General features: G+C 58.8%; 53 protein-coding genes and 5 pseudogenes (1 of these 58 only partly in view). 32 read left to right on the top strand and 26 right to left on the bottom strand.

Annotation, left to right across the window (positions count from 1 at the left end; all coding sequences use genetic code 11):
• Positions 1–446, top strand: partial view of a hypothetical protein gene (locus tag ACMGE0_RS26850; protein WP_436818946.1) — the 3' portion only. 37 nt of this gene lie to the left of the window's left edge; 446 of the gene's 483 nt are visible here — the last part of the coding sequence; the start codon falls outside the window, past its left edge; it ends in the stop codon at positions 444–446.
• Positions 443–1,009: a peroxidase-related enzyme gene (locus tag ACMGE0_RS26845; protein WP_436818945.1), complete on the top strand. Its 567-nt coding sequence runs from the start codon at positions 443–445 to the stop codon at positions 1,007–1,009. The genes ACMGE0_RS26850 and ACMGE0_RS26845 overlap by 4 nt, the downstream gene beginning before the upstream one ends.
• Before the next feature lie 89 nt (positions 1,010–1,098).
• On the opposite strand, the gene ACMGE0_RS26840 is transcribed toward ACMGE0_RS26845, so the two are convergent.
• The 19 genes from ACMGE0_RS26840 to ACMGE0_RS26750 form a co-directional block, all read right to left on the bottom strand.
• A complete protein-coding gene (locus ACMGE0_RS26840) occupies positions 1,099–2,598 on the bottom strand; it encodes a tripartite tricarboxylate transporter permease (protein WP_436818944.1) in 1,500 nt (499 codons plus the stop codon).
• On the bottom strand, positions 2,595–3,080 hold the full coding sequence (locus ACMGE0_RS26835; RefSeq protein WP_436818943.1) for a tripartite tricarboxylate transporter TctB family protein: 486 nt from the start codon (positions 3,078–3,080) through the stop codon (positions 2,595–2,597). The genes ACMGE0_RS26840 and ACMGE0_RS26835 overlap by 4 nt, the downstream gene beginning before the upstream one ends.
• A 37-nt stretch (positions 3,081–3,117) precedes the next feature.
• A complete protein-coding gene (locus ACMGE0_RS26830) occupies positions 3,118–4,098 on the bottom strand; it encodes a Bug family tripartite tricarboxylate transporter substrate binding protein (RefSeq protein WP_436818942.1) in 981 nt (326 codons plus the stop codon).
• A gap of 100 nt (positions 4,099–4,198) precedes the next feature.
• Positions 4,199–5,104, bottom strand: coding sequence for a dihydrodipicolinate synthase family protein (locus tag ACMGE0_RS26825; RefSeq protein ID WP_436818941.1), 906 nt, complete (start codon positions 5,102–5,104; stop codon positions 4,199–4,201).
• Positions 5,105–5,371: 267 nt separating this feature from the next.
• Complete coding sequence (locus ACMGE0_RS26820; RefSeq protein WP_436818940.1) at positions 5,372–6,181, bottom strand: IclR family transcriptional regulator; 810 nt, start codon at positions 6,179–6,181, stop codon at positions 5,372–5,374.
• An 89-nt stretch (positions 6,182–6,270) separates the two neighbouring features.
• A complete protein-coding gene (locus ACMGE0_RS26815; RefSeq protein WP_436818939.1) occupies positions 6,271–6,876 on the bottom strand; it encodes a dihydroxyacetone kinase subunit L in 606 nt (201 codons plus the stop codon).
• The gene (locus ACMGE0_RS26810; protein WP_436818938.1) at positions 6,873–7,868 is read right to left on the bottom strand and encodes a dihydroxyacetone kinase subunit DhaK; all 996 of its coding nucleotides are present in this window, start codon (positions 7,866–7,868) and stop codon (positions 6,873–6,875) included. The genes ACMGE0_RS26815 and ACMGE0_RS26810 overlap by 4 nt, the downstream gene beginning before the upstream one ends.
• A gap of 1 nt (position 7,869) precedes the next feature.
• Complete coding sequence (locus tag ACMGE0_RS26805; RefSeq protein ID WP_436818937.1) at positions 7,870–9,285, bottom strand: FAD-binding oxidoreductase; 1,416 nt, start codon at positions 9,283–9,285, stop codon at positions 7,870–7,872.
• A 9-nt stretch (positions 9,286–9,294) separates the two neighbouring features.
• Positions 9,295–10,572 carry a TRAP transporter large permease subunit gene (locus ACMGE0_RS26800; protein ID WP_436818936.1) on the bottom strand — a complete coding sequence of 426 codons (1,278 nt, stop codon included), beginning with the start codon at positions 10,570–10,572 and terminating at the stop codon, positions 9,295–9,297.
• On the bottom strand, positions 10,569–11,135 hold the full coding sequence (locus ACMGE0_RS26795) for a TRAP transporter small permease (RefSeq protein WP_436818935.1): 567 nt from the start codon (positions 11,133–11,135) through the stop codon (positions 10,569–10,571). The genes ACMGE0_RS26800 and ACMGE0_RS26795 overlap by 4 nt, the downstream gene beginning before the upstream one ends.
• A 54-nt stretch (positions 11,136–11,189) precedes the next feature.
• Complete coding sequence (locus ACMGE0_RS26790; RefSeq protein WP_436818934.1) at positions 11,190–12,197, bottom strand: DctP family TRAP transporter solute-binding subunit; 1,008 nt, start codon at positions 12,195–12,197, stop codon at positions 11,190–11,192.
• A 118-nt stretch (positions 12,198–12,315) separates the two neighbouring features.
• On the bottom strand, positions 12,316–13,221 hold the full coding sequence (locus ACMGE0_RS26785; protein WP_436818933.1) for a dihydrodipicolinate synthase family protein: 906 nt from the start codon (positions 13,219–13,221) through the stop codon (positions 12,316–12,318).
• Between the two features lie 210 nt (positions 13,222–13,431).
• On the bottom strand, positions 13,432–14,451 hold the full coding sequence (locus ACMGE0_RS26780) for a Zn-dependent oxidoreductase (protein ID WP_436818932.1): 1,020 nt from the start codon (positions 14,449–14,451) through the stop codon (positions 13,432–13,434).
• A 234-nt stretch (positions 14,452–14,685) separates the two neighbouring features.
• Positions 14,686–15,882 (bottom strand): mannonate dehydratase, encoded by a 1,197-nt coding sequence (gene uxuA, locus ACMGE0_RS26775; protein WP_436818931.1) that lies wholly within the window; start codon positions 15,880–15,882, stop codon positions 14,686–14,688.
• A complete protein-coding gene (locus tag ACMGE0_RS26770) occupies positions 15,879–16,646 on the bottom strand; it encodes a cyclase family protein (protein ID WP_436818930.1) in 768 nt (255 codons plus the stop codon). Before ACMGE0_RS26770 ends, uxuA begins: the two co-directional genes overlap by 4 nt.
• 1 nt (position 16,647) lies before the next feature.
• Positions 16,648–17,589, bottom strand: coding sequence for an ABC transporter permease (locus tag ACMGE0_RS26765; RefSeq protein ID WP_436818929.1), 942 nt, complete (start codon positions 17,587–17,589; stop codon positions 16,648–16,650).
• Positions 17,586–18,536, bottom strand: a complete 951-nt coding sequence (locus ACMGE0_RS26760; RefSeq protein WP_436818988.1) for an ABC transporter permease — start codon at positions 18,534–18,536, stop codon at positions 17,586–17,588. The genes ACMGE0_RS26765 and ACMGE0_RS26760 overlap by 4 nt, the downstream gene beginning before the upstream one ends.
• Before the next feature lie 4 nt (positions 18,537–18,540).
• On the bottom strand, positions 18,541–19,995 hold the full coding sequence (locus tag ACMGE0_RS26755; RefSeq protein ID WP_436818928.1) for a sugar ABC transporter ATP-binding protein: 1,455 nt from the start codon (positions 19,993–19,995) through the stop codon (positions 18,541–18,543).
• A gap of 31 nt (positions 19,996–20,026) precedes the next feature.
• Positions 20,027–21,112 (bottom strand): ABC transporter substrate-binding protein, encoded by a 1,086-nt coding sequence (locus tag ACMGE0_RS26750; RefSeq protein WP_436818927.1) that lies wholly within the window; start codon positions 21,110–21,112, stop codon positions 20,027–20,029.
• 248 nt (positions 21,113–21,360) lie between these two features.
• Here ACMGE0_RS26750 and ACMGE0_RS26745 point away from each other — a divergent pair, with 248 nt between their 5' ends.
• Positions 21,361–22,104 (top strand): GntR family transcriptional regulator, encoded by a 744-nt coding sequence (locus tag ACMGE0_RS26745; RefSeq protein ID WP_436818926.1) that lies wholly within the window; start codon positions 21,361–21,363, stop codon positions 22,102–22,104.
• A 375-nt stretch (positions 22,105–22,479) separates the two neighbouring features.
• On the opposite strand, the pseudogene ACMGE0_RS26740 reads toward ACMGE0_RS26745, so the two are convergent.
• Positions 22,480–22,615, bottom strand: a pseudogene (locus ACMGE0_RS26740) (transposase); the annotation flags it as partial.
• 327 nt (positions 22,616–22,942) lie between these two features.
• Between ACMGE0_RS26740 and ACMGE0_RS26735 the strand changes: the two are divergent.
• From ACMGE0_RS26735 to ACMGE0_RS26695, 9 genes and pseudogenes are all read left to right on the top strand, one after another.
• Positions 22,943–23,713, top strand: a complete 771-nt coding sequence (locus ACMGE0_RS26735) for an IclR family transcriptional regulator (protein ID WP_436818925.1) — start codon at positions 22,943–22,945, stop codon at positions 23,711–23,713.
• 50 nt (positions 23,714–23,763) lie between these two features.
• A complete protein-coding gene (locus tag ACMGE0_RS26730) occupies positions 23,764–24,222 on the top strand; it encodes a tripartite tricarboxylate transporter TctB family protein (RefSeq protein ID WP_436818924.1) in 459 nt (152 codons plus the stop codon).
• Positions 24,222–25,724: a tripartite tricarboxylate transporter permease gene (locus tag ACMGE0_RS26725; protein ID WP_436818923.1), complete on the top strand. Its 1,503-nt coding sequence runs from the start codon at positions 24,222–24,224 to the stop codon at positions 25,722–25,724. The genes ACMGE0_RS26730 and ACMGE0_RS26725 overlap by 1 nt, the downstream gene beginning before the upstream one ends.
• A gap of 26 nt (positions 25,725–25,750) precedes the next feature.
• Positions 25,751–26,563: an RraA family protein gene (locus ACMGE0_RS26720; RefSeq protein ID WP_436818922.1), complete on the top strand. Its 813-nt coding sequence runs from the start codon at positions 25,751–25,753 to the stop codon at positions 26,561–26,563.
• 52 nt (positions 26,564–26,615) lie between these two features.
• A complete protein-coding gene (locus ACMGE0_RS26715) occupies positions 26,616–27,584 on the top strand; it encodes a Bug family tripartite tricarboxylate transporter substrate binding protein (protein WP_436818921.1) in 969 nt (322 codons plus the stop codon).
• Positions 27,585–27,721: 137 nt separating this feature from the next.
• Positions 27,722–27,819: pseudogene (locus ACMGE0_RS26710) on the top strand (SGNH/GDSL hydrolase family protein); the annotation flags it as partial.
• Between the two features lie 101 nt (positions 27,820–27,920).
• Complete coding sequence (gene tnpA / locus ACMGE0_RS26705; RefSeq protein ID WP_436818920.1) at positions 27,921–28,331, top strand: IS66-like element accessory protein TnpA; 411 nt, start codon at positions 27,921–27,923, stop codon at positions 28,329–28,331.
• Positions 28,328–28,614 (top strand): annotated as a pseudogene (tnpB, locus tag ACMGE0_RS26700) (IS66 family insertion sequence element accessory protein TnpB). The gene tnpA and the pseudogene tnpB overlap by 4 nt, the downstream one beginning before the upstream one ends.
• Before the next feature lie 257 nt (positions 28,615–28,871).
• The gene (locus ACMGE0_RS26695) at positions 28,872–29,411 is read left to right on the top strand and encodes a TetR/AcrR family transcriptional regulator (protein WP_436818919.1); all 540 of its coding nucleotides are present in this window, start codon (positions 28,872–28,874) and stop codon (positions 29,409–29,411) included.
• On the opposite strand, the gene ACMGE0_RS26690 is transcribed toward ACMGE0_RS26695, so the two are convergent.
• Complete coding sequence (locus tag ACMGE0_RS26690) at positions 29,405–31,162, bottom strand: peptidoglycan D,D-transpeptidase FtsI family protein (protein WP_436818918.1); 1,758 nt, start codon at positions 31,160–31,162, stop codon at positions 29,405–29,407. The genes ACMGE0_RS26695 and ACMGE0_RS26690 overlap by 7 nt on opposite strands.
• A 205-nt stretch (positions 31,163–31,367) precedes the next feature.
• On the opposite strand from ACMGE0_RS26690, the pseudogene ACMGE0_RS26685 reads away from it, so the two are divergent.
• The 3 genes and pseudogenes from ACMGE0_RS26685 (at position 31,368) to ACMGE0_RS26675 (ending at position 35,828) form a co-directional block, all read left to right on the top strand.
• Positions 31,368–33,746, top strand: a pseudogene (locus ACMGE0_RS26685) (penicillin-binding protein 1A).
• 179 nt (positions 33,747–33,925) lie between these two features.
• A complete protein-coding gene (locus ACMGE0_RS26680; RefSeq protein WP_436818917.1) occupies positions 33,926–34,951 on the top strand; it encodes an NAD(P)-dependent oxidoreductase in 1,026 nt (341 codons plus the stop codon).
• A gap of 322 nt (positions 34,952–35,273) precedes the next feature.
• A complete protein-coding gene (locus ACMGE0_RS26675) occupies positions 35,274–35,828 on the top strand; it encodes a hypothetical protein (protein ID WP_436818916.1) in 555 nt (184 codons plus the stop codon).
• Positions 35,829–35,839: 11 nt separating this feature from the next.
• Here ACMGE0_RS26675 and ACMGE0_RS26670 read toward each other — a convergent pair whose 3' ends face one another.
• Together ACMGE0_RS26670 and ACMGE0_RS26665 are read right to left on the bottom strand one after the other, a co-directional pair.
• The gene (locus ACMGE0_RS26670; RefSeq protein ID WP_436818915.1) at positions 35,840–36,028 is read right to left on the bottom strand and encodes a hypothetical protein; all 189 of its coding nucleotides are present in this window, start codon (positions 36,026–36,028) and stop codon (positions 35,840–35,842) included.
• Positions 36,029–36,082: 54 nt separating this feature from the next.
• Positions 36,083–37,804 (bottom strand): thiamine pyrophosphate-requiring protein, encoded by a 1,722-nt coding sequence (locus ACMGE0_RS26665; protein ID WP_436818914.1) that lies wholly within the window; start codon positions 37,802–37,804, stop codon positions 36,083–36,085.
• A gap of 180 nt (positions 37,805–37,984) precedes the next feature.
• On the opposite strand from ACMGE0_RS26665, the gene ACMGE0_RS26660 reads away from it, so the two are divergent.
• The 7 genes from ACMGE0_RS26660 to ACMGE0_RS26630 all read left to right on the top strand — a co-directional run bounded on the left by ACMGE0_RS26660 (position 37,985) and on the right by ACMGE0_RS26630 (position 47,372).
• On the top strand, positions 37,985–38,941 hold the full coding sequence (locus tag ACMGE0_RS26660; RefSeq protein ID WP_436818913.1) for a TAXI family TRAP transporter solute-binding subunit: 957 nt from the start codon (positions 37,985–37,987) through the stop codon (positions 38,939–38,941).
• On the top strand, positions 38,929–40,887 hold the full coding sequence (locus ACMGE0_RS26655; protein ID WP_436818912.1) for a TRAP transporter permease: 1,959 nt from the start codon (positions 38,929–38,931) through the stop codon (positions 40,885–40,887). Before ACMGE0_RS26660 ends, ACMGE0_RS26655 begins: the two co-directional genes overlap by 13 nt.
• 11 nt (positions 40,888–40,898) lie before the next feature.
• A complete protein-coding gene (locus tag ACMGE0_RS26650; protein WP_436818911.1) occupies positions 40,899–41,657 on the top strand; it encodes an IclR family transcriptional regulator in 759 nt (252 codons plus the stop codon).
• Positions 41,658–41,806: 149 nt separating this feature from the next.
• On the top strand, positions 41,807–42,823 hold the full coding sequence (locus ACMGE0_RS26645; RefSeq protein WP_436818910.1) for an amidohydrolase family protein: 1,017 nt from the start codon (positions 41,807–41,809) through the stop codon (positions 42,821–42,823).
• Positions 42,824–42,834: 11 nt separating this feature from the next.
• Positions 42,835–44,295: an aldehyde dehydrogenase family protein gene (locus ACMGE0_RS26640; RefSeq protein ID WP_436818909.1), complete on the top strand. Its 1,461-nt coding sequence runs from the start codon at positions 42,835–42,837 to the stop codon at positions 44,293–44,295.
• Positions 44,292–45,842, top strand: coding sequence for an FAD-dependent oxidoreductase (locus tag ACMGE0_RS26635; RefSeq protein ID WP_436818908.1), 1,551 nt, complete (start codon positions 44,292–44,294; stop codon positions 45,840–45,842). Before ACMGE0_RS26640 ends, ACMGE0_RS26635 begins: the two co-directional genes overlap by 4 nt.
• A gap of 105 nt (positions 45,843–45,947) precedes the next feature.
• A complete protein-coding gene (locus ACMGE0_RS26630) occupies positions 45,948–47,372 on the top strand; it encodes a carboxylesterase/lipase family protein (RefSeq protein WP_436818907.1) in 1,425 nt (474 codons plus the stop codon).
• Here ACMGE0_RS26630 and ACMGE0_RS26625 read toward each other — a convergent pair.
• Positions 47,353–48,120 (bottom strand): IS6 family transposase, encoded by a 768-nt coding sequence (locus ACMGE0_RS26625; protein WP_436818906.1) that lies wholly within the window; start codon positions 48,118–48,120, stop codon positions 47,353–47,355. The genes ACMGE0_RS26630 and ACMGE0_RS26625 overlap by 20 nt on opposite strands.
• Before the next feature lie 58 nt (positions 48,121–48,178).
• On the opposite strand from ACMGE0_RS26625, the pseudogene ACMGE0_RS26620 reads away from it, so the two are divergent.
• The 7 genes and pseudogenes from ACMGE0_RS26620 to ACMGE0_RS26590 form a co-directional block, all read left to right on the top strand.
• A pseudogene (locus tag ACMGE0_RS26620) lies at positions 48,179–48,394 on the top strand (His-Xaa-Ser system radical SAM maturase HxsB); the annotation flags it as partial.
• Complete coding sequence (hxsC, locus tag ACMGE0_RS26615; RefSeq protein ID WP_436818905.1) at positions 48,391–49,479, top strand: His-Xaa-Ser system radical SAM maturase HxsC; 1,089 nt, start codon at positions 48,391–48,393, stop codon at positions 49,477–49,479. The pseudogene ACMGE0_RS26620 and the gene hxsC, both read left to right, overlap by 4 nt.
• Positions 49,476–50,087 carry a His-Xaa-Ser repeat protein HxsA gene (gene hxsA, locus ACMGE0_RS26610; RefSeq protein WP_436818904.1) on the top strand — a complete coding sequence of 204 codons (612 nt, stop codon included), beginning with the start codon at positions 49,476–49,478 and terminating at the stop codon, positions 50,085–50,087. Before hxsC ends, hxsA begins: the two co-directional genes overlap by 4 nt.
• On the top strand, positions 50,062–50,808 hold the full coding sequence (locus ACMGE0_RS26605) for a vWA domain-containing protein (RefSeq protein WP_436818903.1): 747 nt from the start codon (positions 50,062–50,064) through the stop codon (positions 50,806–50,808). Before hxsA ends, ACMGE0_RS26605 begins: the two co-directional genes overlap by 26 nt.
• Positions 50,790–51,575, top strand: a complete 786-nt coding sequence (locus ACMGE0_RS26600; protein ID WP_436818902.1) for a PP2C family serine/threonine-protein phosphatase — start codon at positions 50,790–50,792, stop codon at positions 51,573–51,575. The genes ACMGE0_RS26605 and ACMGE0_RS26600 overlap by 19 nt, the downstream gene beginning before the upstream one ends.
• Entirely contained in the window at positions 51,572–53,482 is a 1,911-nt protein-coding gene (locus tag ACMGE0_RS26595) for a helix-hairpin-helix domain-containing protein (protein WP_436818901.1), read from the top strand. Before ACMGE0_RS26600 ends, ACMGE0_RS26595 begins: the two co-directional genes overlap by 4 nt.
• Before the next feature lie 6 nt (positions 53,483–53,488).
• Positions 53,489–54,157: an SH3 domain-containing protein gene (locus ACMGE0_RS26590; RefSeq protein WP_436818900.1), complete on the top strand. Its 669-nt coding sequence runs from the start codon at positions 53,489–53,491 to the stop codon at positions 54,155–54,157.
• On the opposite strand, the gene ACMGE0_RS26585 is transcribed toward ACMGE0_RS26590, so the two are convergent.
• Positions 54,110–54,763, bottom strand: coding sequence for an RES family NAD+ phosphorylase (locus ACMGE0_RS26585; protein WP_436818899.1), 654 nt, complete (start codon positions 54,761–54,763; stop codon positions 54,110–54,112). The two genes, ACMGE0_RS26590 and ACMGE0_RS26585, sit on opposite strands and share 48 nt — an antisense overlap.
• Positions 54,760–55,149, bottom strand: a complete 390-nt coding sequence (locus ACMGE0_RS26580; RefSeq protein ID WP_436818898.1) for a hypothetical protein — start codon at positions 55,147–55,149, stop codon at positions 54,760–54,762. Before ACMGE0_RS26580 ends, ACMGE0_RS26585 begins: the two co-directional genes overlap by 4 nt.
• Before the next feature lie 368 nt (positions 55,150–55,517).
• On the opposite strand from ACMGE0_RS26580, the gene ACMGE0_RS26575 reads away from it, so the two are divergent.
• Genes ACMGE0_RS26575 through ACMGE0_RS26565 form a run of 3 tightly spaced genes read left to right on the top strand, consistent with a single transcriptional unit; the run spans position 55,518 to position 56,301 of the window.
• A complete protein-coding gene (locus ACMGE0_RS26575) occupies positions 55,518–55,718 on the top strand; it encodes a hypothetical protein (protein ID WP_436818897.1) in 201 nt (66 codons plus the stop codon).
• Positions 55,715–56,143: an IS3 family transposase gene (locus tag ACMGE0_RS26570; RefSeq protein WP_436818896.1), complete on the top strand. Its 429-nt coding sequence runs from the start codon at positions 55,715–55,717 to the stop codon at positions 56,141–56,143. The genes ACMGE0_RS26575 and ACMGE0_RS26570 overlap by 4 nt, the downstream gene beginning before the upstream one ends.
• The gene (locus tag ACMGE0_RS26565) at positions 56,140–56,301 is read left to right on the top strand and encodes a hypothetical protein (protein ID WP_436818895.1); all 162 of its coding nucleotides are present in this window, start codon (positions 56,140–56,142) and stop codon (positions 56,299–56,301) included. The genes ACMGE0_RS26570 and ACMGE0_RS26565 overlap by 4 nt, the downstream gene beginning before the upstream one ends.
• Positions 56,302–56,349 lie beyond the last annotated feature (48 nt).

The following is a 56,349-nucleotide window of genomic DNA, read 5'->3' as shown; positions in this document are numbered from 1 at the left end:
CGGATGATGCCATTTTCAAAGCCCGCCGATCACGTCCGGAATTCGTGCAAGGGACCGAGCTATGCCGGCTTTCCGTCCTGCAGCCGGCAAGCGATCAAGGGCTGTCGGTCGGGCTGCGCGCTGCTCTGGCTCGCCGCATGGCGGCCCTGAATGCTGATCAGGTGCTGGTTGCCGACTACGACGCACAACTTGCCGACCTCGATCCCGCGGATGATCTTCTGGCCCTGGCTCAGGGTAAGCTGAACCTCGACGAGCCCCTGGCGACCATTGCCCGCCATGCCGATCTCATAACGCTCACGCCAAGCAAGGCAGAGGCAACCCATATAGCCTTGTTGGCACAGGTGGGTCTTACCAACCCCCAGATCGTCGCGCTCTCCGAGCTGATCGCATTCGTCAATTTTCAGACACGGGTGGCGGCAGGCCTTCGATTGCTGAGGTCCGCATGATTTCCACGGTTCGCCTGAAGCCACTCGTCTGGCACCCGCATATCGCGCCGGTCGAGCTTTCCGAGGCTACGCAGGAACAGCTTGACGCAATGAAAGTCACGCCGTCTGCCAAGAAGGTGTCGGAATATGTCCGCACGCTCGTACATGATCCTGAGAGCTATGTCGCCCGCACCGAGCTGTTCAACGCGATCATGTATGCCGAAGGGGGACTTGCCCGCTCGGAGCGCGAGCTTGGCGCGCTGGGTGCATCCATCGTCAACGGCTGTAAATATTGTGCAGTTATCCACGCCCGACGGCATGCGGAGCTCACGAAGAGCGACGACGTCGTCACCGCTCTATATTTCGATAGGCCCGAACACCTCGGGGCCCGCGATGCAGCACTTTATAGCTTCGCCTGTCGCCTATCGGAAACTCCATCGCAGGCTACGGAAGACGACATCGCCACTTTGAAATCGGTGGGAATGGACGATGCCGAAATCATCGATCTTATTCACGCCATATCAATCTTCGGATGGGCAAACCGCCTGATGCACGTACTAGGGCATGCGACGAGCGGGAAGTGATACGGCTCCGGTTGCGCAAATGCTGCATGCTGCTTTCAATAGCTTAGCCACGGGACCAAGCCCCGGTTATTCGACCGGCAATAACACGGTCACGCCTGTCTTGACGCCGACTGCCATCGCCGGATCATCGAGATCAGCGGCGATACCCAGATCAGCAGGGTGATAGCCCCGAGGGACGCCGCGATTGGTCGATCAAAGAAGGCAATCAGCGAGCCACCGGATTTCATCATCGAGGTCAGGAAGTTTTGTTCGACTAGGGGGCCGAGAACGATTCCGAGCACGAAGGGTGCGATCGGAATGCCGTTCTCTTCCATGAAATAACCGAGGACACCAAAGGCGAGCGCCACGCCGACCGCAGTGATCGTGTTGTCGACGGCGAACGAACCGACCATGCAGAACATCAGGATGATCGGCATGAGAATAGAAAGCTTCACCTTGAGGATCGAGCGGCCACAGCGGATCGCTACCCAGCCGAGCGGGATCATCAGCAGGTTGGCCAGAATGAACGCCATGAAGATGCCGTAGACCGTCGCCGGGTTATTAAGAAAGATCGTCGGCCCCGGATTGATGCCCTTCATGAACAGAACGCCGATGACGATCGCGGTGATCGCGTCGCCCGGGATGCCGAACACCAACGCCGGAACATAAGCCCCGCTGACTGCGGCATTGTTGGCCGCGCCGGCGGCTGCAAGCCCCTCCTCCGATCCGCGACCGTATTCCCGGGGGTTCTTGGAGAACTTTTTGGCCAACGAATAGGAAACCCACGCAGCGATATCTGCGCCGGCGCCCGGTACGATACCGATGATCGTTCCGAGGATATTGCCCTGCGCAATCGCCTTGCGTTGGCGCCAGAGAATGCTGGCCTGCCCGGAAAATACGCCCTTCAATTCCGTCTGTTCGAGCGCCAGCTTCGGATCGGGGTGGGCGTAGAAACGAAGGATCTCGGCGATGGCGAAGACGCCGATCATGACCGGGACGAGCGATACGCCACCTATCAGCGCAGAGCTGCCGAAGGTGAAGCGCGGCACGCCGCTGACCGGATCTATGCCGATGGTGGAGACCAGCAGGCCGAGCGCCAGCGAGATGATACCCTTGATCGGCGAGCCCTGCATGATGAAGGCCGATGTCGTCAGGCCGAGCAGGCAGAGCCAGAAATATTCGAAGCTACTGAACTTGAGGGCGATCATTGCCAGAGGCGGAGCAAAAACGGACAGCACGATGGCGCCGAAAATGCCGCCGATCGCCGACGTGAGCAGGCATATGCCAAGCGCGACATGCGCCCGTCCCTTCTTGGTCAGCGCATAGGCATCGTCCGTATAGGCCGCGGAGGCCGGCGTTCCCGGCATGCGAAGCAGAGCCGAAGGGATGTCGCCGGCAAACATGGCCATCGCGGACGCGGTCACCATCGCCGCTACCGCCGGCACGGGATCCATGTAGAACGTCACTGGAACTAGCAATGCCGTCGCCATTGTGGCGGTCAGCCCCGGAATCGCGCCGATAAACAGACCGAACACCGCACTGGCGACGATGACCATCAGGACATAGGGGGAGAAAAGTTCGGCAGCCGCCGCAAGGAGATGAACCATCATAGCCATATTGCCCAAGGTTGAAGGATGCCGCGCGGCAGGGGCACGAGCAGGCCCTTCGAGAACATGAGATAGATGAAGACACTTGCTACCAGCGAAAGTGCGGCGGCGAGCAGAAACCGCATGCCGCCGAAGATCAGCAGGATGGCAAGCGTGACAGTTGCGAGCGGAATGAAGCCAATCAGGTCGCTGAGATAAACATAGGCCAGCATCGCCAGCAAAACCAGGAGAGGCCCGGCGAACCGCGGTCGGCCGGTATGCGGCGAGGCAACCTTATCCTCATCCTCGACGGAACCCGGCCGGACAACCGCGAGTGCCACTCCCGCCGCGACGGCCGCTAGCCCGAGCAGGACCGGGAAGAAACCCGGCCCGTAGGCGATGTGGGATCCCGCCATCGGCTCCGGCAGTTGCAATGCCATGTAGATGACGGCAATGCCGAATACCGCGACCAGAAGGCCGACCCCCCTGTCTCCAAGCTTCGTCATGAAACTTCTCCCGACTGCCGAGGTGACGCCGTCGGCGTCACTTGGTCTTGAGCGCGTTGATGACCTTGGTCGTCTCGTCGAAGTGTTTGCCGAGGAAAGTCGTGAAGTCCGCATGGTTGAGCCAGGCGACGCCGAAGCCGCGTGCTTCCATCCCCTTCTTGAACTTGTCGCCGTCCACGACTTTCTTGATCGAGCCTTCAATGCGCGCCACGAGGGCCGGATCCATCTTTGCCGGACCGCCGATGCCGCGCCAGGTCCCGCCCACATAGGACTTGCCGAGCTGTTCCTTCACCGTCGGCACCTTCGTGTCGATGGCGACGCGTTCCTCGCTCATGACGGCCACGGTGCGCACAACACCGGCCTGGGCGAGCGCGGTGGTCTCAGGGATGGAGCACAGGACGACATCCACGCCGCCGGCCGCCAATTCCTGAAGCGCGGCCGAAGAGCCCGCCCCGGGAATGAGGTTGAGGTTAGTGACATCGACGCCCTGATCGAGCAGCATGGCGACGAAAGGAATGTCCCAGCTCGCATTGCAGGATCCGCCGCAATGAATCTTGAGCTTGCCGGGATCTGCCTTGATCGCCGCGACCAGCTCCTTCATGTCCTTGAAGGGAGAGTCCTTTGCCACATGGATAGCCGATGGGTCGGCGTTGAACTGGGCAATGGCCGTGAAAGTCTCGGGCGTAAAATTGGCCTGGCCGAGCAGCTTGAACTGGGCGATCGGCGAGAGCTGGCCGAGCGTATAACCGTCTTTCGCGGCATTCGAATACGTGGTGTAGCCGACGATCCCCGAGGCCTGAGCCTGGTTGACGATGGTGAACGGCTTGCCAAGAGCGGCTTCCAGCTCTGCGCCGAGGAGGCGCATCGTGTAGTCGCTGCCTCCACCGGCGCCGGCAACCACGATCAGTGTGACGGGGCGCTCAGGCCATTCCGCCATGGCGACGGATGTGGACAGCGTGACGCCTGCGAGCGCGAGACCGCCGGCAACACGCGAAAATACTTTGGAACGAGTAGTCATGTATTCCTCCCTTTGTAAACGTGCGGTTGTCGTGCCGCGATAATCTCCGACTCAAGTACCAGCGACATACCTCCATGCCGCCGGTACTGATCAACTGGCGCTAGGCCGCCATTTTGAACGGGACGCCGAGGCTGGCAAAGGCGTCTGCGATGCGGCGCTTGCGTGCTTCGTCGGGCATGCGCATGGGCGCGCGGGGCAGCGCGAGCGACACGCCCTGCAGCGACTGGGCATACTTGATGCAGGCCGGCAGGTCGTCGCAGATCAGCGCGTTCCAGAAGGTGAGGAGCTTGCGGTGCAACGCGAGTGCGCTGACATGGTCGCCGGCCTGGACGAGATCCCACAGCTTGACGACGGCGGCGGGGGCTGCTGCGGGGTTTGCGGCTATCGTGCCATGCGCACCGAGCGCGAAGCTCGGATAGAGCAGCGCGTCGACGGCGGTGAAGACCAGCTTGCCTTCCGGGATCTCCTGCAGGAGATCGGCGAGAAGCTTGAGGTCGCCGTTGCTCTGCTTGACGCCGATGACGCCCGGCACTTCCTTCATGATGCGGATGAGCAGAGCCGGGCTGAGATAGCACCACGGCACGACGTTATAGATGAGGACCGGCAGGCCGCTCTCGCCGGCGATTGCCTTGAAGTGATCCACGATGGCGTCGTCGGAAGGACGGAAGACGTAGTGCGGCGGGGTGACCTGCAGGGCGACCGAGCCTGCCCTGGCGGCCATTTTGCAGCGGTCGACGGCCTGGCGGGTGGAGTTGATGATGACGCCTGCGATCAGCGGCGCCTTGCCGTTAAGCGTTTCGGACGCGGTCTCTAGCAGCGCCTGCAGTTCGGACATTTCCAGCGTATGGCCTTCGGCCGACGAACCGCCGACGCAGATGCCATGAACGCCGGCAGCCAGCATGAAGCGAATCTGGGTCTTGAACTGGTCGAAGATGATGTCGCCATTGGGGTCGAAGGGTGTTGTGGTTGGCGGGATGATGCCAAAGAACTGCGGCGCGGATGCCATGCTTTTCTCCATTATGCGAACATGATGTCTGAATAGTGGACATATGCCGGGCCGTCAAGCGGGCAAGGCTCAGATCGGCGCTTTTTGCGAAGCTGGTTTTCTTGTTGAAAAGTGATTACTGGAAAAACGGACTGAACAAGATATTCGAAACTATCGTATTGATTTTATTGCAGCGTTAGGTGTACAGCATCGCCGGCGAAATGTCGGATGCAGCCGTTTCAGCCGATGGAAACCGTTAAGGGCCGGCAAAGGCCGGGAGATCGTAACCTACCCGCCGTTGCGCTCATATCCGAGCCGGCGCGAGATCTTGTCCGCCTGGGCGACGACCAGGCTGGCATATTCCGGGATCGTCCGTTCGGTAAAATTCTCTTTCCTGCCCGTCACGCTGATCGCCGCGAAAACCCGTCCGCTTGCATTGCGGATCGGGGCGGCGACGCAGCGGCGCCACTCCTCATATTCGGCATCGTCGATAGAATATCCCCGTTCGCGGATCGCGGCGAGGTCGTCCATCAACTGCTTGCCGGTGGTGATCGTGTTCGGCGTCAGCGCCGTGAACCCGTGCGATATGATGCGGTCGACGACCGATTGCGGCTGGAAGGCGAGCGCGGCCTTGCCGGTAGCGCTGCAGTAGGCGGCCGCGCTTTCCAGCGTGACGACGCGGTTCACCTGCCCGATCTTCGGGTCTGCCCGCTCGACCATGACGATTTCGAAGCCGTCGAAGACGCCGAGATGGACGGACTGGCCGGTCTTGTTGACTAGCGTCGCGATGCTCTCGCTCGCCTCCCGCTGGACATCCATGTTCGCCAGAACAGTGTTTCCGAGCTCGAAAAGCTTGAGCCCGAGACGGTATTTTTCCCGGTCGCGATCTTGGTCGATCAGGCCGAGCGCACGCAGCGATCCGACGATGCGATGCACCGTGGTGCGCGGCAGTTTCGTGCGCCTGGCAATCTCCAAGACGGAGAGCGAGCGGTCGTCACGCGAAAAACAGTCCAGCACGGCCAGCATCTTCGAAAAGGAAAGCATCTGGCTGGAATTGCGTTCGTTTTCGCCTTCAGATTTCTCGACCTGCTTAGACATTCCCACTCCTGATCAGCATCCTCTTGAACGTGGGTTACCACGCTTTGCCGATGGTTGAAATGTTGCCGGAAGCAACCGGCTGAAACCCGTCATGCCACCGCTTCGCACAGTTTAGCGAAGGCGAGCATGCCCGGATCGTCGAGTCCTATCGTCTGGTCGGCGAACATCCGCGCGCGGCCGATCTTGTTCGGCTTGCCGCGGAATTCGGAGAGAACCGCCCGCGTCGCCGCGACTGCCCTGCTCTTCGTCTCGGCCGGATCGCCGATGCCTTCAAGGGCATGTACCACGGCGTCGATCGCATCGAGAACCGTCTTGTCGCCGAGCTTCGCTCCGCCGCGGGCCATCATGGCGTCACGCGCCTTAGCAAGCAGCGGTGCCAGTTCGGAAAGCGGCACGGATGCCTGACCCTTGGTGTCCTTGGCCAAGGTCATCAGCGCGGTGGCAAACAGCGTGCCGAGGCTGGATCCGGTCGCGACGGCCGCCGCTTTCGCATAGGCGGAAAAGCAGGTGCCGACATCCTCGTTGGATGGCACAGCCGCTTTTTCGATTGCGGAGATGACGCGTGCCAGCATGCCGCCGGTGTCGCCGTCGCCGAGCTTGGCATCGGCGGCATTCAGTTCCTGTTCCAGCTCGACCATCGCGGCGGCGGCCTTGGCAACGACCGCCTTGACATCAGTGACTCCGAAAGTGCTCATCCGATCCTCCAGAACGGGCAATAGGCAGGTGCGGCCAGCATCGACTTCAGTTCCTCGTCGAGGAAGCAGAGGCTGATCGAGGCGCCGGCCATTTCCATTGAGGTGACGTAGTTGCCGACCAGCGGCTGGACGATCGTCAGTCCGGCCGCCGAAAGCTTCTGGGAAGCGCGGCGATAGAGGATGAAGAGTTCCTCCAGAGGCGTCGCTCCGAGACCGTTGACCAGGATCGAGACTTCGGAACCGGCATTCTTCGGGGTTTCCGCCAGAAGCCTGTCCAGCATCTCGTCGGCGATGTCGTCGGCCGGCTTTAGCTTGTTGCGCCAGATGCCGGGCTCGCCGTGGATGCCCATGCCCATCTCGATCTCGTCGTCGCGGAGCGTGAATGTCGGCTTGGCCGAGCCCGGAACCTGGCACGGGGCAAGTGCGACGCCAATGGTGCGGGTGGCGGCAACCGCCTTGGCGGCCGTGGCCGTCACCTCGTCCAGATCGGCGCCGGATTCAGCCTTCGCGCCGGCGATCTTGTAGGCATAGACGATACCCGCTACGCTGCGGCGCTTGGCGCTTTCTTCCGGCGAGGCACTGGCGATATCGTCGGTGCCGAGAACCGTCGTCGTTCGGATCTCGTCTTCCAGCATTTCACCGGCCATGTCGAAATTCATGCGGTCGCCGCCATAGTTGCCATAGAGGCGCAGCACGCCTCGACCGCCGTCGGCAAGCCTGATCGCATCCATGCAGGAACCGACATTCGGGCCCTCAAACACGTTGCCGATCGAGCAGGTATCGAGAAGACCCTGGCCGACATAACCGGTGAACAGCGGCAGGTGGCCCGAGCCGCCGCCGGAGGCGACGCCGACCTTGCCCTTACGCACGCCTTCCGCGCGCCGGATGACCCGGCCGTTCTCGCCGTCGCGAACAATAGAGGGATTGGCCATCGTCAGGCCGTCTAGCGCCTGGTCGACGAAATCGCCGGGCGCATTCATCAGCTTCTTCATCTCAGTGTTCTCCCGTGCTCGAAGGCAACATCTTGCCGGGGTTCATGATCCCGTTGGGGTCCAGTGCGGCTTTGATCGCGCGCATGACGTCGAGCGCCTCGCCGTGTTCGGATTCCATGTAGCGTATCTTGCCGATGCCGATCCCGTGCTCGCCGGTACAGGTGCCGCCAAACTCGATGGCACGCAGGCTGACGCGGCTCGCCAGCGCCTCGGCCTTCTTGCGTTCCTCGGGCTGTTCGGGATCGAAGAGGATCGCCAGGTGGAAATTGCCATCGCCGACGTGGCCGACCAGCGGCGCCACCAAGCCACTTTCCTTGATATCCTTCCGGGTCGCTTCGATGCAGGCTGCCAGTTCCGAAATCGGCACGCAGGCGTCCGTGCCGATGAGCTTGTAGCCCGGGATCAACGCCACATTGGCGAAATAGGCGTTGTGCCTTGCGGTCCAGAGACGGGAACGCTCCTCCGGCTTGTTGGCGAACTGGAAACCGCTGCCACCAAATTCCGAGGCAATCGACTGCATGGTTTCCGTCTGCTCGGCCACCACAGCCGGCGTTCCATGAAACTCGAAAAACAGCGTCGGCAGTTCCAGGAATTCGTCGAGCTTGGAATAACGGATACAGGCGCGCATCTGCATCTGGTCGGCAAGCTCGATACGCGCCACATTGATGCCGATCTGCAGGGCTGCGATGACGGCGCCGACCGCGCTTTCCATATCCGGAAACTGGCAGACCGCCGAGGCGATCGTTTCCGGAATGCCGCTCAGCTTCAGCGCGATCTCGGTGATGACGCCGAGCGTGCCTTCACTGCCGACGTATAGCCGCGTCAGGTCAAGCCCGGCCGAGGATTTGCGTGCCCGACCGCCGGTGCGGATCACGCGCCCCTCGGGCGTCACCACCGTCAGACCAAGCGTGACTTCCCGCATGGTTCCGTAGCGGACCGCGTTGGTGCCGGAGGCGCGGGTGGCGGCCATCCCACCGAGCGTCGCATGGGCGCCCGGATCGACCGGGAAGAATAGTCCACTCGAACGCAGTTCCGTATTGAGCTTTTCCTTCGTCACGCCCGCCTCGACGCGGCAATCCATGCTTTCCGCGTTGACTTCGATGATCTTCGTCATCCCGGACAAGTCGAGGGCCACGCCGCCATAAAGCGGTACGACGTGGCCCTCCAGGGAGGAACCGGCTCCAAAGGGAATGATAGGCGTGCGGGTTTCGTTGCAAATTGCAGCGATTGCCGCGACCTCCTTGGTCGTCTGCGCGAATGCGACGCCATCCGGCATCGCGCTGTCAGGCAAGCCCTCGCCATGGCCGTGCTGTTCGCGTACGGCTCGTGAGGTGACGATCCTGTCACCCAGCAGGCCAAGAAGCTTCGGCAGGACCGTGGCATCGAAATCGGACGACTGTCGGATCAAATGCTGCATGACATCACCTCAGCGCAAATACTGGAGCGGCACGGTGACAAGCTCCGGGAACAGGACCAGCAGAAAAAGTACGAGAATCTCGGCGATGAGGAATGGCATCACTCCCCGGATGACCGATCCCAAGGGGACCTTCGCCACACCGGCGGCGACATTGAGCACCGTGCCGACCGGCGGCGTGATAAGGCCGATCGCGTTGTTCATGATGAACAGCACCCCGAAATAGACCGGATCGATACCGGCCATCTTGATGACCGGCACAAGGACCGGTGTGAGGATCAGGATCGTTGGCACGAAGTCGAGCGCGGTCCCGATGATCACCACGAGAACCATGATGACGAACATCAGCAGGATCTTGTTGTCCATGAAGGGCTCAAGAAGACTCCCGACTTCAGCCGGCACGTTTGCGATAGTAATGAGCCAGGCCGAAACCACAGCGGTTGCTGCAAGGAACATGACGACGGAAGTCGTTTTCGCGGCCGAAAGGAAGACGTGGTACAGGTCGCTGATCTTCAGTTCGCGATAAACGAACATACCGACGACGAGGGCATAGACGGCTGCGACAACAGCCGCCTCGGTCGGCGTGAACACACCAATCTTCAAGCCACCGATTATGACGAATGGCAGGAGGAAGGCCCAGAAACCGTTGACCACGGTGTTCAACCGTTCGTTCCAGCTCGCTTTCGGCGTGGTGGCGACCTTGTCGCGGCGCGCCACGATCCACCAGGTCCCCATCAACGCGATGCCCATCAGGATGCCGGGCACGATACCCGCGAGGAAAAGCTGGCGGATGGAAACGTTGCCCGAAACCCCGTAGAGCACGAGGCCAATGGACGGCGGAATGACCGGGGCAATGACGCCGCCTGCGGAAATAAGTCCTGCCGAACGGGGAATGTTATAGTTTGCCTTGCGCATCATCGGAATGAGCAGCGCGGCAATGGCTGCTGTATCGGCCACTGCAGAACCCGAAAGAGACGCCATGATGACCGAGGCAATGACTGCCACGTAACCGAGGCCGCCACGCCAGTGACCGACCCAGGCCATCGCTGCCTCGACGATACGGCGGGAGAGCCCCCCTGCATTCATCAGCTCGCCGGCGAGCATGAAGAATGGTACGGCCATCAGCGGAAAGCTGTCGGCCCCTGTAAACAGGTTTTGCGCGATGATCTGGGCATCGAAATTGTTGAGGTAGACCATCAGCGCGATGCCGGTCACCAGCAGCGCGAACGCGATCGGCAGCCCGATCGCCATGGCGCCGAGGAGAGCGGATACGAAGACGATGACCGTCATGGATTTTTCTCTTGGGAAGTGGCGCTTACATTGCCGGGCACAGTGGCTTCGATCGCCAACACCTCTTCCACATCGACGACCGAGAACAGCTCTTCATTGCTGATCCGGCCCCTGGCAAACTCATAGAGGCGGGCGACCGTCAGGGCGATGACGCCAATGCTCAGCACGTAGGCCGAGGCGTAGACGTACTCCATCGGAATGCCCATCACTGGCGAATAGTTCTGCATGTTGATCGAGTGACCGCGGACCGTGCCGAGGAAGATCAGCGAGCAGGCCCAGATGATCAGCAGCGAGCAGATGACGAAGCAGATCTTCCTGCCGACCGGCGGCAGCGCGCTGACCAGGAAATCGGCGCCGAGATGGGCGCGGTCGCGCACCCCGACGACGGTGCCGAGAAAGGCCAGCCAGATGAAGGCGAAACGGGAAAGCTCTTCGGAAAGGGTGATGCCCGAATTGAACCCGTATCTCAGGACGACATTGCCAAACACCGTGACAACCATGCATGCAAGCAGGGCAACGAGGATGAGTTCAAGCAGGCGGAAAAGCCAGTCGATGTAGTGCATCAAATCGATCTCCCGGATGTGGAGCCGGAGGGATGCCCCGGCTCCACGGCACCATCAATTGCCGGTACGCGATGTTTCGATCGCCTTGATGTAACGTTCCGCGAAATCCTTGCCTGCCAACTCCGAGTGCTTGGCAATGACCGGCTTCATCTGCTCGGCCATACGGGCAAGTTCGGCACTGTCGACTTTGTTGGACTTCATGCCGCCCTCCTCGATGGTTTTCAGGAGGCCTGCTTCCATTTCGACGAACTGCTTGCGCTTCCATTCGACCGCATCCTTGCCGGCGGCGGCGACGATCTTCTGGTCTTCCGGCGACATCGCGTCATAGGTCTTGCGGCTCATGACGATGATTTCCGAATTGACGGAATGGCCCGTCATGCTGATGAACTTCTGGACTTCGTAGATGCGCATCGCGTTGATTTGCGCCAGGGGGGCTTCCTGCGCGTCGACCGTGCCGGTTTCAAGCGCGGCATAGACTTCCGAGACCGGCATTGGCGTCGGATTGGCGCCGAGCGCAGAGAACATGTCGATATACATCGCGTTCGGGATGACGCGAACCTTTAAGCCCTTGAAGTCTTCCCACTTCTGGATGGGCCGCTTGCTGTTCGTGGCATGGCGGAAACCGTTATGGGAGAAACCGAGCGCGACCCAGCCCTTCTCGTAGAGCTTCGCAGACAGTTCCTTGCCCATGTCGCCGCCGAGCACGGCATAGAACTCGTCCGAATTGCGGTAGAGGAAAGGAAATTCGACGACGGCCATTTCCTTGACCTGCGCGGCAAGGCCGGCCGCGTTGGCGGTCGAGATGTCTTGCGTGCCAGACTGCACCTGCTGCTGCATCTGCCCGTCATTGCCGAGCGTCCCGTCGGTGTAAACGTTGATGTTCAGCTTGCCCGCACTTCGTTCCTTCACGAGCCCTGAAAGCTTCTTGAGGACCATCGCTGAAGGATGGTTTGCCGCCATGCTCGTGCCGGCGCGAAGATCGGCCGAAAGTGCGCTGCCAGCGATAGCTCCGATGATGGCCGCGGTGGAAGCGATGAGTTTGAGACTACGTAGCTGTAGCATTGTTTTCCTCCCAGAAACATTGTTGAGGCTAGATCATGAAAGTTCTGCTGTTCCCGCCACAACGCACGGGGACAGGATGGGATGGAGGCCCTTGGGTCGGCTTCGCTGATTTACCCGGTTAAGCCGCCATTTTGAACGGGACGTCGAGACCTGCGAAAGCGTCTGCGATGCGGCGCTTGCGGGCTTCGTCAGGCATCCGCATAGGTGCGCGCGGCAGCGCGAGCGGAACGCCCTGCAGCGACTGGGCATATTTGATGCAGGCCGGCAGGTCGTCGCAGATCAGCGCGTTCCAGAAGGTGAGCAGCTTACGGTGCAGCGCAAGCGCCTCCACATGGTTACCCGCCTGGACGAGATCCCACAGCTTGACGACGGCGGCAGGGGCCGCTGCCGGATTGGCCGCGATCGTGCCATGCGCGCCAAGCGCAAAGCTCGGATAAAGCAGCGCGTCGACGGCGGTGAACACCAGCTTGCCTTCCGGGACCTCCTGCAAGAGATCGGCCAGGAGCTTCAGGTCGCCATTGCTCTGCTTGACGCCGATGACGCCCGGCACTTCCTTCATGATGCGGATCAGCAATGCAGGGCTCAGATAGCACCAAGGCACGACGTTGTAGATCAGCACCGGCAGGCCGCTTTCGCAGGCAATCGCCTTGAAGTGGTCGACGATCGCGTCATCCGAGGGACGGAAGACGTAATGCGGCGGGGTGACCTGAAGCGCGACCGAGCCGGCCTTCTTTGCCATCTTGCAGCGATCGACCGCCTGGCGGGTGGAATTGATGATGACGCCGGCGATCAGCGGCGCCTTGCCGTTCAGGGTTTCCGCTGCGGTCTCGAGCAGCGCCTGCAGTTCGGACATTTCCAGCGTATGGCCTTCGGCCGACGAACCGCCGACGCAGATGCCATGAACGCCGGCATCCAGCATGAAGCGAATCTGGGTCTTGAACGGATCGAAAATGATATCGCCATTGGCGTCGAAGGGAGTTGTGGTTGGCGGGATGACCCCGAAGAATTGCGGCGCTGCGACCATTCTGCATCCTCCATTATGCGAACATGATGTCTGGATAGTGGACAATGCGTCCACGGTCAATACACGGAGGTCAGGGAGCGAAAAAATATAGTTCAGGTGCATTCCTCGAAGAGTGGATTTGGCTCAGGTGTTCTCGGCTGCCGCGATGAGATGTCGGCAGACCATGATTATGGTCCCGGCGTACAGATATTCCTGACCCTGCAAACCCGATCAGTCATCGAATGCCAGTTGCACCTTGAGCGTCTGCTCAGGGTGCTTCTCGACCAAATCGAAAGCCTTGCGAGCGTCGGCCGCGTCGAATGTTTGGGTGATCATCGCCGCGGGCTTCAGCTTGCCTGTTTCGAGCCATTGCACGACCTCGGGAATGAATCGTCTGTTAAGACGCGAACCGATGAGGCTCAGTTCCTTGCGTACGATTTCCTGCTGGCTGACATTGCACGGCGCGGCGGAAAAGCCGAGAAGGCCGATGCGTCCAGCGGGGCCGGCTATTCGGCACGCCTCATCGAGCAGTGCGGGGATACCGGCGCCATCTATGACAATCGATGGACCTAGCCCGTTCATCTCGCCCGCGACCTCCGCGGGAACCGACTTTTCCCGAGAATTGATGACGCCATCGGCGCCATACTCCAGGGCTCGCTCAAGGCGCTGTGGGTCGATATCGGCGATGATGCAGCGCGCGCCGCGCATCTTCGCGACCTGAAGCACCGTGATACCGACAGTACCGGCGCCGTAGATCATCACAACGTCGTCGGCGCTGCATTCAGTGCGCCACAGCACGTTCGCCGCGACCGCCAGCGGTTCAGCAAGCGCTGCAACGTCAAACCCCAGCGAGGGCGATATCTTGACAGCATTTTCTTGCGGAACGATCGCGACCGACCGGAATCCACCGTCCCGGTGAACGCCAATGACCTGCAGCTTGGAGCAAACATTCGAGCGGCCAATGCGGCATGGATGACATTTGCCGCAGGATATCACCGGGTCGGCGACCACATGATCGCCGACCGCGAGATGGGACACGCCACGACCGAGCGCTGCGACAACGCCTGCGAACTCGTGTCCGATAATACGCGGATAGCTAACGAACGGATTGGAGCCGTGAAGGATATGCATATCCGAGCCGCAGATTCCGGCCCTTCTGACGCGGATAGCGATCTCACCTTCGCCCGGTGGCTGAACGTCTTGGTAATCGACGGCAAGCTTGTGGGGTTCCAGAACCGATATCGTGACCATGTTGTCTCCGCAGTTGTCTTCTGAGGTCGGACCTCCGTCGGAGGTCATCAAAAGAGGCTCAAACCACCCGCATCGATTTCAGATGCCGATCGACCTTGGCGCGCCATGCAGCATTGCCCGTGAGGGCACGTGGAAAGAGCCTGGGATCTAAGAATGCGGAAGAGGCTATCGTTGCGCAACGCGCTTCCGCGGACTGCTCATCGCAGAGATGCCTTTGCATCAATCGCTGCATGATCAGGTCAGCCCGTAAGTCATGTGCGACAGGGTTCTCTCGATCCCACGAAGTTCCGCCAGACCCTTGAGCCGACCGATGGCCGGATAACCAGGCTGCGCGCCACGCGTCAGATCGTCAAGGATTTCCTGGCCGTGATCTGGGCGCATGAAGATCTGGTGATCCGTGCGACCCTCTGCTTTCCGGCGGTTCTCCTCCGCCACGATGGCGGCAATGACGGCCACCATATCGGTATTGCCCTCCAGATGCTCGTCTTCGAAGAAGGAGCAAGGCGTCGTCTCATCTTCCCGTCGAACGTTGCGCAGATGCACGAAGTGGATGCGCGATGCGAGACGCCTGACCATTGCTGGTAGATCATTGTCGGTGCGTACGCCGAGCGATCCCGTGCAGAATGTCACGCCGTTAGCGGGGCTGTCGACGGCCTCGAGCACCTCGACATAGTCCGCTTCGGTCGACAGGATCCGCGGCAGGCCAAGCAGTGGCCACGGGGGGTCATCTCCATGGGCGCACAGGCGCATCCCGAGTTCTTCGGCCACCGGCACCACTTCCGACAGGAACGCAATCAAGTTGGCGCGCAAAGTCCTGGCATCGATCAAGGCATAGCGCGAAAGTGCTTCGCGCAGCTCGTCGATGCTGTACCCATCGGAAGAACCTGGAAGGCCAGCGCCAATATTACGTGAGAGCGCGCCCTTTTTCTTATCGGACATGGACCGGTATCGCTCGTCGGCTTGGGCGATCACATTTGGCGTATAGTCCGACGTCGCGGCAGGCCGCCGAAGAACATGGATGTCAAACGCCACGAAATCGATCAGGTCAAAGCGCATAGTACGTGCGCCGTTCGGCGTTTCCCAGCGCAGATCGGTCCGCGTCCAGTCGAGAACCGGCATGAAGTTGTAGCAGACGGTGAAAATACCAGCGCCTGCCAATACGCGAAGGCTTTCCTTCCAGGCTTCGATATGGGCTTTCCAATCACCCGACATCGTCTTGATGCTCTCGGATATCGGAATGCTTTCCACGATCTCCCAATCCAGACCGCCGGCTCGGATCTCGCATTGTCTTTTGGCGACCTCGGCCGCCGTCCATGCCGTTCCGGTCGGCACGTGGTGAAGTGCGCTGACGATACCCTGAGCCCCTGCCTGGGTCGCATCGCGAACACTGACCTTGTCGATGGGCCCGAACCAGCGCCATGTATGTCTCATTCCTTCCCCCTTATGCTCATTTCGGCTTGCGGAACGGCCGAAGGACTTTCACCGGTTGTCGTTATGGATTCGACGATTGCTATGGCTCTCGCTGGAGATCCCGACCCGCCAGCGATTGCCAAAGGTAGTGCCGTCAGAAAACAGTAGGGCGGCAGCTGCCCGAGATTGGCAAAGTTTTCGCCAATCAGGATGTTTCCGCCGAGAAGGATATTGTGGGCGGGGAATGTCGAACTGCCGTAGCAGTCGATCGAAAGGCAGTCCGAGCCGACGATACGAACTCCCCTCTGCCGCAGGAACTCGCTTGCTTCTTGCGATAGGCCCGGCCAATCCCTGAGAAAGCGATCCTCTTGCGCGGCATCCTTCCAATAGCGGTCCCAGCCGAAATGGAAGAACACCGCGTCTCCCGGCTCGATCGGTCCGTGGCGATCCTCGAATTTCAGAATTCGATCCACCCCCACGGCTTCGCAAGGGGCACAATCTTGTGCGTCGATGACGGCCATGCGGCCGAAGAATTGTTCAACGGAGATCTCGGCGATCGAGCTGGCACCCTTTATAAAGTGCAAGGGCGCATCGAAATGCGTGCCGGAATGCTCGCTGAGGCAAAGCGAATGGTTGCAGGCGACATCACCGCGGTCGTAGCTTTCAATCACTTCACGACAGAATGCCGGGTGGGTCGGCCAGACCGGCATCCCTTCCTTCATGGGATGGGTCAGGTCGATGAAATTGAAGCGGTCTTGCCTAAAGAGAACGGTTAGTTTGTCCATGTCAGGCAACGCGCGGCCGTGGCGCGATCGCCACGATGAGAATGATTAACGCACCGGTCAGCACGAAACGAACGCCCGCCTGCATCTGAAAGGTGTTCAGCGTTGTCGCCATCAGGTTGAAGAAGAGCGCGGCGCCCCAGATGCCGACGGCATTCGCCTGACCGCCCGCGACGCTGGTTCCGCCGAGCACCACGACAGCAATTGATTCCAGAAGGTAGACGTCGCCCATGTTCAGCGCTGCGCCACCCGAGAAGCCGGACAACAGGAAGCCCGCGAGGCCTCCGGTAACGCCACAGAGGCTATACGCGATAAGCCGGACGCGTCCCGCCGAAATGCCAGCCAGCCGCGCAGCAGGCTCGCTCTGACCGACGGCCAGAAGGCGGCGACCCCAGCTGCCTCGCGTAAGGACAAGCATGGTGACGGCGGTCAGGAGCATGACGGCCAATGGCATGAAAGGGATGCCCTCGACGCGCCACTGCGTGAACGCGGACAACATAGCCGGCGGCTTCAGCGTGGCCTCCCCGCCGAGATTGAATGCTAAGGACTGGAATACGAAACTCCACGCCAGTGTCGCGATAATCGGTGGCAGCCGCAGCAGCGTAATGGCAAGGAAGTTGAGCACACCAGCAATGGCACCCACGGCGACTGCCGCGATCAACCCCGCAATGATCATGCCGTCCTGGGCCTTCATCACCGTCATCGACACATAGGCTGCAAGCGTCAGTACCGATGGTACCGACAGATCGATGTTGCCGGGACCTGATGCGATGACCAGCATCTGACCGGTGCCCACCAACACGCTGAAGGCGCCGAAGGTCAGGGCAGCGGTCAAGGTTGCCTCGGCGCTGCCGAGGCCTGCGTAGGCGGTGGTGGCAACCCACATGGCGAGCGCGACAATGAAGCCGTAGGTCCAGGGCGCAAGCGTTAGACGGGACGTCATCATTTTTTCTCCGACAAGAGTACGCGCCCGGCCAGCACCAGGAAAAGGATCCCGCCCTGCGCGCCGATCTGCCAGGTCGGCGGCACCTGCAGGAAGCTCAGCAGGGACCCGGCAAGGGAGAGCGTCAGTGCGCCGATGACGGTGCCGACCGGCGAGACGATGCCGCCGTTGAACGAACCGCCTCCAAGAATGACCGCACCGACCCCAAGAAGGGTATAGGCCGGCGCCACGTTGGGATCACCCGATGTCGTAAGGCCAGTCAATGTCACGCCGGCGAGGCAAGCGAGCACGCCGGCTGCGCCATAAACCAGCACACGGATGCGAGTGGTCGACCAGCCGGCCCTCTCGATGGAACGCGGATTGGCACCGGCGCCGCGAAGTACGGCCCCGTAGGATGACCGCGTGATGACCAGGTGGCCCACCGCCGCGGCGACAACGGCAAGCAGGATCGGTAAAGGGATGAATGGGGGACGCCAGTTCATGAATCCCGCCAGCCATGCCGGCGCCGAGCCGCCGGGCGATGGGAGGATGATGATGGCAGTGCCGAGCCAGATAAACGACATGCCGAGCGTCACGATGATCGAGGGCAGCTGCCGTAGATGGATGAGCAGGCCGATTCCTGCATAGAGGGCGATGGTGACAAGGAAGAGAATGATCGCAAACAGCGGAGCGGCATCGAGATACAGTGCAGTAATGCATGTGGTGAGACCGACAAAGGCGCCATTCGAGAGATCGATGTCACCAAGCATGATGATCAGCATCTGGGCGAGCGCTGCAAACACCAGCGGTGTCGCAAGCTTGAAGAGCAATGTGAAGCCAAAATAGCTCATTGCCGAGGGCCTTATCCAGAAGATGACTGCCAGCATGAGAACAAGCGTGACGGCGGGCAGACCAACCTGCAACGCCGCCGTCAGCCATGCGGGACGGCCGACCGGATTGGGTGAAATCATCACATCAGCCATTTGCACCTCCAAACGAAGCTTCGAGGATGCGACCATGATCAATGTCTGCGCCGTCGATCTCCTCCACGGCCCTGCCCTCGCGGAACACATAGAGCCGGTCGCAATTGATGAGTTCTTCCATCTCCGTCGTGTACCAGACGAAGGTTCGGCCTCGCTCGGCTTCGCTGCGGATCAACCGATAGACCTCCTGCTTGGTACCGACATCGACGCCGCGCATCGGGTCATCCAGGAAGATGACCCCGGCATCGGAGGCGAGCGCCCGGGCGAAAAGTACCTTCTGTTGATTGCCGCCGCTCAAAGCGAGGATCGGCGTATCGATTGACGGCGCCTTCACCTTGAGCATCGCTGACCATTTTTCGGCCAGATCTTTTGCTCCGGTACTGGATACGAACCCATATTTCTGCAAGGCATCGAGACTGCGTATCGTCAGATTATCCGCGACCGACCACAATCCGAAAACGCCTTCCAGCCCGCGATCGCCTGCGACATAAGCCGCGCGGATCTTGCCGCTCTTCTCAATGGCCGTGAAGATGGCCCGCAATCTCTCCCGCTGACCATGACCGTCAAGACCGGCAAATCCGATGATCTCGCCGGCGGCCGCCTGGATCGGCCGGTCGGCGGGATCAACACCCGCATGATCGATCTGCCGCTCGCCGAAGACACGCGAATTCTGACCTTGACTATGGTCACGTGTCGCCTCGATGCTACCCATCATTTCGACCAGGTTAGAGCGCGACAGGCCCTTGGTGGGGCGCTCGGCGACGATCTTGCCGTCGACCATGACAACGGCGCGGTCGCAGACCGCCATGATCTCGTTCAATCGATGCGTGATGAGGATACAGGCGACACCCGTTGAGGCTGCCTTGCGAATATAGGCCAAAAGCTGTTCGGTTGCCTGGTGTCCGAGCGACGATGTCGGCTCGTCAAGGATCACACAGCGCACGGCGATGTCGGTCTCGGTGAAGGCACGGGCAATTTCCACCATCTGCCGCGAGCCGATCGAAAGCTCCGAGATCTTTACGTCTGGATCAATCCCGTGGCCGGGAAAGATCTCATCAAGCGACTTAACGATCAGACCTCGGGCGCGGCTACGCCAGCCGAATCCTCGGACCTGACGGTGGATGATGCGCGTGTTTTCCGCAGCGGAGAGGTTCGCGCATAGGGACAACTCCTGGAAGATGCAGCGCAGGCCGCCCGACTGGGCTCGACCTGCGCTCCATATTTCGATGTCGTCTCCACCATAGCGGAAACTGCCCGCCGTGCGCTGGACGGCGCCCGACAGGACATTCATCAGTGTCGATTTTCCGGCACCGTTGTGACCGACCAAGCCAACCACCTCGCCGGAGCGAAGCTGAAAATCGACACCGCCGAGCGCATGCACGGCGCCGTAGCTTTTACGGACGTCACGAACATCGATCAGTGTTTCCGCGGCCGCCAGCGCCGACAAGGGGGTTGCAAGGTCATTCATCTGTCAACTCTCACTTCGGCGCTGGAACGGCCGGAAGAGCAGTTTTGTTGATGTTGGAATCGATGATCTTTGCAACGAGATCCTGCGGGTACTGCGCGTTGACCACTCCACCTTCCGGCACCGTCTTCAGCCAGGCGTCGAGATCGGGCTGATTGATCTGTAGCAAAGGCACCTCGACGAATTTCGGCACTTTCTTGCCAGCCAGGATCTGCTGGGCGACCCAGAACGCCACCTGCGAAACCGAGGGTGTTGCACCAAGCGAGAACGTCTCGTAACCAGACGCGTCATGCTCCTGCTTCCACAGCGCCAGTTCATCCTGGCGATTGCCCATTATGATGATTGGAAGCTCCCGCTTTGCCGCCTTGAAAGCTTGCGCCGCGCCGTAGCCGTCGCCGCCCTGGGTCAGGACCGCATCGACCTTCGGCAGGGAGGGCAGGATTCCGGATACTTCCTTCTGAGCGACCGTGGCTGTCCACTGGCCATAGACTTCCCCGACGCTCTTGTAGGTGGGATGCTCGGCCATCGCCTTGACGACGCCGTCATGCAGGCGCTTGTCGAAGCCGTCGCCGGCCATGCCGCGGATTTCGAGAATATTCGCCGGCTTGGCGCCCAGCTTTCCCTTGATGAAATCAAGCTCAGCCTTGGCGTAGGAATCGAGATTATAGTCAACAACGTAAGCGCAGGGCTCGGTCACGCCACTGGCGAAAGCAACGACAACGATACCTGCGTCACAGGCATCCTTGATAGCGCCGTTGAGTGCCGTGTCCGAGCCTGCCAGAACGATGATCGCATCGTAGCCTTGCAGGATAAAATTCTGGATCTGCGAAGCCTGCTCGGTGACGGAATTATTGGCGCTGACGACGGTCGTATCGCCGATCTTGCCATCGGCCTTAGCCTTTGCGCCCATATCCTGAAAGCTCTTGATCATCACCTGACGAAATGAGTTTCCGGCATAGGAGTTGCTGAATGCGATCTTCTTGCCGCTGGTATCGCCGGCGGCAATTCCATCCTCAGCGCGGACGCTCGCGGCAGCAGCTGTACTCGCAAGCAGCGCCAACCCGAGGGCGGCCGCAGTTCTGTTATAGGTAGTTTTCATGGATGCTCTCTCCTCCAGCTTCCTGTTCAAGGCCACGCTCTTGACCTCGGGATCGGCGGCACATTCGACCGCAGCCACCTTTGGCTGACATTCCGCTCAGTGACCGTCTCCAAACGCCGCATAGCGAAGTCATCCTGCTTCTCCCGAGAGCTCACGTATATGCTACCATGGTAGCATGTCAACAACTGTGATAGACTGCTTCGGAAAGATGTGCGATTTGCGAAGATGGTCGCGCAAAAGGGGGAATGATGGCAGCCAAACGCGGGGTAGACGAAACTTCTGGCGCGAAGGGTGTAGTCTCACCCGGAAACGAGGTGCTCGAAGCAATTAACATCCGCCAGCCCATCGCCCCCCAGGTTTATGAGCGGCTTCGCCGAGCCATAACGACGCTTGCGATGCTACCATCCGAGGCGCTGAGTGAAAAGGATCTGTCACTGCAGCTAGGCGTCAGCCGGACGCCCGTGCGCGAAGCATTAATCCGCCTTGCCGATGAGGGACTGATCGACATCTTGCCGCAGCGCGGGAGTTTTGTGGCGCCAATCCGAATCCACGACGTCGAGGAAGCCCAGTTCATTCGGGAGTCACTTGAGGTTGCGGTTGTCAAACGATTGGCACACCAATGTTCCGCACAGTTCGTGGTTGACATCAAGGCTAATCTTGCCCGGCAAGAATTGGCCGTGGCGGACGGGGAGGGCGACCTGTTCCTCGAGCTGGACGAAGCTTTTCACAGGGGCTTCTGCGAGGAAGCACGCCTCTCCAGGAGCTGGCGTGTGATCCAGACAGTGAAACTGCAAATGGATCGGGTCCGTTACCTCAGCCTTCCCGATCCCGCCCATTTGAGGACACTACTGGCACAACACTGGGAAATCGTCCGGGCTATCGAACACCGGGAACCGGAACTGGCGAGTAGCGCCATGGCGGCGCATCTGCAGGAGGTGCTCCGTACGGCACAGCGGTTGAGCATTCAGCGGGCCGAGCTCATAGAGCGCTGACAAGGATAGGGGTGAGTTTTGGGATGAAAAGTCGGCCTCCCTGATGGTCTGAACCGGATCAACCGTCGACCCAGAGCCTGCCGATCGAAACCGCGACATTGAGCCGTTCAGTTGGCGCTAGAGCTATTTAGAATACCAGCAATAAACGCGGCCGGAGTGCCTGCAAAGAACGGCGAAATATAGCCCCCTTCCCTGAATGACAACAGCCCGAATCCTGCTATCCGGATACCACGCTTGGGGCGCAAGCTGACTGAAGCAGCGCGGATTGTCAGGTGTTCTGTGCGTGAGGCCGCCCTCGTCGTTGACCGACGAATCTCTCGCTGAGGCAGTTGCCGGCCTCGAAGCCCTCAAGGCCCTTCCTGTCGTCGAGATCCGGAAGCGGCGCTGATATTCGGCGAGCAGCTTCGGGTCGAAGGTGCCGGCGCGGTTGCATGGCATGGAAATGCGCAATTTTCGACGCGCCGGTTAACACCCTCTACCTTGATGACCCATTGCGACGATTGTTCCTTCCGCGAGAAGCCGCCGATAATGAGCGCATTCCGCTTTGTGACCGATCTTTCAGCGGTTGAACCTCGGCGGCCATCGCGCCGGAGACGTTACCGGTGGCGACGACTATCAGGCGCTTCGGTCGCTTGGTTGCCGCAACCTTGTCGTCAACCTCGGCGGGCATCGCTCCGGCGACGATCTGATCCAGCGCACCGCTCCCGGTCGAAGCCCGGCCGAGCAGGAAGTCCGTCGCCGAGGTCCACCTGAGTCTTCTCTTAAGGATTTTCGGCTCAGGGATTGACGACCTTCAACGAAGTGGAAATAATAGACACAACATCTACAGAGTAGACACATGAAAGAAAGCGAACGTTACGTTGCAGCCGTTCTCGCGGCGCTGAAGATCCTGGATGCCTTCGATGGAACGCAGCCCTTGCGTTTTTCCGACCTTATGAAACGGACTCGGCTGACCCGCAGCCGCATTCTGCGCTACGTCGGGACTCTCGAAGCAGCGGGCTATCTTGTGATCAACGAGCAGGCCGGGACATTCGAAGTGGGCGCCAAGGCCTATCGCTTAGGTTGGACGATCAAGCAGCAATACGAGGCAATGATCTCGCTACTTCGGCCCCGGCTCGAGGACTTGTCCCTCAGGGCCGACGCGACAGTGTTCTTTTCGGTGGTGCGCGGCAATCAACGCTTGGTGATTGCCAAGAGCGAGCCGAAGTTCGGCGTCCGCTACGCAGTCGAGGAAGGTCAGATCCGTCCGCTCCATGTCGGTGCTACCGGCCGCGTGCTCCTCGCCTTCAGTCCGCCACACGTTGCCGATTCCGTCCTTGCTCAGGACCGTCTTGAAGCTTTGACCGACAAGACGATGATATCTGTCGACGAGATCCGCAACGCCATCGACGAGATTCGCGCGTCCGGAGTCGCGAGCAGTGTCGGTGAGGCCACCGGCGAGGCGCTAGCGATCGCGGTTCCAGTGTTGGACGACCGCAACCGGCTGGCTGGGGCTCTGACCATTGCCGGCCCCGTAGGTTACCTGCAACCCAGAACGGCCGAATATGAAACCTTGTTGAAGAGGGAGGCTGAGTACCTCTCTCCCCGCATTTCTTCCCACGGCGATTGAGCGCGGAAGAAGAATCGATGACCCCGGCTTACGGGGCTATGGAGGAGACTATGCAGATTCTTTTACGCAACAAAGACGTACAGTCAGGATTGTTGCTGTTGCTCGTGTCCGTGTTCTTCCTGATTGGAGGCAGAAACTACGAGTTTGGTACCTTTGACATGATGGGGCCGGGCTTTGTGCCGTTTTCCCTCGCGGCTTTGCTGGCTTTGCTGGGATTGACGCTGACAATTAGCGGCCTGCGCTCCGAAAGCGAAGCGAACCCGTTCGCGACCTTCGCGCTGCTGCCGACAATCATGGTGCTAGGGGGAATTGCGCTCTTTGCGCTGACCCTGTCGAGCTTTGGTTATCTCGTCGCCTGCGCCTTGCTGGTAGTTGTCGGTGGCACGGCGGCAAGCGATCGCCGCCCCGTCGAGGTCGTCATCTCCGCCCTTGTGATCTCGGTCGTGACCGGGATCATCTTCATCGAAGTCCTAGGGCTGCCCATGCCGCTGCTTCCGGAATGGCTGTGATGGATCTGTTCAACAATCTTGCTTTGGGCTTCGGGGTCGCCTTCACCTTCGACAACATCATCTACTGCCTGGTCGGTGCGATCGTCGGCACGTTGATCGGCATTTTGCCCGGGCTTGGTCCAGTGGCGACAGTCGCCATGCTGCTGCCCATCACCTACGCGCTGGAGCCAACGTCGGCGCTTATCATGCTGGCCGGCATCTATTACGGCGCCCAATACGGCGGCTCCACTACCGCCATCCTCGTCAACCTGCCTGGTGAGGCTTCCTCGGTTGTCACTTGCCTCGACGGATACCAGATGGCCCGCAACGGGCGGGCGGGTCAGGCGCTTACCGTTGCGGCGCTTGGATCACTGTTTGCCGGATGCGTCGGCACGCTGCTACTCGCCGCCGTTGCGCCGTCGCTCGCTTCTGTGGCCGTCGGCTTCGGCGCCGCCGAATACTTTTCGCTGATGGTTCTAGGCCTGATCGCCGCCGTGGTGCTTGCATCGGGATCGGCAGTCAAGGCCATCGCCATGGTCGTTTTCGGCTTGCTGCTCGGAACGATCGGAACCGACATCAATTCCGGCGCGGAGCGCTACACATTTGGCATTTTTGAACTGTCCGAAGGCATTGACTTCGTCGTGGTCGCAATGGGCGTCTTCGGCATTACGGAGATCCTGAGGAACCTTGAGAAGGCGGCCAATCGCGAGCTGGTGACGAGCCGGATCGATAGTCTGATGCTGACGAGGGACGATGTGCGCCGTTCCGCGCCAGCCGTGCTGCGCGGAACGGCGCTCGGCTCCATCCTGGGCATTCTGCCCGGCGGTGGCGCGCTGCTGTCCTCGTTCGCTGCCTACACGATCGAGAAACGCCTATCCAAGCATCCGCAAGAATTCGGCAAGGGGGCGATCGAGGGCGTTGCCGCGCCGGAAAGCGCCAACAACGCGGCCGCGCAAAGCTCCTTCGTGCCAATGCTGACGCTCGGCATACCGGCGAATGCTACGACCGCCCTCCTGATGGGCGCGATGATGATCCATAACATCCAGCCCGGCCCGCAGGTCATGAGCAGCAATCCTGAGCTCTTCTGGGGCCTTATCGCCTCAATGTGGGTCGGAAACGTGATGCTCGTCATCCTGAACCTGCCGATGATCGGCATTTGGGTGAAGATGCTGAAGATCCCATACCGGCTGCTCTATCCAGCAATCCTCGTTTTCGTGACAGTCGGCGTGTTCAGCATCCAGAATTCCACATTCGCGATCTATATGATGATCGGTTTCGGGTTGCTCGGTTACATCCTGAGCAAGCTGGAGTTCGAGGCGGCGCCCCTGCTGCTTGGGTTCATCCTCGGGCCGATACTGGAAGACAATTTCCGCCGGGCATTGCTGATCTCGGCGGGTGACTTTGCTGCCTTCCTCACAAGGCCCGTCAGCGGAGGACTGCTCGCTCTCGCCGCGATTCTATTGATCCTGCTCCTCTCCCCTCGGTTCCGCCAGAAACGCGAAGCGGCGTTTCAAGAAGACTGAGCTTACCAAAGAAAGGAAATATGCTGATGACTCTCGCAGAAAAAGCTATGGCTTCGTCCCAGTCCGTCGCGGAAGAATACGAAGAATACAAGGCGGCCGGTCGCATCTGGGGCCAGGTCCCTCCAGAGCGGATCAAGAAGATCAAGTTCCCGCGGGTGCCCAAAGAAACGACGGACAAGTATCTCGCGCTCGCGGACCTTACCACGACGGTTTCTGACATCCTCGACAGCTTCGGCATCCGCGGCACCGTTGCCGCCAGCCATATAAAACCCTTGCTGACTGGTCGCAAGATCGCCGGAACGGCCGTCACATTGCGCAGCATCCCCGAGCGGAAAACCCCGACCCAAGGCGCGCATGACAAGGACCCTATCAAGATGTCGACCCGCGAAGTCTATTACATGGGCGAGCCGGGAGATGTCCTCGTTTCTGATTTCGGCGGCAATCTCGAAGTCTCGAACATGGGTGGCCAATCCTGCCTCGTCGCCAAAACCACCGGCTTCGTCGGCGCAATCGTCAATGGCGCAATCCGCGACCTGAACGCGGTTCACGAGCTTGACTACCCGGTCTGGTGCAAGGGGCTGACACCGATCACCGGCAAATTCCGCATGGAAGCGATCGAGATCAACGGCCCAGTCACCGTGCACGACATCGTCGTCTACCCGGGCGACCTGATCGTCGCCGACGACAGCGGTTTCTGCGCTGTCCCCTACGAACTGGTCGACACCGTGCTGGAGCAGGCCATCGCCATCGAAAAGGCCGAAGACGTGATGCGGGACCTCATCCGCGCCAAGCGGCCGATCTCCGAACTGCGCCCCCTGTTCCGCAAGCGTTACGATTGATCAATCCGGCCGGCGGCAAATGCCGGCCATCCACTTCACCCGGGAGGTTAATATGAAGATTTCCAAACTCACGACGGCCACCGTGCTCTCCGTTCTGGCGCTTGCCATCCCCTCGATGGCGGCAGACTGGAAGCCCAACGGGCCGGTCACCCTCATCGTGCCTTCGACACCAGGAGGCGGCCACGACACCAATGCCCGCGCGCTGGCCAAGGTGATGGAAAAATACGCCGGTCAATCCATCGTCGTCGTCAACCAGCCTGCCGGCGGTGGCGTAGTCGCCTATAACGAGATGATGAAGGCCAAGACGGATGGCCAGACGCTTGGCCAGGTCTCCACCTCGCTCGTCACCGATAAGTACCGTTTGGAAAATGTCCAGTATGACGGAACGTCGTTCAAATACGTCGGCGAGATTTCCGAGGATCCCAATCTTCTCGTCGTCTCCGCCAAAGGCCCACTTGCCAATCTTGATTTGAAAGGTTTACTCGCAAAGGCGAAGGCTGAGCCGGAAACCATCAATCTCGGAGTTTCCGGCAATTGGGGCAATCAGGATTATGTCCGCTTCGCACTTGAGGAAGCCTCTGGTGCGAAATTCCGCCGCATCCCGATCAAGGGTGGCCGTCAGATTCTTCTCGGGATCCTTTCGGGCGACATCGGTGTCGGCCTTCTCTACCCATCAGAGATAAAAGCCCAGGTCGATAGCGGTGAATTGAAGGTCATCGCTCACAATGGAGAGGCCGCACCTGAAGGGTTCGGTAATGTCCCAAGCTTCAGGCAAAGCGGTGTGGATGTCGGACTGTCGGTTTGGCGCGCTTTGGTCCTTCCAAAGGATACCCCGGCAGAAATCGCAGCCGGCTGGGAGAAAATCCTTGCCGACACCATGAAGGACCCTGCCCTCAAAGAGGGATATAACGCTGTTGCGGTGGGATATGCCTATAAGGACAGTGCTGCGACAGAAGCACTGGTGAAAGACTCGGCTGGAATTCTGGCGGAGCTCAGCAAGAAGGCTGGCCTGGTTAAGTGACCTGTATCAGGGACCAGGGTTTCCCTTGGTCCCCACCGTTGTATCGTTTGTCGCGCCTTGTGGCCATGGGCGTTCTGGCGCGTTGGGATAGAAGCACCGGCGTGCCCTTTGGGACGACCATACCGTAGCAGATCTCGATCAGCGGTCGAACCACAGCGCATGACAATCCGATTAAGGGGCGCTCATGAACGGCAGAACTTACCTGAGGCCCTGCCTTCAGAGCCACGCCCCTCTCGGGAACACAATGTCCTGATCAGGGAAAATGATATCGGACCAGAGTACGCATCCGGCGTGGGCCGCCTTGTCGGTTTGATTTGAATGTGGCCGATTGTCCTTATGGACGTATATAAGGACAATTGCCGGCCAGATGTGAGCCGGCTAGACATCATCGAACTTGGTCGGCGGCGCGAATTTACGGATGCGGCGCGGCTGCGGATTGTCGAGGAAAGCTACTCAGCTCCGCGACTTGGGTCGGCGACGGCGCGCAAATACGGGCTTTCGCGCTCGCTGTTGAATACGTGGCGGCGCGCATATCGGGAAGGTCGGCTTGCCGGCAGTGATTTTGATGGCTGTGTGCCTGCGCTTGTCGTGCCGGAGTCGCCCGTGCCGACGCCTGTCTCGCCAAGTTTGTCGGCGGACGGGCGCATGGAGGTACTTAGCGCAAATGGGCGTCGCGTCATTGTCGACCGCAATGTCGACGTCGATGCCTTGCTGCGCATCATCCAGGGTCTTGAGGCTCTGCGATGATCCCGATTCCGGCAGGCGTTCGGGTTTGGCTGGCGACGGGCTACACGGACATGCGGTGCGGATTCCCGTCGCTGGCACTGCGTGTGCGGGAGGTGCTGAAGCATGATCCTGTGGCGGTCATCTGTTCTGCTTCCGAGGCCGCCGCGGCGATCTGATAAAATTGATCTGGCATGATGGTCAGGGGGCCTGCCTGTTCACGAAAAAATTGGAACGAGGAAAGTATCGCTGGCGTGCGGCACGCGTACCTATTCGGGTTTTGGTCAGCTTCTGCCGCTCTGCCTAATCAATCCGACTTTCACGGCCTTCCAAGAGGCAGGAACGTTCCGCTGACGGCAAATCCCTCGCGCATGATCATGGACGGCGGTGATTGTAGATCGTTCACGGCGGCAATAAATTTCCTCGATTGCGCGCGCGACTGCAGCGTGCTGTGCTAAAGCATCTGTCTTAAAAACGGAGGCATAGTTGGCGCGGACACTTATAAGGCCAGGTGGGCGAAGCGAACGTATTCAGATCACGGTCCACAAGGCCGTTCGAGAGCTGATGGACGAACAGCATGGTGAGGAACTCACAGTCGCGCTCATTGCAGCGCGTGCCGACGTCCCACCCTCCACCATTTACCGGCGTTGGGGGTCGCTTCAGCAGCTCCTGGAAGACGTGGCGAGGGAGCGATTTTTGCCTGACAGTATCCCCACTGACACGGGAAGCTTGCGAGGTGATCTCGAAGTTTGGTTGGAACAGCTGGTTGACGATATCTCTTCTGGTCCGGGACACGCACTTTTCCGCGAACGCATCAACAACGTGGGCTTAGCGCAAACGGCCGCGGGATATGTGTATCAGAACCTAGCCTGCTTTGCGGCCCGATGCGCCAGGAGAGACGAGCCCGTTCCGGTACCCGACCGACTGATGGACTTGATCTTCGCGCCAATCGTATACCGTATCTTTTTCACCGGCCAGTCTATTACCAAGGACTATCAGTTAGAGCTGATCGGCAATGGGCTCAATTCGCCGGGCGTTATGCTCCCTTTCAACAGCCAGCCTTCAATTAGGGATTATGTCCTCTACGAGAACGATGCTCAGTAGTTAACAAGCAATTGGCCCTCGCCTTCTCCGAACCGCGGCTGGACTCCGAGCAGTGCGGCAGTCCTGCTAATGATCTCCTTCGCCATGGGGGCGGCGGTATAGGCAGCAAGCCGGCCGCCTTTTTCACCGGTGAGGGGAGCGTCGATGACCGTGAGAACGACATAGCGAGGCCTGTCGATTGGGAAGCCCGCCAGGAATGCATTGAAGTTCAGATGAGCGGCATACCGGCCGTTGATAACCTTGTCGGCTGTACCTGTCTTTCCCCCGACGTTGAAGCCAGGGACTTGAGCGCTGCGACCCGACCCCTTTACGCCGTTCCAGTGAAAAAGAAACCGCATATTCGCACTGGTGGAAGGCTTGATAACCTGAACCGCTGTGGCATCGGCTTCGGCCGCCGTTCTGGGGAGGAAGGTGGGCTCAATGAGTTTTCCACCATTGATCAGAGCAGCTCCGGCGACCGCGGTTTGAAGAGGCGTCGTCGCCACGCCATGTCCGAACGAGATCGTCGCCTGATTGATCTTCCTCCATGGACGCGGTTGCGTCGGTGTCGCTACCTCAGGCAGCTCGGTGGTCATTTTCGACAAGAGACCGAGCTTCGTCAGAAAAGCCTGATGGTCCGGGAGTTCCACTTTGGCGGCGATCGTCGCGGTCCCGATATTGGAGGAATACTGGAACACCTCAGGCACAGTAAGAGCACGTCCTTGGCCATGGTCGTCGTGGATCGTGAATCCTGCAAGCCGATATGGTTTGCTGGCATCCACTACGCTGTTCAGCGTGATCTTATCCAGATCCAGACCCATGGCGAGGGTGAAGCTCTTGAACGTCGAACCCATCTCAAAGGTGGCGTTGCTCATTCGATTGAACCAACCCTTTTCGTATTCTTTGTCAACGCTTCCGTCCGGCAAGGTGCGGGAGGGTTCGTTAGGATTGAAGTCGGGGACGGACACCATTGCAAGAACTTCACCCGTCGCAACATCCAGGATCACCGCGCCGGCTGCCTCGGCCTGATAAGCCACTTTGGAATCAGCCACGATTTCGTGAACGATGTTCTGGACGCGTAGGTCGATCGACAGACGTATGGGCGAGAGCGGCACGTCGGTTGTCAACCCTGCTGCTCGCAAGGCAGAGAGACCCTGCTGGTCAATATAACGCTCCATCCCCGCCAACCCCTGGTTATCGATGTTGACATAGCCCAGGATATGAGCCGCGGTCGGACCGCCGGGATAGAACCGTCGCTTTTCGGGACGAAAGCCAATCCCTGGAACTCCTAACTTCATAATGCCGGCTTGCTGCCTTGGTGTAAGTTGGCGCCTAAGCCACTGAAAGCCGCTTTTCGACATGAGCTTCCTATGGGTTTCCGCCCAGTCCAACTCAGGAATGACACTAGCAAGCTTCTCAACGGCTTCATCCACATCGACGATGCGGCGCGGTTCAGCGTAAAGCGAGACCATGTTGAGATCGGTCGCAAGCAGCTCACCATTGCGATCAAAAATATCGGGACGGGAAGCAGCGTGGCTGCCATTGTTGCCGATGCTTGCCGTCATAAGGTCCTCCTTGGCCATCCCATACTGAACAAGCCGAGCGCCAATAACTGCGTATGTGCAGAGGAAGAAGCCGATCAGCACGACCAGGCGTTGACGAGCCTGCGAGGTGCGGCGCTTTCGTGCGCCAACTAAACTTTTGCTGCCAGACTTTACCAGCGCAAAATGCGCCTTGCTCCGTAGAGCATGGAGTCGAGGAAGCGTGACCATCCAGTTGTCCCTACTAAAAACGCGAAGTCTAAGCCACCGCTCGTCGCCGTACGGAGGTCAAAAAACCGCAACCATTGTTAATGCGATGTGTGTAGCGTTAGATGCTTTCTAAGCTCTTAATGCACTTTGTGTTGCATTAGCAAGCTCGCGGTTCTATGGCCATGTCTGGCGGCCGACAGAGGCCACTTCATGAATGAGGCACTCCCTGTTGAGACTGATCGGCTATTTGTTTTCCACACTGTGTATTGTCATGCTGATTGCCGGCGCTGTGATGGCTATCGCGGTATCGCCCATCAGCGACAGTCTCCCCGATTACCACGCCCTGGAGAACTACGCGCCGCCGCTCAAGTCTCGGATGTATGCCGCCAATGGAGAGGTCATAGGCGAATTCGCTACGGAGCCTCGCCTCTTCATTCCGATTCAGGCTGTCCCCAAGCAGGTAGTCGCTGCCTTCGTTTCCGCCGAGGATAAAGGCTTCTTCGAACACTCCGGTCTGGATTTCAGGGGGCTTGCGAGGGCAATCCTCGTAAACCTAATGAACCTGGGAAGTGAGCGCCGCATGGTAGGAGCATCTACCATCACGCAGCAGGTAGCGAAGAACCTGCTGCTGACTTCTGACCAGACGTTTGCTCGTAAGGCGAAAGAGGCGCTTCTCTCTCTGCGCATCGAGAGCACCTTCACGAAGGATCAGATCCTTGAACTCTATCTGAACCAGATTTTCTTCGGGCAGCGCTCCTATGGGATCGCACAGGCGGCATTGACCTACTTCGGGAAAGCCGTCAGCGATCTCTCAATCCCAGACGCCGCGTACTTGGCCGCGCTCCCGAAGGGACCAGCCAACTATAACCCCTTTGTCTACCCCGATGCAGCTATTGAACGGAGAAACTGGGTCATCGACCGCATGGTCGAGAATGGCTATGTCGATGCGGAGCTTGGGAAGTCGAGAAGAGCAAATCCCTTGGCGTAGCCCAGCCACAAGCGGCAACGCGCTTTGCTGAGGCCGGTTACTTCATTGATGAAGCCCGCAGGACGATACTCAAGCAATTCGGCGAAAAAGTCCTCTATGAGGGTGGGCTCGCGATAAGGACCACCCTCGATCCTGCCCTCCAGAGGGAGGGGCGACGCGCTCTCCAAGACGCCCTCGTAGCATATGATGAACGGCGCGGCTATCGTGGGCCTCTCCGCCACATCGGTCAAAATTCGTCCGGGTCGGCCGATCCGGCGAAGCTTGACCTCGATCTGGGAGTGCCAGGCTGGAGGACCGCTGAGGTCACCGCAGTAGACAACTATGGTGTCGAGATCGAGCTACTAAACCCGGATGAACAGCATGCGCGCCTGGCACTAGATGGCATGCGGTGGGCATCGGGTAAGAAGAAACCAGCCGACTTTCTTCGAACCGGAGACATCATTATAGTCGAAAAGCAGAGTTCGGGGGACTATCGGTTGCGACAGCTTCCGGAAGTCCAAGGTGCGCTTGTGGCGATGCAGCCGCAGACCGGACGTGTAGTGGCTATGATCGGTGGGTTCTCCTACGGCCAATCACAATTCAATCGAGCAACGCAGGCATTCCGCCAGCCAGGCTCAACCTTCAAGCCTGTCGTCTATGCGGCCGCGCTCGACAACGGCTTCTCGCCTGCCACCGTCATCCGCGATGAACCTGTGGAGTTCCACTTAGGCAATCAAACTTGGTCGCCGAAAAACGATGCGGACGAGTACGCTGGCCCAGTTATCCTCCGGTACGGGATCGAGCGCTCCCGAAACGTGATGGCGGCGAAGCTGGCATCCGCTGTGGGAATGGACACGGTCATGGAATATGCCGAACGCTTGGGGGTCTACGACCATCGGAGTCCTGTTCTTTCAATGTCTCTCGGCTCTGCGGAAACCACGCTGATGAGGATGGTGACGGCGTACTCGGTATTTGCCAATGGCGGGATGCAGATCACTCCAAGCCTCATCGACCGCACACAAGATCGCGCGGGCAAGACGATCTTCCGGCAAGACCAGCGGCAATGCATCAACTGCAATGGCGATGCCTCGATTGCAGAGGAAGAGCCCCAGCTTAACGATACTCGCACACGGGTGTTGGACCCGATGACGACATATCAGATCACGGCAATGATGGAGAGCGTCGCGAAGACGGTACGGCCTCGAGAAGAGTGAAACTTGGCCGACCTGTCGCAGGAAAGACCGGAACGACGAACGAAAACAATGATGCTTGGTTCGTTGGCTTTACCCCTGACCTCGTGACCGGCGTCTACATCGGCTTCGACACTCCGAAGAGCTTGGGCAGAGCAGGAAGCGGGAGCGGATTGGCTGCCCCGGTTTTCAATGAGTTCATGAATGCGGCCTTGGCCAATGTACCAGTCTCCCAATTTCACATGCCGGAAGGAATGACTGAATATCGCATCAGCCTCCATACCGGGAGCTGGCGTCGGCTGATGACCGTAACGCAATAACGGAAGCTTTCAAGCCCGGTACAGGACCATCTGCGGCATTCGCGACCATACAAGACGAAGGCACCCCAAGCGAAGTCAGTCCTATGGCGAGAAGGGCCATCGAGAATGGAGCGGCGGGACTTTATTGAATACTGAAGAAGCTGGGAAATGACCGCAGCTGTTGCTCGTACAGATGACGCTTCTGGCGCAAAGCAAACGACGCCTGTCGGCTCCTCAGCTGCCGCGTCAGATCGTGTCAACAGTGTGTCACCGTGATGAAAACCTGTAGCGAACAAATTCTTCTTGAACACCTGCGGCTCCGGACGCGATGATGGCAGCGCCAAGAAAGATCCTGCTGCGGCCACGAGCGCTGCCGCGTTGCCGAAAGCTATGTGGCAATCAATCGCCTGAATGCGCTGGTGCGTATTGGCGCTATGTCTTTCAAAAAAATAGGCGGAGAGAGTGCATGCAAAAGGAATCGATCGGCATCATCGGGCTGGGCCGCATGGGAAAAGCCATGGCTGAACGCCTTTCGTCTGAAGGCTTCATCGTTACTGGATGGACCAGACGTGGCATCGGCGCCGATGAGGCTTCAAGCCTCAACATCCGCGCAGCTGCCACAATCACAGAACTTGCCGCCGCCTCGGACATTATCATCACGTCGCTCATGGATGACGCGTCGGTCTCGCAGATGCTGACTGCGCTGTGCAACGAGCCCCTTGAAAAGCGCTTGATCGTGGAAACCAGCACGGTCAGCCCGGAAACCCTGCGGGGGCATATGGCAGCAATTGCGGCGTCAGGCGCCTCGGCGCTCGATGCACCGATTTCCGGGGGGCCGTCGCAGGTCCGGGCCGGCGCAATCGGCATGTATATCGGGGGAACGGATGCCGATTATCAGCGCTTCAGGCCGGTGGCGGAGGTTCTTTCTAATCGGATCGTTCATGTTGGACCCCTAGGCCATGGCGTTGCCGCCAAGCTCGTCAACAACATGATGCTGATGGGTTTCTGGCAAACGTTGAAGGAAGCGCTGACGTTGGGAAGAACCGTAGGCTTGAGCGGCGAAACAATACTTTCGATTTTGGAGGGAAGCCCGGCAGCCACGCCTTCGTTCAAGGCCCGTCTGCCGGTGATCCGCGGTGAAAACAAGGCCGTTGGCTTTGCCATGTCGGGTGTCGTCAAAGATGCGCGCGTGATTGTAACCCTCGCAGAGCAAGTCGGTGTGCCGATTCCCGCCATCACGGCAAGCTTGGCGAGTTTCGCCGAAGCAGAGGGATGGGGCTATGGCGATGCCGATCTTGCCACCATGGTTCGTCTTGTTGCAGAGGACATAACGCCACCGGGTCGATTGACCTAGCGACCGGTCCCGTCCGGAATGTCACGGAAATAACCTTAGAGGGTGGATCATGCGGCTGGAGTGACAAACCACTCCCAGCAGCCGCGCCGCGACCTTTTTCGAGGATGCAGCGCTTGATCTGCATGACGCATAAGCACCTGCAAGTCTCGACCGCCCCAGGGATAGAGGCTGATCCCCACATTTGCGCCGCTCCTGGCGATTGCCCGCCTGAAAGTCAAAAGGGACCGGGAGAGCTTCATTGATACGTCTGCAGTTGGCTTTGACTTCTGTCGCACCAGCATCCAAACGTGACAGGAGCACCGCGAACTCAAGGCAAAGACGCGTGGCTGCTCTTTCCGCCGCCCTTTTCGCCAAACCTGAACCCGATCGGAGGATCTTCGCAAAACTCAAGGCACTCTTGAGAAAGCGCGCGGCGCGCAACTTCGATTCCATCACCAGCGCGCTCGGCGACATCGTCAGCCGTTTCTCCGTGTCAATGCCAAAACTTCTTCAAAGCTGCCGGCTAGGCAAATCCGATCCGGCGGCACTCACGAAGCTTCTCGATTTCACGCGGCCGCCCTGGATCTTGGTTCAGGCCGCAAGCGTCATCAGGAAGGCGCGTCTCCCCTGCATCGTCGAGGGGGTCTCCAGAGTCCACAATGCCAACGCCGTCCTAGATGCCGGCTCAATCGGCTTCCAGGGCTCCAAATACAGCGGCCGCACCATCGACCGCGCTCGCCTGCTCTGGAAACCCTGGAGCCCATCCGTGAAGCTGTCGGCAACACATCACCATCATCTTCGATTTCGGCATCCGCCGCGGCAGCGACATCGCCGTTGCATTGGGAGCGGATGCCGTGGCGCTCGGCCGGATCGTTGCCTAGGGGCTTGCGGCCAATGACGTATAGGACGTCAAGCGGGAATTCTTGGCGAGAGTTGGACATCGCGGTCGTTCATCTGTAACAGAACTTGCCTTGCATGTGCTGGCACCGAGGGCACCCGCCCTGTAGCATTGATCTGAATAAATGGCGCCCATTTCTTCAGTTTCGTGCGATAAATACCCGACAAAATTATCTGGATCGCGGGCAGAAGCCCTTCCATGACTTACCTTCTGTCAAACTGGCATGAGATAGTTCAATAAGCAGTACGAGGCGCTCAGCCGTCGTTCGAGACCGCGATATTCAGGTCCAGAAGTGCCTGTCGCTTTTCATGGCGGATGACGTCGATCGCGCGCTCGAGTGCCGCGGGTAGGTCTCGACCGTGCTCGACCCGTTCGGTGTAGGCGCGACTTGCGGCTGCGATCTGAAGGTAGTTCGGCGAGGGTTCCAGCGAAACAAGCGGCATCCTGTTCGCTTTGACTGCAGCGCCCTCCGGATAACTATTGACGACGGAACGGCGCACCGCGTTCCATATGCCGTTGTTTTTCACGATCGTCAGAACCGGGAGCTCCAGCGCCTCGGCGATCTGATGGCATGCGACCGGATTGGCAAACATGTAGGAACCGTCGCCGATGCAGGCGATGCAGAGCCGGTTGCGGTCGGCGAGTTGGGCTCCAAGCGCGGCAGGCAGCGCCCATCCGAGCCCACCGGAATGCGGGTTGTTGAAGATGCGGTTGGGTCCGTTCACCTTCATCGCCTCCGCTACGACGCCGAGCTCCGAAAAGATCACCGCCCGATCGTCGATTGCTTCTGAAATGCAGCGGCTCATCCAATTGGCGGTCATCGGGTTGTCGCAGCCCACCGCCGCCAGCGCAGCAGCTCGTTCTACGCGCTGCTGCGCCTGCGCGGCAATCTCCCTCCGCCGCTCCTCGGTATTGTCCGCCAACGGCCGGACCGCCTCGCGAAGCGCGACCATGCCCGCAGCCGGATCGCTTACGATCGCGAGATCGCTGCGATGACCACGGATTGGCATGCGCTGGAAATGCGGATCAGGGCCTATCTGAATCATACGCGTATTGCCGTCCGGGCGGTGGAGCGACTCCATCCACGGGATGGCGCTGTCGACTACCAGCACGACGTCCGCCTCTTCGAGTGGCGCCTTAACGTCATAACCGAGAAACATCGGGTGCTCCGACGGCATCACGTTTCGGACCATGTAGGGCTCGGCGACAGGGATGGCGAACTCCTCTGCAAATCGAAGGATTTCCGCAGCCGCCCTTCCGTCGGGACCACTGCGCTGGCAGATGACGAGCGGCGCGCGAGCCGCGGCAAGCCAGGCAGCAGCCGTTCGGATCGCCTCCGGGTCGGGATAGGCGATCGACGATACCGCTTGCGGAGAGACCGGTTGCCCGGCAGTAGGTGGAACGGTGTCCATTAAAGGCTCTCGCGGGAGGCTGACGTAGACCGGCCCGCGAGGCTCGCTCAACGCAAGGCGCGTCGCGCGGGTCGCAAGGATCTCACCCTGCTCCGGGTAGCGCATCTCATAGTGAAATTTGGTGACGTCGCTTACCATTGAGGATTGGTCGTACATCTCCTGCCCATACTGAATGGGCGTCACCCGGGCTCCGCGACGGCCGCTTTCGGTGATCGGCGTGCGCCCTGAAAGTACGACAACGGGAACATTATCGCTCGCCGCGTTGATCACGCCCATGACGGCGTTTGCGAGCCCGACATTGACATGCACCATCGTCGCCTGTGGCTTGCCTGTCACGAGATAATAGCCGTGAGCCATGGCAACGCTCGCGGTCTCGTGTGGGACCGTGATCGGCTTGGGAACGGTACCTTCGTCCAGCAATACAAAGGCCTCAATGATGGGTGGGAAATCGGTGCCTGCATTGGCGAAGATGTAATCAATGCCATTGCGCTTCAGTCCCAACAGCAGGGATTCCGCCCCCGTCACCACAGTTTTAGCCTCAGTTCCTTCGGTTTTCACGTTCATGAGGTTCCCCAAGCATTGAAATGGCCTGCGGCGCGACTGGCTGTCTCGACCAAACTCGCGCCCGTCAAAAATGCACTTGTAAAATGTCAAAATGCAAGAGATGATCTAAAAATAATCTCTCTTATTGAGATTTTATATCGGCCCCTGGCCGATGGAAGGAAATAAGCGGAGGAGAACGACATGAAGCATCAGCTCTTTGCGACCGCCCTCGCGGCCGGTCTTGCCGTCATCAGCAGTGCATCAGCCCAAACCGTGGGCATCGCCACCTCAAATCCCGGTTCCATCTTCCACAACATCGGAACCGCCGTCGCGAAAGCCGCAAACGATTCTGGTCTCAATGCGACGATTCAGCCGGCAACCAGCCCAAACCAGTACATGCCGCTGGTCAACCAAAACGACGTCGAATTCGGTGTCGGCAATCTGGAGGAGTTCAACAATGCCCTGAAGGGCGAGGCGTGGTTCAAGGGCAGCGTCAACGAAAACCTTCGTATCGTCGGGCTCATCATGCCGATCAAGGAAGCGATCTTCGTGCGGGCCGACGGCGACATAAAGACGATCGCAGACCTCAAGGGCAAGCCGATGGTCGACGGATATACGGCGCAGCAGACCATCCTGCCGCAACTTGATGCAATTTATGCCACCGGCGGGCTAAGTCGTACTGACATGCAGCCGGTCCCGGTTCCAAGTGTCGTGGCGGGTGCGGACGCCTTCATTTCGGGCCAGAGCGTTGGCTTCATTTTCGCTCATGGCGCAGGCAAAGTGCGGGAAGCAGACGCGTCGGTAGGGGGATTGCGGGCGCTGACCATTCCCGACACGGAAGAAGCCAAGGCCGCGATCAAGAAGCACTGGAAGTCGGGATATGTCGTCAAGATGGAGCCTGGGCCTGCAGCGCCCGGCGTTCTAGAGCCGGGAACATACATTGCGTATCCCCAGCTTGTGTTTACGAACGCCGCCGCCGCCGATGAGGCGGTCTACAAGATGACCAAGATCCTTTACGAAAGCAAAAACACGATGAAGGCGGCTTTTCCGCCTTTCGGCGAGTTTGAGCCAAAGGACATGGTGGGTGAAACAGCCCCCGGCGAATATCATCCCGGAGCCATCCGTTTCTATAAGGAAGTCGGCCTATGGAAGAAGTGACGGCCATGGAAGCGGAGCGCGCCGAGCGGCGGCGTTCCGGAATTCCGGCACATGTTTGGAAGCCGGTTGCGGCAACACTCGCAGTAGCCATAACGCTAGTAGCCCTGCTGTGGTCGGCTAACGTGCCTCGCATGCTGGGGATGTCATATTATCCCCAGCAATTCCTGGCGGTAATCGTGGCTCTCGCCCTGCCGCTTGCACTGATGATGTTCACCGTCCGCCGAGAAAGGCGCACGACCGCTTTGCCGTGGTATGACGCTGTCGCCGCTGTCTTGGCCTGTCTTTCCTGCGCCTATATCGCATGGAATTATGCAGCGGGCGTCAACCAGGTCTTCATGCGCCCGGCAAGCGTATGGGTGCCTGGGGTCATCCTTCTCGTCGTGCTCGTGGAGGGCCTACGCCGGACCACCGGCTGGTCCCTCGTGATCATCATGCTAGTCTTTCTGGCGTACGGCTTGTTCGGAAACCTTGTCCCTGGACGACTGGCCGGTAGACCGCAGAACTGGCAGACGCTTTCCGGATATATGGCCTACGACGCCAACGGGATTTTCGGCCAGTCTCTCGAGGTCGCCACCGCGATCGTGGTTGCCTTCATCTTCTTTGGAGCTCTGCTCGGTGTCACTGGGGGCGCCAAATTCTTCACCGATGCGTCCCTGTTGACCATGGGCCGCTTCCGGGGAGGTTCGATGAAGATCGCGGTGGTCTCCTCCGCCCTCTTCGGTTCCATCTCTGGCTCCGCGGTCGCAAACGTTGTCGCGACAGGCGTGGTCACGATCCCTATGATCATCCGCGACAAGTATCCAGCCGCAAAAGCGGCTGCCATAGAAGCCGTTTCATCGACCGGCGGACAATTGATGCCGCCCGTCATGGGTGCCGCCGCCTTCATCATGGCGGAGTTCCTGCAGATACCATACGCGGATGTCGCATTGGCTGCGCTGGTGCCTTCGCTTCTGTTTTATGGTGCGCTGTTCATCCAGGCGGATCTTGAGGCCGCGAAGATGGGAATCAAGGGCGCTCCTGAGGACGAAATCCCGAGCAAGCGTACGGTGGTTGGCGGGCTCCACTTCCTGATCGCTTTCGGGCTGATGATTTACGCCCTTTTCTGGATGAATTGGCAGCCGGAGCGAGCAGCTATGCTAGCATGCCTTTCCGCTGTGGTAACCGCCTTCTTGTTCGGCTACGACGGCATGCGAGCCTCTTTGCGCAGTCTCCTCGGCACCTTTGTCGAAACTGGGGAATCCGTTGTCGAGATCATTGTCATCTCGGCAGCCTCCGGCATCGTCATCGGGATCATGAACATCAGCGGACTAAGCTTCAACCTGACCTACTGGCTCGTGCAATTCGGCGGAGGGAGCTCAACCGTTCTGCTGCTGATGTCGGCCTTCGTCTGCTTCATCCTCGGCCTCGGACTTCCGACCCTGGCGGTCTATTTGCTTCTGGCATCACTTGTGGCTCCCGCAATGGTGGAGACGGGCATCAACCCGATGGCGGCACATCTGTTCGTGCTCTACTACGGCATGCTCTCGATGATCACACCGCCAATCGCGCTGGCTTCATTTGCCGCGGCGACGATAGCTCGGTGTGATCCAAATGAAGCGGGATGGGAATCCGTACGCTTCGGCTGGTCCGCCTTCTTCATACCCTTCATGTTCGTTTACTCGCCGACGCTCCTGTTGATTGGAGATCCCGTTGACATCATTTGGGCAATCACGGCCGCAAGCTTTGGGATCTGGCTGGTGTCTGCGGCGCTGTCGGGTTACTTCGTCAACCGTCTGTCGCCGCTTCTGCGAAGCTTGTTCGCTGCCTTCGGTCTCCTCAGCCTTATTCCAGCAGATGCGTTTCAGGGCGCAGTCTATACAGATGCAGTTGGCCTAGTAGGCGGCATCGGAGCAATGGTCTATGCTTACATGAGTGGACGAAATCTAGCGGAGCGTCCAGGAACTTGACTGAGAACGCCGTGAACAGTTTGGAACGCCTGCAGGCTGTTCTGGAGGTCTTCAGCGAAGATCGTCTCGAATGGACGCCGGAAGAAATGATGGAGGTGTTGGGCTACAGCCGCCCAACCCTCTATCGCTATCTCAAGATTCTAAAAAAGGCCGGACTCCTTACCTCAATGCCAAATACGGGCTTTACGCTCGGGCCAAAGATCGTCGAACTGGACTATTTACTAAGGAAGTCCGACGCGCTGATCCTAAATGGCGCGCCATATCTTAATAATCTCATCTTACGATACAATTGCACTGCCCTCCTTGTTCGTTGGTATGGCGAGAAAATCCTCTGCGTTGACTCGCGCAGTTCGGTGAAAAATCCCATCAGCTCCTATCCACGCGGTCGCCCCATGCCCTTAAGCCGCGGTGCGATCGGACGGTCAATCATGGCCTTTCTCCCGAAGCGACATCTAGTACCGCTTGTGGAAAGGGCGATGGAAGACATGACGGCGGTAGGCTTGGGAAATACCATAGAAGATGTCCTAGAAAGCCTGAAGCGCGTAAGGAAGGCGGGTTTTGCGGTAGCTTATGGCGAGGTAACGCCTGGTGTGGTGGGAATAGCCGCCCCGATCTTCGACGCCGGCCAGAGCCCGATCGCCAGCCTCTGTGCCACGATCTCCGGAAGTCTCGTCAATGGCACGACGATTGATGAGATCGGCGAACAGGTACGCTTCGCCGCAAGTGCCATCAGCGCGGCCCTCGCGTCTCGCAGACATCAATCTGAGTGATCAAAATCTCACGATGAGAGAAAATGAGTTGACATGGTCTCGCCGTGACAGCATCTTGTTCAGAGGGAAGATGGACGGCGAGGTCCGCATCTGCACGGTTCGCTCTCCGGTCACGAGCGGGGAAATCCGTCTTCAACAGGAGGCCGCGCATGAAAAAGATCGACATTTTCAACCACATCTGGCCGAAGCCCTTCTTCGACGCACTGATCGACCATATCGGCACGATGACAGACATCACCATGCGCTCGGGTGCAGTCCCGATGATGACAGAGCTGGACCGACGTTTCGAAGTTATGGATATGTTCGGTGAGGACTACCAGCAGGTCCTGTCGCTCGCCTCGCCTCCGCTCGAAAAGCTCGCTGGGCCGGAAAAGGCGCTTGATCTCAGTCGCATCGGCTCGGATTCCATGGCCGAACTCTGCCTGAAATACCCGGAACGCTTCCCGGCCTTCATCGGCACCGCGGCGCTTAACAATCCAGACGCAGCCGTTGCCGAGGCCGAGCGCGCGGTCGAAGAACTCGGAGCAGTCGGCATGCAGATCTTCACCAATGTCGCCGGCAAGCCGCTGGACCTGCCGGAATACGGGCCTTTTTTCGAGTACATGGCCTCCGTCGGCAAGCCGGTCTGGTTGCACCCGGCGCGTAGCGAAAACTTCCCGGATTATCTCACTGAGAAACGTTCCGAGTACGAGATTTGGTGGACCTTCGGTTGGCCCTACGAGACCTCTGCGGCGATGGCGCGCATGGTCTTCTCCGGCCTTTTCGACAAATATCCCGGCCTCAAGGTCATCACCCATCACGCCGGTGGCATGATCCCATTCTTCGAAGGTCGCGTCGGACCCGGCTGGGACCAAATGGGTAAGCGCACGACCGATCGCGACCTCGCTGCCGTCCGTCGCTCGCTCAAGCGGCCGCATCTCGAATATTTCAAGGACTTCTACGCCGATACGGCAAGCTTCGGCTCCCGCATGGCGATTAAGCACGCGATCGAGTTCTTCGGTGAGGACAACGTGCTCTTTGCCTCCGACGCCCCCTTCGATCCGGAAGGCGGCCCAATGTACATCCGCGAGACGATCCGCATCCTTGAGGAACTTGAGGTCTCGGAAAAGGTGCGGCGCAAGCTCTTTCAAGACAACGCTGCAACGCTCCTTGGCCTGACAGTATGAGGACTACAGCAATGAACTATGGTCACGTCAACTTGGTCGACGGTATATGGCTTAAAGGGACGCAGGGTCATTATGTCAGCGTCAACCCGGCAAATCGCTCTCCCGTCGGTGACGTACTTGGTCCGGATGGGCATGTCGCGGAGCAGGCGGTCGCGGCAGCAGTTAGAGAGTTCCGCCGGGGCCAATGGGTGCGCAACCCGCGGCTGCGGGCCGCAACTCTGAATGCGATGGCAGACGCTGCCGCCACTGTTTCAGACGATCTAGTTGATCTCCTCATAAGCGAGAACGGCAAGCTCCGAGCCGAGGCAATCGGGGAGGTGATGGCCTCCATCTCCGAACTTCGCTACTATGCCGGCCTTGCCCGCGACATATTCGGTAGGGCTTTCTCCGGGCAGCCCGGTCAGATGTCCCTGATTGAGAAGGAGCCTGCGGGAGTTTGCGCTATAATCACGCCTTGGAACGCGCCACTGACGCTTCTCGTGCGCTCGCTCGGGCCGGCATTGGCGGCCGGGTGTACGGTCATCGTAAAGCCCCACCGGGCGACAACCGTCGTTAGCAACCTCTTCATGCGGAGCATTACCTCTGTACCCAATCTTCCAACTGGTGTCCTCCAGTCATTGAACGATCCGGATGACTGGGTGGGGGCCTGGCTCGTGAACCATGAAGATGTCCGGGTCATTTCGTTCACCGGTTCCACCGCAACCGGAGCAAAGATTGCCACCTCTGCTGGGCCCCGCTTTAAGAAGCTGTCCCTTGAACTCGGAGGCAAAGCCCCGGCCGTTGTGATGGCAGACGCCGATCTCGATCGGGCAGCGCGCGAGGTCGCTAAGGGCATCACTGTACTCTCCGGCCAGATGTGCGTTTGCGTCTCCCGTGTGCTTGTCGAACGGTCTATCGCCGATGAGTTTCAGCACCGCCTCAAGATCACGCTCTCCGAAATCAAGCCTGGTCCGGGACATCTTCCAGAATCCACTATGGGCGCGATGTTTGACGATAGTGCGGTGGAACGCCATCTGGCTAACCAGCAGGCAGCGGTCGCTCATCTCGATATGGAAATCCTTCTTGCAGGCAAGGATCTTCGCGGTGACACCGGCGGCTGTTTTGTCACTCCTGCTTTGTTTTCGAGCCGCACAACGGACCACCCACTGATACAGAACGAGCTCTTCACGCCAATGGCCTCGTTTGAAATTTTCGATAGCCCTGAAGAAGCCGTGTCACTTGCGAACGCATCTGATTTCGGGCTCGCGGCGAGCGTCCATAGCGCAGACCACAATTGCGCACGCTGGGTTGCTAGCCGAATCGACAGCGGAACGGTTTGGATCAACTGCCACAACCGACTGTTCGTCGAGACAGAAACCGGAGGTTACAAGTCTTCAGGTATGGGCCGGTTGCACGGCGTCGAGGCTCTCCTCGATTTTCAGGAGACCAAGCACATCTATTTCGAGAACGACTACGAAACAAGACCACAATGAAGCGTTATGACGTCATCATCGTCGGCGGCGGCCCTGTCGGCATAGGCTTAGCGATCGACCTCGGCCAGCGAGGCCTGAAGGTTCTCGTTCTTGAGAAATATGCGACCCCTCAGCTCGTTCCAAAGGGACAAAATCTGACTGGCCGCACAATGGAGATCGCCGCCAGTTGGGGCGTTGACAAGCGCCTTCGCGCCTTGCGCACGACCGATCGTTCGAAGAATACGGGCGGCTTGGTCAGTTGGGGAACGCTACTGTCAGGACATCACTACGAGTGGCTGAACCGGGGCCTCGTATCGCAATATTATGATGAACCGAATGAACGATTGCCGCAGTACCAGACCGAGGCAGCTTTGCGCGCCCGCGTAGCGGAACTCTCCTGTGTGACGGTTCTCTATGGCGTCGAGTACAAGAGCGTTGAGCAGGATCACGCCGGGTGCCGCGTGATGGCAGTTTGCAAGGATGACAAGGCGGAACAACATTTCGCGGCCAGCTATGTTGTCGGCTGCGATGGGAGCCGATCCAGCTTGCGCGAAGATGCTGGGATCACACAGACCGTTGACGACCACGATAAGAGAATGCTGTTAGCAGTGTTCCGGTCGATACAACTTGATGAAGTCCTGGGCGAGCATCGAACCTATTCGATCTTCAACAACCTGTCGCCCGAGCTGAAGGGGTACTGGCAGTTCCTCGGCCGCGTGGACGACCAACGGGAATGGTTTTTTCACGCGCCGGTTCAGATTGACCATGATTACAATGAAAAGGACGTTTCCGACCTACTCGCGGCGGTAGTCGGGAAGTCCATCGATGTCGAGCTGAGTTATCTAGGCTTCTGGGACCTTCGGTTTGCATTAGCAGATAGCTACCGCAACAAGCGGCTCCTGATCGCCGGCGATGCGGCTCACTCGCATCCGCCTTACGGCGGATATGGGATCAATTCCGGGCTTGAGGATGCCCGCAATCTCGGCTGGAAGCTGGAAGCCGTCGTCAAAGGATGGGCGTCTGAAAGCCTTCTGGACAGCTACGACTTCGAGCGTCGAAATGTCTTCAGTTCGACCATTCGCGACTTCATCCGCAAGTCGATTGAGAGCGATGCTGAGTTTCTCGAAAAATTTGATCCTGAGCAGGATGCCGACGCTTTCGCCGCTGAAATGGCGCGCCGGCGCGACTTCAGCTTTAAGGAGGTGGAGCAGTTTGCCCCTCACTATACCGGCTCACGCCTATCCTATGGAACTCAAGGCATACCCTCCGCTCTCGGCAGGCACCAGTTCACAGCCGTGCCAGGTTTCAAGCTGTCGCGGCATCCTGACCATGTCGATCCCGGACCCATCGAACCAGCTGGCGGATTTGTTCTGATTTGCGGCTCCCAGCTTGCCGAACCTCCTCCAGGCCTAGCGGCTCCGGTGCGTGTCGTCATCTCGCAAGCGCGCGAGATCAGAGCAAGGATCGTGCTCCTAAGGCCGGATGGATACGTCGCTCTGAATGAACCTGACGACAGGGCTGCTGACGCGCTCGAAGCGTACTTCCGGATGAACGGATACCGCCTATAGGTCTTAACGGAAAGCCTTCGATCCGAGGGGGAGTCAAGGCCATTATCATATGACATGGAGGATAGCCGCCGATGTGTCAGCAACCTAACCGGAGGAGGAGATCCCATGCACAGACATAAGAAGAACGAGATCCTGCAAAGCGTAAGCGCGGCGATGATCGTATTGGCTGCATCCATGGCAGCGGTTCCGGCATATGCGGCCTCGGCCGTTGGTGTGGTGTCAACGGAAGGTGGCAAGGTCAGCGGGGTCGAAACTGACGTTGCAGGCGTCGAGGTGTTCAAGGGCATTCCCTTTGCTGCGCCAACGGACGGCCAGAACCGGTTCAGGCCGCCTCAACCTGTGGTCCAATGGGAAGGCGTCCGGCCGGCGGACAACTGGGGCGACATGGCTCTTCAGGATCCCAATACCAATCCGACCGGAAAATTCTGGGGAGACGAGTTCTACTACGATCCCGCATTCCTGCCGAAGGCCAGCGAGAACGGGCTGAACCTCAACGTTTGGACGCCTGCCAAGATGCCAGGCGACAAGCTGCCCGTCTATGTCTGGATTCATGGCGGCGCCAACCACCACGGCTACGCGTCAGAAATGGAGTTCTATGCCTCGAAACTTGCGGCCAAAGGCATTGTCGTCGTGTCGATCCAATACCGCGTCGGCGCGCTCGGCTTCCTGACGCTGCCGGAACTTAACGCAGAAAGCCCGCAAAAGGTGTCGGGCAATTATGCCATCCTCGATCAGATCAAGGCGCTGCAATGGGTGCAAGACAACATCGCCGGGTTTGGCGGCGACCCCAGGAATGTAACGATCGGCGGCCAGTCGGCCGGCGCACGCAACTCCACTATGCTGCTGCGCTCGCCACTTGCGAGAGGTCTGTTCCACCGCGCGGTGATCCAGAGCGGCTTCACCGGCTTCCTGCCCTCTCCCATGAAGCCGCTCCGGGAAAGCGAGGAGGCGAATACAAAGGCGATTGAGCAGGTGTTCGGAAAGCCGATGAGCCTCGCCGACCTTCGCGCCATCCCGAGCGACGACTTCATCACCAAGACGGCCGCCGATGGTAAAACTCAGCTCTATGAGGCGCTCCATAAGGCGACCAATCTTCCCGCCGCGCACACAATCGATGGTTACGTGTTTCCCCAAGACTCTGCCGACCTTCTCAAGCCTCACGCCCTGGAAGGCTTGGACATCATGATTGGTGGCACCTCCGACGAATACACTTCACTGACCGGCGGTCCTGACAAAACCATGACGGATGCGGAGCTTGCTGAAGCAATGGGCAAAATCGGATATGATGAGGGTTGGAAGCAGGTTTACCGCCCGTCCGATCCGATAGAGGCCTACCGCATGAGTCTGAGGGCGAGGTCAGACTACAACCTGCAGGCCTATCTACTCTCCGCCCAGATCGCCAAGAAGCGTAATGACGACCTCAATATCTACGCCTTCTACTTCGACCACGCCCCCCCCGGCTCTGTTGCAAATATTACCGATGGCTGGGAGGGACCGATAGTCTCCGCCTTTAGGCAGCCTGCTGTTTGAGGTGTCGAGCGAGTAATGCTGTCGCCTCCGTCAGTGCGCTTGGTCCAATCCCGAAGGCGCGTTCAACAATGCGTGCTTCTCCACGGACGTCGCCCGTCAGGTTGAAAATAGCTGCCTGCCCCTTACGTAAGGCGCGCATGACCTCAAAACCTTTGATCGTCGCATAGGCGGTTTTCAACGTCTTGAACCCTCGCACCGGCTTGATCAGTTGCTTGAGCTTGCCATGATCGGCTTCGACGACATTATTCAGATATTTGACCTGCCGGTGCACGAGTTCCTCAGGGCATTTGCCTTCGGCCTTCAGTTCGGCAATAGCAACGCCATAGGTCGCAGCTTTGTCGGTATTGATGACAGTTGGCTTCTCCCAGTCCTTCAGGCCATTCAGGGCCTTGCCCAGAAAGCGCTTTGCCGCCTTGGCGTTGCGGGTCGGGGACAGATAAAAGTCGATCGTGTTGCCGAATTTATCGACCGCCCTATACAAATACGTCCATTGTCCACGGACTTTCACATAGGTTTCATCGACGCGCCAGCTCGTTGATTGTGGCCGACGCCAGTGCCAGCGCAGCCGCTTTTCGATCTCCGGCGCGTACTTTTGAACCCAACGATAAATCGTGGAATGATCAACGGGCACGCCCCGCTCGCCCATCATTTGCTCGAGATCACGGTAGCTGACGCCATAGCGGCAATACCATCGCACCCCCCAAAGGATAATCTCGCCCTCAAAATGACGCCATTTGAACTCGTTCATCAAAAGTCTCGCTGAATATCTTTGGCGCTCTTTCCGACATCAACGCGATTTTTGCAACAGAGCCTTCTGCGGCGTCGATCTCGTCGACGATCTCTCCCGCTACGGACGAATCGATTTGCCCAAGCACCTTACGGACTTCTGCCAGCGGCACACCTATATCTTCGACAGGATTTTCTCTCTGATCTATTCGGAAGATCCCAAGGTCCAAAAATCCCTTGCTATCTGGTCCGGAGCTCCTCACTTCGATGTGTCGTTCGCGAAGGTTCACCTATGATCGATCTGCGCTTGAAGGTCGACCCGCTCCCGATCGAGATCCCACTGGTCGTGCGACTGCTCGATGAACCCATCGACCGTCGAACCGAGCACGATGCCATCATTCTCGATATCGACGGCGATCGGCGCGAATACGAATACCACGGCTTCTCGCTGACAGTACATGCTCGACCGGACGAGAAGCTCGACGGCGATGTCCTGCTGGTTCTTCCCGGCCAAGCAAGTGCGCATCGTCTCATCCGGGCGAATTCGAACCACAACACCCTGCTGGTGACCGAGCAATGCGACCAGCTCTGTGTCATGTGCTCCCAGCCACCGAAGAAATATCACCTTGATCTATTCGATCACTTTGCCGTCGCGGCCTCTCTTGCTCCACAGGATGCAATGATTGGCATTTCTGGCGGTGAGCCGCTGCTCCACAAGGAGCGTCTGTTTCAGATGCTTTCGACTGTCACCGGCAGCCGGCCGGATCTTCGGTTTCACATCCTCACGAACGCGCAGCATTTCGAACCGCAGGATACCGAACGACTTGTCGAACTCGGGTGGGATCGGATCCTTTGGGGCGTGCCGCTCTATTCCGCCGATCCGGAGACGCATGACAAGATCGTCGGGAAGCCGGGCGCATTCGCTAACCTTGAGCGGGGGCTTGCGACACTGATGCGGGCAGGAGCCTCTGTCGAGCTTCGAACGGTCGTACTTCAACAGAACTGGGATGATCTCGTCGGAATTGCTAAGTTCATCGCGACTCGCCTGCCGTTTATCTCGGTGTGGGCGATCATGCAGCTCGAGCGGATCGGCTATGGCCGTATGAACTGGACATCATCCTTCAAGGACACGTCTGCGGACTTTGAGCAAGCAGCACGCGCGATCGATATCGTTACTGCCCGAGGGCTGGAGGCGTGGCTGTATAATTTCCCGCTCTGCTCGGTTCCTGACGAGTATCGCCGATACGCCCCCTCGACGATTTCCGACTGGAAACGAAAATATCTCGAATTTTGTGAAAGCTGCGGTGCTCGTGAAACTTGTGGCGGCTTTTTTCAATGGTATGATCAAAAAGAGGGGTTTACTGGGCTGGGGCCAATATGAAATCGCGAATATTCTTGATTCCCTCCTTTTTGGCGGCGGGATTCCTGCCGACCAAATCGGATTCAATGCCGGTTGCAGACGCAGGGTTGAAAAAGAACCCCGTTCCTTCCGTCCTAGAACGCCTTCGCCTCAATCACATTTTTACGCTCGCAGGCCATCGCTCGCATAGCTCCCATCGGTCGCATCGCTCTCACTCCAGTCACCGATCCAGCAGTGGAGGTGGCTATAGTTATGGCGGCTCGAGCTCTTCTACATACTCATCCCCGTCCTACACACCGCCGGCGAGATCCATCAACCCGACCATTCCCGCAGCACCTGTTGCGCCGAGCGTGCCTGCAAGCCCCGCCCCTCTCCTCAGCGCGCCTGCAACAACACCCACACCGGCGCCACTCAAACCGCTTCCTGGCAATACCGACAAGTTCAAACGCATCGTGATGCAAGTGCAAACAGCGCTGACTGCTTACGGTTATTATTCCGGTCTTATCGATGGCAAAGTTGGCCCAGCGTGCAAGACAGCACTGATCGCCATGCAAACCGATTACAAGCTGAAGGTCACGGGAACGATCACACCCGAAGTCCTGGATGCCTTCGGGATTGCAGCAAATTGATCCGCGAAATTTCTGTCGATCGCAAGAAAAGGTCTCTTCGATGAATAATCCTTTTGAACAGCAGCCATTTGAGGGCGCCGAGTTTGTCGACAATCCTGAACCGCGCTGCCCTTGCCTTCTGCTTCTGGACGTTTCCGGCTCGATGCGAGGCGCGCCGATCAAGGAGCTCAATGAGGCCCTGGTTCAGTTCAAGGATGAGCTCTATGCGGATTCACTGGCAGCCAAGCGGGTCGAAGTTGGTCTCGTCACATTCGGACCGGTGACCATCGTCAATGACTTCCAGAGCGTTCAGAACTGGTTCGTCCCTGAACTTTCATCTCAGGGCGACACGCCGATGGGAGAGGCGATCGAACAGGGCCTGCAGATGCTGCGCGATCGCAAGAATTCCTACCGACACAACGGCATTTCCTATTATCGGCCGTGGGTGTTCCTGATCACCGATGGGGCGCCTACCGACGCTTGGAAGGGCGCTGCCAACGCGGTCAAGGCCGGCGAGGCCGAGAAAGCCTTTCCCTTCTTTGCTGTCGGCGTTGAAGGTGCAAACATGGAGATCCTATCTCAAGTTGCTACCCGGCAGCCGCTTGCGCTCAAAGAACTCCGTTTCCGCGACCTTTTCTCTTGGCTGTCGAGCTCTCTGAGCTCGGTCTCTCAGTCCAACCCCGGCGACGCCGTGCCGTTGGCGAACCCCGCGGCACCGGACGGATGGGCGTCGATTTCATGATAGGGGAATGGCGATGGGCAGGTGCTCGTTCGATTGGCACCTCTCACCTGAAGAACGGCACCGTTTGCCAGGATTTCGCATGCGCAAAGGAGTTTTGGACGCCCGAAGGCCCGGTGATCGCTGCAGTTGTCTCCGATGGCGCTGGAAGCGCACTCCGCGCCCAAATCGGCTCCCGACTGGTATGTGTCTCCTTCCTCCGCGCATGCTATGGGTATTTTCGGCAGCATCCTCTTTCTGCGCTCAGCGAAGAGATAATCTGGGACTGGATTGACGGCGTTCGCGAAACTATCAATGCCAAGGCCGAAGCGACTTATCTGAGGCCGCGGGATTTCGCCGCCACTTTGGTCGCGCTCCTTGCCGGCCCCGAAAATACCATTATCGCCCACATTGGAGACGGGGCCGCTGTGGTAAAGCGCACGCAGTCCGACACGTGGGAAATCCCCTCCTGGCCTTATCAAGGAGAATACGCCTCTACCACCACGTTCGTGACCGATGATCCCCAGCCCCGATTGGCGATTTCCTTCATCGACAGCACCATCGATGAGTTCGCGGTATTCTCGGACGGTATCGAGCGTTTGGTGCTCGACCAGGTCGCGCAGATCCCACACGCACCCTTCTTCAACCGTATGGTCAGCCCGCTTCGGGCAACCGATATCGCCGGAGCAAATCGAGGTCTATCTCTCGCCCTTCGATCATACCTCGATAGCCCCAACGTTTGCGAGCGCACCGACGACGACAAGTCCCTGATCCTGGGTGTGCGATCATGACCGTCGTGATCTCCTCGGACGGTCGCCGACTGTCACTAGGCTCCCTCCTAGGCAAGGGGGGCGAAGGGGCGGTTCATCACATCGCCGAGGCCCCGAATCTCGCGGCGAAAATCTACAATCCGGGGAAAGCGAAAGAGCGATGCGGCAAAGTAGAAGCAATGGTCTCCGCCAGGCTTCACGCCAATTCCGAATACGTCGCCTACCCGATTGACCTTTTGAAATCCCAAAGCGGTGAGTTTCTCGGCTTTACGATGAAGAAGGTTACGGGCTTCAAGAGCGTGCACGATCTCTACGGCCCCGCTAGCAGAAAAACGGAATTCCCAACCGCCGATTCAAAATTCCTGCTGCGCGCGGCAATTAATCTCGCCAGCGCTGTGGCCAGCATTCACGCCAATGGCTGTGTGATTGGCGACATCAATCATTCAGGCATCCTGGTTTCGAACCAAGCGCTTGTCACACTTATCGACAGCGATTCCTTTCAATACCGAACATCGACCGCCCTTTATCGCTGCCTGGTGGGCGTTGCGGAATACACTTCGCCTGAACTTCAGGGCGCGCAGTTCGACAAGATCGACCGGAGCCCAAACCACGACAATTTCGGCCTTGCTGTCCTGCTCTTCCAACTCTTGTTTCTGGGGCGGCATCCGTTTGCCGGCCGTTATCTCGGCAAGGGGGACATGGACATCAAGACGGCGATCCGCGATGGAAGGTTTGCGTATAGTGAACGGCGGTCCGAGACGATGATGGAGCCGCCGCCACACGTTCCAGCCCTTACGGACTACGGCGCGGAGATCGGCAAGACCTTCGAAGCCGCCTTCCTGCCCACGAGCCGCCAATTGTCGTTTCGCCCGACCGCATCCGATTGGGTGACACGACTGAAAGCCGTCGAAACCAATCTTGCGACCTGCAGCGCTGACCGCTCGCACTCATATATCCGTTCATTGACGGGCTGCCCCTGGTGTAAACTTGAGCGTGCAATGGGCCGGTCTCTGTTTCCGGCGCAATATTCACCTTCAGCATCGGTCATGGATATCGGGCAGTTGCTGTCGGCGATCAGAGGAATACCTTCGCCTCCAGCGGCTCCCGATCCTGAGACAATCATCGCGCCGCCGCCCAATCTCCAGATTTCCGCAAAGGGACGTGCTGCTCGCACCGAACGATCCATTACCGTTGCAGCGGGACTATTGGCAGTTATCGTCGGCATCTATCTACTGCTGGAAGTTCAGGGGTTTTGGGGTTTGGTGCTCACAGCCGGTGCTGGATTCATGACATTCCGGTCGAATGATCTCAAAATTAAGTTCCAAAGTGAGCGCGCAAGCGCAAAGGCTGCCTGGGACGAGCAGCGGAAGATCTGGCTTGACCAAGCCGGACCGGAAAAGTTTGAGCGCCGGAAAAGCCATTACCTCACGCTGGCGAACACACATGCCGGCTTGCCGTCAAGGGAGCGGGAGAAACTCAATGTTCTTGAACAGAAGAAGCGCGAGCTTCAGCTGGTCAAACACATGGAGTCCCATCTCATCGATCGCGCGAAAATCCCTGGCGTCGGGCAAGGCAGGAAGGCGACCCTTGCTTCCTACGGATTTGAAAATGCATGGGATGTTCGGAACCAGACGGTAACGAGCGTCCCCGGCTTTGGCCCTTCCTTTGCTGGAAAGCTGGAGACATGGGCTCGCTCGGTCGAAAGAAAGTTTGTGTTCAACGCGTCCATCCCGACGGATCCACGGGCAATCCAAGAAGTGAAAGCTGAAATTGGAAGGCAGCGCGCGGAGATCGAGCGCGAACTAATAAACGGACCAGCAGAGTTACGTCGTCTGGCTGATGAAGCCGTCGCGATCCGAAAGATGCCACCAGCGCGGCTAGTCGACGCGTATACTCGACTGAAACAGGTAGAAATGGATATGAGTTAGCGACCGATGTCTGTTCCCTACCGCAACTTCTGGATCATTGTCGGGATGACCGCCGCAGCAGTCATCCTGGCGAACATGTCAGCAAAACCCAAGGCGAGCAGAACTGCAGGGTATTCCGGCGGATATCAACTAAGTCAGGTGAATACTTCTACATCGGTTACCACAGGGCCTATTGAGACGGGGAGCAAAAGAGAACCTGTGCAAACCCCGGCCTCAGCTTCGGATAACGAAACGAAGCAAACGCCTGCAGCCCAGAACCCTCCTCCGGAACGGGAATTTCGGAGTATCGACACGGATATCAAGATCGCTTTTGACGCTGCGGTTCAGGTCGCGTTGACAATGTCTCCTGATAAGAGGAGCGGCCAAAAGAAGAGCGATGATGACGGCGAGCCGTCACTTCCATCGCTTGAGACTAAAGAAATCAAGGTCATTCCGGAGGTTGCTACTGCGCCAGACGTGCCGACCACACCCAATCCCCCCAACGTCGAAAGCGCGAAAACAACCACTAATCTTAACATGAGAGAAGGGCCAGGCCCGCAATATGTGCTCGTGGAAACGCTTGCGACCGGCGTGTCGGTTGTAGTCATTGGGGCGGAGGCCGGATGGGTGCATATCCGACTGAAGGATTCAGGCCACGAGGGATGGGTGAATCCTCGGTACCTCGTACCAAACTGATAGCTCCGCGATCTCCGCCATTGACCGGTTCTGCTGGAGCTGATCCCCGCGGCACGGCAGTTTGTTGAAAATGTGCTGCTGCCGCAGCCAAGACGATTGATCGCGCGGCAATCGGTTATCTGGATCGTGAACATGTACCTCATCGCCCGCAACAAGGTTTGCAGGGAAAATCACCAGATTGGTTCCGCCAGCGTGGCGTAGTGACGGGAAGAGAAGCCCGCGAAGGCCGGCCGAAATGACTTCGTCGGAGAGCTTCCAGGACGGAGGTACTTTTTTGTCAATGCGCGCGATCTTTCGCCACGCACAGTCCCATTGAGCCCAAGCAGCGTCCCAATCAAGCGGATCGAAGCCTTCCGACAGATCGGCGACATCGCTGAGCGTGACCTTGTAGGCGGCAAGAGTAGCCGGCGGTGTGATGCTCGCGCCCTGTCGATATTCTTCAAGGGCGGTCTGTGGCGCAACGGAGAGATAGAGAGCTTCCACGCCGGGGCGATTGAAGCGTCCGCCATCTACGGCGGCACCGGCCCCGCTGGTCGGGAGAAACGCCCATTTCGGTGTCAGATAACGGTGAAAAACCTCGTTTGGGCCGATGCGAGTGATCTTCACCCGCGCGCTCCGTTCTCCAGGTCCCGGATATACGCAAGGACAGCCTCGATCTCACCATCGGCAACAAGCTCTGCGGCTGTGCGATGACCATAATCGGCAATCGGTTCGTTCCGATACCAATAGATTGCCTTCTGAAGATCGCCCGTCAGTTCGGCCGCTGCAGAGATGGCCTTTATCATTTCCCGCATCCTGCCCTGCAGGCGCTCGGAGGAGGGATTGCGCAGGGTGTTGCGATGAACGCCGGTCAATTCTGCAAGATTCGCGACCTTGACGCCGAGCGCCTTCGACAGGCGAGACGGCGAGATATAGGGCGTGCGCGGCTCCTGAAGGCTATCGACAAAGCCGGAAACAACTGCATAGGAATGTGCTGCCTGAGCCTGTGCCATAGCTACTCTCCACTCATCTCAAAGCACAATATATGCACATTTTTGCGCACATCAAGTCCTTTCGAAAGCGCCGTCCCTTTGGTTGATAAAAGACGGCTGTTGATTTGCACTGAGAGCTGACCCCGGATTGGAGTGAACCCCTCGGGCTGGACCACGGGACACGGAAGAACTGATACGGTCTGCGGGCCTCAATCGGAGAAGGCTCATGAAGTCCCGAGGTCCATATCGACGGCATTCGACGCCGTTCAAATTGCAGCTGTGCCAAGATATCCGAAACGGCGTCATTGGACGGCGCGATGCGCAGCGCACCTACGGCGTTTCGGCTAACCTCATCCAGTTGTGGGCTGACGCAGTTCGATCGGAGCGAATTGAACGATGAAGAGGCCGAAGCCAGCGTCATCGCCGAATACGAGGCACATATCGCGGCGCTTGAGCGCAAGGTCGGCCAGCTCACGATGGAACTGGACCTGGTTAAAAAAACACCGCGCCCGCCGATCGCCGGCGACAGCGGGAACTCCTCCATCATCACCGGTCCTCGGCCTGTTCTATCCGACGGGGGTGCAAAATGATCGATCTCCCGAGAAGCAGCTATTATTACCGATCAACTGCGAGAGCGTTGAACCTTGGGGATGCGGAACTCGTTGCAATCATCGAGGACATCCAGGACGAGCTGCCCTGCTACGGATATCGACGCGTAACGCACGAGCTTCAGCGAAGAGGCCACTTGGTCAACCACAAGCGTGTCGCCCGCGTCATGCGGGCCAACGGCCTCGGGATCAAGCCTCGCAAGCGGTATGTTCGCACGACGGATAGCAACCACGATTCACCGATCTACCCGAACCTTTATCGCAATGTGATCCCGTCGCGGCCTGACATGGTTTGGGTGGCAGACTTCACATACATCCGCATAGCCGTCGGCTTTTGCTATCTGCCCAATACGCGAGTGAGACCTATCGACGAGCGCTCGATGCCGCCGGTATGCAGGGTTCCATGAGCGCCGTCGGCAACCCTTATCACAATGCTCAGGCAGAAAGCTTCATGAAAACCCTGAAAGTTGAGGACGTCTACATCGCCGGCTACGAGACATTCGCGGATGTGGCCGAACGCTTTCCCAGGTTCATTGAGAGCCCGTCCGAGAATAGGGTTGAGTGATCGGGCTGATGATGATTCCAAGAAGGTGTCTGAAGCCTGAATGGAAGC

It is taken from the genome of Neorhizobium descurainiae (genome assembly GCF_051400715.1).
In the GTDB taxonomy this organism is placed as follows: Bacteria; Pseudomonadota; Alphaproteobacteria; order Rhizobiales; family Rhizobiaceae; genus Neorhizobium.
The sequence above is the reverse complement of the archived record's forward strand: the minus strand, read 5'-3'. Positions and strand labels throughout refer to the sequence as shown.

Excerpts from the sequence above, each read along its gene's own strand:
- ACMGE0_RS26845 (WP_436818945.1), top strand. The coding sequence starts at position 443 with ATGATTTCCACGGTTCGCCTGAAGCCACTCGTCTGGCACCCGCATATC.
- ACMGE0_RS26840 (WP_436818944.1), bottom strand. The coding sequence starts at position 2,598 with ATGATGGTTCATCTCCTTGCGGCGGCTGCCGAACTTTTCTCCCCCTAT.
- ACMGE0_RS26835 (WP_436818943.1), bottom strand. The coding sequence starts at position 3,080 with ATGACGAAGCTTGGAGACAGGGGGGTCGGCCTTCTGGTCGCGGTATTC.
- ACMGE0_RS26830 (WP_436818942.1), bottom strand. The coding sequence starts at position 4,098 with ATGACTACTCGTTCCAAAGTATTTTCGCGTGTTGCCGGCGGTCTCGCG.
- ACMGE0_RS26825 (WP_436818941.1), bottom strand. The coding sequence starts at position 5,104 with ATGGCATCCGCGCCGCAGTTCTTTGGCATCATCCCGCCAACCACAACA.
- ACMGE0_RS26820 (WP_436818940.1), bottom strand. The coding sequence starts at position 6,181 with ATGTCTAAGCAGGTCGAGAAATCTGAAGGCGAAAACGAACGCAATTCC.
- ACMGE0_RS26815 (WP_436818939.1), bottom strand. The coding sequence starts at position 6,876 with ATGAGCACTTTCGGAGTCACTGATGTCAAGGCGGTCGTTGCCAAGGCC.
- ACMGE0_RS26810 (WP_436818938.1), bottom strand. The coding sequence starts at position 7,868 with ATGAAGAAGCTGATGAATGCGCCCGGCGATTTCGTCGACCAGGCGCTA.
- ACMGE0_RS26805 (WP_436818937.1), bottom strand. The coding sequence starts at position 9,285 with ATGCAGCATTTGATCCGACAGTCGTCCGATTTCGATGCCACGGTCCTG.
- ACMGE0_RS26800 (WP_436818936.1), bottom strand. The coding sequence starts at position 10,572 with ATGACGGTCATCGTCTTCGTATCCGCTCTCCTCGGCGCCATGGCGATC.
- ACMGE0_RS26795 (WP_436818935.1), bottom strand. The coding sequence starts at position 11,135 with ATGCACTACATCGACTGGCTTTTCCGCCTGCTTGAACTCATCCTCGTT.
- ACMGE0_RS26790 (WP_436818934.1), bottom strand. The coding sequence starts at position 12,197 with ATGCTACAGCTACGTAGTCTCAAACTCATCGCTTCCACCGCGGCCATC.
- ACMGE0_RS26785 (WP_436818933.1), bottom strand. The coding sequence starts at position 13,221 with ATGGTCGCAGCGCCGCAATTCTTCGGGGTCATCCCGCCAACCACAACT.
- ACMGE0_RS26780 (WP_436818932.1), bottom strand. The coding sequence starts at position 14,451 with ATGGTCACGATATCGGTTCTGGAACCCCACAAGCTTGCCGTCGATTAC.
- uxuA (WP_436818931.1), bottom strand. The coding sequence starts at position 15,882 with ATGAGACATACATGGCGCTGGTTCGGGCCCATCGACAAGGTCAGTGTT.
- ACMGE0_RS26770 (WP_436818930.1), bottom strand. The coding sequence starts at position 16,646 with ATGGACAAACTAACCGTTCTCTTTAGGCAAGACCGCTTCAATTTCATC.
- ACMGE0_RS26765 (WP_436818929.1), bottom strand. The coding sequence starts at position 17,589 with ATGATGACGTCCCGTCTAACGCTTGCGCCCTGGACCTACGGCTTCATT.
- ACMGE0_RS26760 (WP_436818988.1), bottom strand. The coding sequence starts at position 18,536 with ATGATTTCACCCAATCCGGTCGGCCGTCCCGCATGGCTGACGGCGGCG.
- ACMGE0_RS26750 (WP_436818927.1), bottom strand. The coding sequence starts at position 21,112 with ATGAAAACTACCTATAACAGAACTGCGGCCGCCCTCGGGTTGGCGCTG.
- ACMGE0_RS26745 (WP_436818926.1), top strand. The coding sequence starts at position 21,361 with ATGGCAGCCAAACGCGGGGTAGACGAAACTTCTGGCGCGAAGGGTGTA.
- ACMGE0_RS26735 (WP_436818925.1), top strand. The coding sequence starts at position 22,943 with ATGAAAGAAAGCGAACGTTACGTTGCAGCCGTTCTCGCGGCGCTGAAG.
- ACMGE0_RS26730 (WP_436818924.1), top strand. The coding sequence starts at position 23,764 with ATGCAGATTCTTTTACGCAACAAAGACGTACAGTCAGGATTGTTGCTG.
- ACMGE0_RS26725 (WP_436818923.1), top strand. The coding sequence starts at position 24,222 with ATGGATCTGTTCAACAATCTTGCTTTGGGCTTCGGGGTCGCCTTCACC.
- ACMGE0_RS26720 (WP_436818922.1), top strand. The coding sequence starts at position 25,751 with ATGACTCTCGCAGAAAAAGCTATGGCTTCGTCCCAGTCCGTCGCGGAA.
- ACMGE0_RS26715 (WP_436818921.1), top strand. The coding sequence starts at position 26,616 with ATGAAGATTTCCAAACTCACGACGGCCACCGTGCTCTCCGTTCTGGCG.
- tnpA (WP_436818920.1), top strand. The coding sequence starts at position 27,921 with ATGGACGTATATAAGGACAATTGCCGGCCAGATGTGAGCCGGCTAGAC.
- ACMGE0_RS26695 (WP_436818919.1), top strand. The coding sequence starts at position 28,872 with ATGGACGAACAGCATGGTGAGGAACTCACAGTCGCGCTCATTGCAGCG.
- ACMGE0_RS26690 (WP_436818918.1), bottom strand. The coding sequence starts at position 31,162 with ATGGTCACGCTTCCTCGACTCCATGCTCTACGGAGCAAGGCGCATTTT.
- ACMGE0_RS26680 (WP_436818917.1), top strand. The coding sequence starts at position 33,926 with ATGATGGCAGCGCCAAGAAAGATCCTGCTGCGGCCACGAGCGCTGCCG.
- ACMGE0_RS26670 (WP_436818915.1), bottom strand. The coding sequence starts at position 36,028 with ATGGAAGGGCTTCTGCCCGCGATCCAGATAATTTTGTCGGGTATTTAT.
- ACMGE0_RS26665 (WP_436818914.1), bottom strand. The coding sequence starts at position 37,804 with ATGAACGTGAAAACCGAAGGAACTGAGGCTAAAACTGTGGTGACGGGG.
- ACMGE0_RS26660 (WP_436818913.1), top strand. The coding sequence starts at position 37,985 with ATGAAGCATCAGCTCTTTGCGACCGCCCTCGCGGCCGGTCTTGCCGTC.
- ACMGE0_RS26655 (WP_436818912.1), top strand. The coding sequence starts at position 38,929 with ATGGAAGAAGTGACGGCCATGGAAGCGGAGCGCGCCGAGCGGCGGCGT.
- ACMGE0_RS26645 (WP_436818910.1), top strand. The coding sequence starts at position 41,807 with ATGAAAAAGATCGACATTTTCAACCACATCTGGCCGAAGCCCTTCTTC.
- ACMGE0_RS26640 (WP_436818909.1), top strand. The coding sequence starts at position 42,835 with ATGAACTATGGTCACGTCAACTTGGTCGACGGTATATGGCTTAAAGGG.
- ACMGE0_RS26635 (WP_436818908.1), top strand. The coding sequence starts at position 44,292 with ATGAAGCGTTATGACGTCATCATCGTCGGCGGCGGCCCTGTCGGCATA.
- ACMGE0_RS26630 (WP_436818907.1), top strand. The coding sequence starts at position 45,948 with ATGCACAGACATAAGAAGAACGAGATCCTGCAAAGCGTAAGCGCGGCG.
- ACMGE0_RS26625 (WP_436818906.1), bottom strand. The coding sequence starts at position 48,120 with ATGAACGAGTTCAAATGGCGTCATTTTGAGGGCGAGATTATCCTTTGG.
- hxsC (WP_436818905.1), top strand. The coding sequence starts at position 48,391 with ATGATCGATCTGCGCTTGAAGGTCGACCCGCTCCCGATCGAGATCCCA.
- hxsA (WP_436818904.1), top strand. The coding sequence starts at position 49,476 with ATGAAATCGCGAATATTCTTGATTCCCTCCTTTTTGGCGGCGGGATTC.
- ACMGE0_RS26605 (WP_436818903.1), top strand. The coding sequence starts at position 50,062 with ATGCCTTCGGGATTGCAGCAAATTGATCCGCGAAATTTCTGTCGATCG.
- ACMGE0_RS26600 (WP_436818902.1), top strand. The coding sequence starts at position 50,790 with ATGGGCGTCGATTTCATGATAGGGGAATGGCGATGGGCAGGTGCTCGT.
- ACMGE0_RS26595 (WP_436818901.1), top strand. The coding sequence starts at position 51,572 with ATGACCGTCGTGATCTCCTCGGACGGTCGCCGACTGTCACTAGGCTCC.
- ACMGE0_RS26590 (WP_436818900.1), top strand. The coding sequence starts at position 53,489 with ATGTCTGTTCCCTACCGCAACTTCTGGATCATTGTCGGGATGACCGCC.
- ACMGE0_RS26580 (WP_436818898.1), bottom strand. The coding sequence starts at position 55,149 with ATGGCACAGGCTCAGGCAGCACATTCCTATGCAGTTGTTTCCGGCTTT.
- ACMGE0_RS26570 (WP_436818896.1), top strand. The coding sequence starts at position 55,715 with ATGATCGATCTCCCGAGAAGCAGCTATTATTACCGATCAACTGCGAGA.
- ACMGE0_RS26565 (WP_436818895.1), top strand. The coding sequence starts at position 56,140 with ATGAGCGCCGTCGGCAACCCTTATCACAATGCTCAGGCAGAAAGCTTC.